Origin of the sequence: Endozoicomonas sp. ALB091, from assembly GCF_049310265.1 — a bacterium.
Taxonomy (GTDB): Bacteria; Pseudomonadota; Gammaproteobacteria; order Pseudomonadales; family Endozoicomonadaceae; genus Endozoicomonas.
This window is the reverse complement of sequence record NZ_JBLYNQ010000003.1, coordinates 346,028-403,698: the sequence shown is the minus strand read 5'-3', so window position 1 is coordinate 403,698 and position 57,671 is coordinate 346,028. Positions and strand designations below refer to the sequence as shown.

Annotated in this window: 47 protein-coding genes and 2 pseudogenes (2 of these 49 running past the window's edge); 41 read left to right on the top strand and 8 right to left on the bottom strand. The window is 50.0% G+C overall.

Annotation, left to right across the window (positions count from 1 at the left end; all coding sequences use genetic code 11):
• From ACO6UX_RS04760 to tilS, 6 genes are all read left to right on the top strand, one after another.
• Nucleotides 1-4,681: the 3' portion of an AAA family ATPase gene (locus tag ACO6UX_RS04760; RefSeq protein ID WP_422445337.1), read on the top strand. Its footprint begins 3,128 nt before the window's first position; 4,681 of the gene's 7,809 nt are visible here — the last part of the coding sequence; its start codon lies beyond the left edge, outside the window; it ends in the stop codon at nt 4,679-4,681.
• A 181-nt stretch (nt 4,682-4,862) separates the two neighbouring features.
• The gene (locus ACO6UX_RS04755) at nt 4,863-5,960 is read left to right on the top strand and encodes an ankyrin repeat domain-containing protein (RefSeq protein WP_422445335.1); all 1,098 of its coding nucleotides are present in this window, start codon (nt 4,863-4,865) and stop codon (nt 5,958-5,960) included.
• Between the two features lie 217 nt (nt 5,961-6,177).
• Complete coding sequence (gene dnaE / locus ACO6UX_RS04750; RefSeq protein WP_422445333.1) at nt 6,178-9,687, top strand: DNA polymerase III subunit alpha; 3,510 nt, start codon at nt 6,178-6,180, stop codon at nt 9,685-9,687.
• 231 nt (nt 9,688-9,918) lie between these two features.
• Complete coding sequence (locus tag ACO6UX_RS04745) at nt 9,919-10,824, top strand: hypothetical protein (RefSeq protein WP_422445331.1); 906 nt, start codon at nt 9,919-9,921, stop codon at nt 10,822-10,824.
• A gap of 309 nt (nt 10,825-11,133) precedes the next feature.
• Complete coding sequence (accA, locus tag ACO6UX_RS04740; protein ID WP_422445329.1) at nt 11,134-12,084, top strand: acetyl-CoA carboxylase carboxyl transferase subunit alpha; 951 nt, start codon at nt 11,134-11,136, stop codon at nt 12,082-12,084.
• A complete protein-coding gene (gene tilS, locus ACO6UX_RS04735) occupies nt 12,081-13,490 on the top strand; it encodes a tRNA lysidine(34) synthetase TilS (protein ID WP_422445327.1) in 1,410 nt (469 codons plus the stop codon). Before accA ends, tilS begins: the two co-directional genes overlap by 4 nt.
• Before the next feature lie 18 nt (nt 13,491-13,508).
• On the opposite strand, the gene ACO6UX_RS04730 is transcribed toward tilS, so the two are convergent.
• Nucleotides 13,509-16,550 (bottom strand): hypothetical protein, encoded by a 3,042-nt coding sequence (locus tag ACO6UX_RS04730; protein ID WP_422445325.1) that lies wholly within the window; start codon nt 16,548-16,550, stop codon nt 13,509-13,511.
• A gap of 275 nt (nt 16,551-16,825) precedes the next feature.
• Between ACO6UX_RS04730 and ACO6UX_RS04725 the strand changes: the two genes are divergently transcribed.
• The 3 genes from ACO6UX_RS04725 (at nt 16,826) to ACO6UX_RS04715 (ending at nt 20,260) form a co-directional block, all read left to right on the top strand.
• Nucleotides 16,826-18,457: a CTP synthase gene (locus ACO6UX_RS04725; protein WP_422445323.1), complete on the top strand. Its 1,632-nt coding sequence runs from the start codon at nt 16,826-16,828 to the stop codon at nt 18,455-18,457.
• 59 nt (nt 18,458-18,516) lie between these two features.
• Complete coding sequence (gene kdsA / locus ACO6UX_RS04720; protein ID WP_422445321.1) at nt 18,517-19,368, top strand: 3-deoxy-8-phosphooctulonate synthase; 852 nt, start codon at nt 18,517-18,519, stop codon at nt 19,366-19,368.
• Nucleotides 19,369-19,486: 118 nt separating this feature from the next.
• A complete protein-coding gene (locus ACO6UX_RS04715; RefSeq protein ID WP_422445319.1) occupies nt 19,487-20,260 on the top strand; it encodes a helix-loop-helix domain-containing protein in 774 nt (257 codons plus the stop codon).
• Here the strand turns inward: ACO6UX_RS04715 and ACO6UX_RS04710 are convergent.
• Complete coding sequence (locus tag ACO6UX_RS04710) at nt 20,257-20,559, bottom strand: DUF6506 family protein (RefSeq protein WP_422445317.1); 303 nt, start codon at nt 20,557-20,559, stop codon at nt 20,257-20,259. The two genes, ACO6UX_RS04715 and ACO6UX_RS04710, sit on opposite strands and share 4 nt — an antisense overlap.
• Nucleotides 20,560-20,721: 162 nt before the next feature.
• On the opposite strand from ACO6UX_RS04710, the gene ACO6UX_RS04705 reads away from it, so the two are divergent.
• Together ACO6UX_RS04705 and ACO6UX_RS04700 are read left to right on the top strand one after the other, a co-directional pair.
• On the top strand, nt 20,722-21,192 hold the full coding sequence (locus ACO6UX_RS04705) for a hypothetical protein (protein WP_422445315.1): 471 nt from the start codon (nt 20,722-20,724) through the stop codon (nt 21,190-21,192).
• A gap of 308 nt (nt 21,193-21,500) precedes the next feature.
• Nucleotides 21,501-21,983, top strand: coding sequence for a hypothetical protein (locus ACO6UX_RS04700; RefSeq protein ID WP_422445313.1), 483 nt, complete (start codon nt 21,501-21,503; stop codon nt 21,981-21,983).
• A gap of 85 nt (nt 21,984-22,068) precedes the next feature.
• Here the strand turns inward: ACO6UX_RS04700 and ACO6UX_RS04695 are convergent, their stop codons facing one another.
• Nucleotides 22,069-23,580, bottom strand: a complete 1,512-nt coding sequence (locus ACO6UX_RS04695) for a hypothetical protein (protein ID WP_422445311.1) — start codon at nt 23,578-23,580, stop codon at nt 22,069-22,071.
• A 256-nt stretch (nt 23,581-23,836) separates the two neighbouring features.
• Here ACO6UX_RS04695 and ACO6UX_RS04690 point away from each other — a divergent pair, with 256 nt between their 5' ends.
• Nucleotides 23,837-24,121, top strand: coding sequence for a DUF406 family protein (locus ACO6UX_RS04690; RefSeq protein WP_422445309.1), 285 nt, complete (start codon nt 23,837-23,839; stop codon nt 24,119-24,121).
• A gap of 272 nt (nt 24,122-24,393) precedes the next feature.
• Nucleotides 24,394-25,686, top strand: coding sequence for a phosphopyruvate hydratase (gene eno / locus ACO6UX_RS04685; RefSeq protein ID WP_422445307.1), 1,293 nt, complete (start codon nt 24,394-24,396; stop codon nt 25,684-25,686).
• A gap of 135 nt (nt 25,687-25,821) precedes the next feature.
• On the opposite strand, the gene ACO6UX_RS04680 is transcribed toward eno, so the two are convergent.
• Nucleotides 25,822-27,789, bottom strand: coding sequence for a WD40 repeat domain-containing protein (locus tag ACO6UX_RS04680; RefSeq protein WP_422445305.1), 1,968 nt, complete (start codon nt 27,787-27,789; stop codon nt 25,822-25,824).
• A 295-nt stretch (nt 27,790-28,084) separates the two neighbouring features.
• Between ACO6UX_RS04680 and ACO6UX_RS04675 the strand changes: the two genes are divergently transcribed.
• The 9 genes from ACO6UX_RS04675 to rpoS all read left to right on the top strand — a co-directional run bounded on the left by ACO6UX_RS04675 (nt 28,085) and on the right by rpoS (nt 35,025).
• On the top strand, nt 28,085-28,357 hold the full coding sequence (locus tag ACO6UX_RS04675; RefSeq protein ID WP_422446143.1) for a septum formation initiator family protein: 273 nt from the start codon (nt 28,085-28,087) through the stop codon (nt 28,355-28,357).
• A gap of 64 nt (nt 28,358-28,421) precedes the next feature.
• Entirely contained in the window at nt 28,422-29,156 is a 735-nt protein-coding gene (ispD, locus tag ACO6UX_RS04670) for a 2-C-methyl-D-erythritol 4-phosphate cytidylyltransferase (RefSeq protein ID WP_422445303.1), read from the top strand.
• A complete protein-coding gene (ispF, locus tag ACO6UX_RS04665) occupies nt 29,156-29,635 on the top strand; it encodes a 2-C-methyl-D-erythritol 2,4-cyclodiphosphate synthase (protein ID WP_422445301.1) in 480 nt (159 codons plus the stop codon). The genes ispD and ispF overlap by 1 nt, the downstream gene beginning before the upstream one ends.
• Before the next feature lie 286 nt (nt 29,636-29,921).
• Complete coding sequence (gene truD, locus ACO6UX_RS04660; protein WP_422445299.1) at nt 29,922-30,503, top strand: tRNA pseudouridine(13) synthase TruD; 582 nt, start codon at nt 29,922-29,924, stop codon at nt 30,501-30,503.
• A 17-nt stretch (nt 30,504-30,520) separates the two neighbouring features.
• Nucleotides 30,521-31,270: a 5'/3'-nucleotidase SurE gene (surE, locus tag ACO6UX_RS04655; protein ID WP_422445297.1), complete on the top strand. Its 750-nt coding sequence runs from the start codon at nt 30,521-30,523 to the stop codon at nt 31,268-31,270.
• On the top strand, nt 31,267-31,935 hold the full coding sequence (locus tag ACO6UX_RS04650; RefSeq protein WP_422445295.1) for a protein-L-isoaspartate(D-aspartate) O-methyltransferase: 669 nt from the start codon (nt 31,267-31,269) through the stop codon (nt 31,933-31,935). The genes surE and ACO6UX_RS04650 overlap by 4 nt, the downstream gene beginning before the upstream one ends.
• A gap of 106 nt (nt 31,936-32,041) precedes the next feature.
• Nucleotides 32,042-32,971 carry a DUF368 domain-containing protein gene (locus ACO6UX_RS04645; RefSeq protein WP_422445293.1) on the top strand — a complete coding sequence of 310 codons (930 nt, stop codon included), beginning with the start codon at nt 32,042-32,044 and terminating at the stop codon, nt 32,969-32,971.
• Between the two features lie 350 nt (nt 32,972-33,321).
• On the top strand, nt 33,322-33,891 hold the full coding sequence (locus tag ACO6UX_RS04640) for a peptidoglycan DD-metalloendopeptidase family protein (protein ID WP_422445291.1): 570 nt from the start codon (nt 33,322-33,324) through the stop codon (nt 33,889-33,891).
• Between the two features lie 102 nt (nt 33,892-33,993).
• On the top strand, nt 33,994-35,025 hold the full coding sequence (gene rpoS, locus ACO6UX_RS04635) for an RNA polymerase sigma factor RpoS (RefSeq protein ID WP_101747077.1): 1,032 nt from the start codon (nt 33,994-33,996) through the stop codon (nt 35,023-35,025).
• Between the two features lie 65 nt (nt 35,026-35,090).
• Here the strand turns inward: rpoS and fdxA are convergent, their stop codons facing one another.
• On the bottom strand, nt 35,091-35,414 hold the full coding sequence (gene fdxA / locus ACO6UX_RS04630) for a ferredoxin FdxA (protein WP_101747078.1): 324 nt from the start codon (nt 35,412-35,414) through the stop codon (nt 35,091-35,093).
• Nucleotides 35,415-35,633: 219 nt separating this feature from the next.
• Nucleotides 35,634-38,216, bottom strand: coding sequence for a DNA mismatch repair protein MutS (gene mutS, locus ACO6UX_RS04625; RefSeq protein ID WP_422445288.1), 2,583 nt, complete (start codon nt 38,214-38,216; stop codon nt 35,634-35,636).
• A gap of 359 nt (nt 38,217-38,575) precedes the next feature.
• On the opposite strand from mutS, the gene ACO6UX_RS04620 reads away from it, so the two are divergent.
• Both ACO6UX_RS04620 and ACO6UX_RS04615 read left to right on the top strand, forming a co-directional pair.
• Entirely contained in the window at nt 38,576-38,818 is a 243-nt protein-coding gene (locus tag ACO6UX_RS04620) for a type II toxin-antitoxin system RelE family toxin (RefSeq protein WP_422445286.1), read from the top strand.
• A gap of 32 nt (nt 38,819-38,850) precedes the next feature.
• The gene (locus ACO6UX_RS04615; protein ID WP_422445284.1) at nt 38,851-39,219 is read left to right on the top strand and encodes a helix-turn-helix domain-containing protein; all 369 of its coding nucleotides are present in this window, start codon (nt 38,851-38,853) and stop codon (nt 39,217-39,219) included.
• 110 nt (nt 39,220-39,329) lie between these two features.
• Here the strand turns inward: ACO6UX_RS04615 and ACO6UX_RS04610 are convergent, their stop codons facing one another.
• Complete coding sequence (locus tag ACO6UX_RS04610; protein ID WP_422445282.1) at nt 39,330-39,938, bottom strand: SAM-dependent methyltransferase; 609 nt, start codon at nt 39,936-39,938, stop codon at nt 39,330-39,332.
• A gap of 315 nt (nt 39,939-40,253) precedes the next feature.
• Between ACO6UX_RS04610 and ACO6UX_RS04605 the strand changes: the two genes are divergently transcribed.
• From ACO6UX_RS04605 to ACO6UX_RS04590, 4 genes are all read left to right on the top strand, one after another.
• Nucleotides 40,254-41,312, top strand: coding sequence for a hypothetical protein (locus ACO6UX_RS04605; protein WP_422445280.1), 1,059 nt, complete (start codon nt 40,254-40,256; stop codon nt 41,310-41,312).
• Between the two features lie 146 nt (nt 41,313-41,458).
• Entirely contained in the window at nt 41,459-41,791 is a 333-nt protein-coding gene (locus ACO6UX_RS04600; protein ID WP_422445278.1) for a hypothetical protein, read from the top strand.
• Nucleotides 41,792-41,826: 35 nt separating this feature from the next.
• Nucleotides 41,827-42,207 (top strand): cystatin domain-containing protein, encoded by a 381-nt coding sequence (locus ACO6UX_RS04595; protein ID WP_422445276.1) that lies wholly within the window; start codon nt 41,827-41,829, stop codon nt 42,205-42,207.
• A 267-nt stretch (nt 42,208-42,474) separates the two neighbouring features.
• On the top strand, nt 42,475-43,287 hold the full coding sequence (locus tag ACO6UX_RS04590; protein ID WP_422445274.1) for a crotonase/enoyl-CoA hydratase family protein: 813 nt from the start codon (nt 42,475-42,477) through the stop codon (nt 43,285-43,287).
• Nucleotides 43,288-43,317: 30 nt separating this feature from the next.
• Here ACO6UX_RS04590 and ACO6UX_RS04585 read toward each other — a convergent pair whose 3' ends face one another.
• On the bottom strand, nt 43,318-44,676 hold the full coding sequence (locus ACO6UX_RS04585; protein ID WP_422445272.1) for a hypothetical protein: 1,359 nt from the start codon (nt 44,674-44,676) through the stop codon (nt 43,318-43,320).
• Between the two features lie 294 nt (nt 44,677-44,970).
• Between ACO6UX_RS04585 and ACO6UX_RS04580 the strand changes: the two genes are divergently transcribed.
• The 13 genes and pseudogenes from ACO6UX_RS04580 to ACO6UX_RS04520 form a co-directional block, all read left to right on the top strand.
• A complete protein-coding gene (locus tag ACO6UX_RS04580; RefSeq protein ID WP_422445270.1) occupies nt 44,971-45,348 on the top strand; it encodes a hypothetical protein in 378 nt (125 codons plus the stop codon).
• Between the two features lie 147 nt (nt 45,349-45,495).
• The gene (locus tag ACO6UX_RS04575; protein WP_422445268.1) at nt 45,496-46,137 is read left to right on the top strand and encodes a ZrgA family zinc uptake protein; all 642 of its coding nucleotides are present in this window, start codon (nt 45,496-45,498) and stop codon (nt 46,135-46,137) included.
• Between the two features lies 1 nt (nt 46,138).
• A complete protein-coding gene (locus tag ACO6UX_RS04570) occupies nt 46,139-46,876 on the top strand; it encodes an ATP-binding cassette domain-containing protein (protein WP_422445266.1) in 738 nt (245 codons plus the stop codon).
• Nucleotides 46,876-48,138, top strand: coding sequence for an ABC transporter permease (locus tag ACO6UX_RS04565; protein WP_422445264.1), 1,263 nt, complete (start codon nt 46,876-46,878; stop codon nt 48,136-48,138). Before ACO6UX_RS04570 ends, ACO6UX_RS04565 begins: the two co-directional genes overlap by 1 nt.
• An 11-nt stretch (nt 48,139-48,149) precedes the next feature.
• The gene (locus ACO6UX_RS04560) at nt 48,150-48,677 is read left to right on the top strand and encodes a DUF3299 domain-containing protein (RefSeq protein WP_422445262.1); all 528 of its coding nucleotides are present in this window, start codon (nt 48,150-48,152) and stop codon (nt 48,675-48,677) included.
• 161 nt (nt 48,678-48,838) lie between these two features.
• Entirely contained in the window at nt 48,839-49,333 is a 495-nt protein-coding gene (locus ACO6UX_RS04555) for a CinA family protein (RefSeq protein WP_422445260.1), read from the top strand.
• A 140-nt stretch (nt 49,334-49,473) separates the two neighbouring features.
• Nucleotides 49,474-50,574, top strand: coding sequence for a recombinase RecA (recA, locus tag ACO6UX_RS04550; RefSeq protein ID WP_422445258.1), 1,101 nt, complete (start codon nt 49,474-49,476; stop codon nt 50,572-50,574).
• 4 nt (nt 50,575-50,578) lie between these two features.
• The gene (locus ACO6UX_RS04545; RefSeq protein WP_422445256.1) at nt 50,579-51,034 is read left to right on the top strand and encodes a regulatory protein RecX; all 456 of its coding nucleotides are present in this window, start codon (nt 50,579-50,581) and stop codon (nt 51,032-51,034) included.
• Nucleotides 51,035-51,071: 37 nt separating this feature from the next.
• Nucleotides 51,072-51,404 (top strand): annotated as a pseudogene (locus tag ACO6UX_RS04540) (DTW domain-containing protein); the annotation flags it as partial.
• Nucleotides 51,405-51,614: 210 nt separating this feature from the next.
• Nucleotides 51,615-54,248, top strand: coding sequence for an alanine--tRNA ligase (alaS, locus tag ACO6UX_RS04535; protein WP_422445254.1), 2,634 nt, complete (start codon nt 51,615-51,617; stop codon nt 54,246-54,248).
• A gap of 314 nt (nt 54,249-54,562) precedes the next feature.
• Nucleotides 54,563-55,804, top strand: a complete 1,242-nt coding sequence (locus ACO6UX_RS04530; protein ID WP_422445252.1) for an aspartate kinase — start codon at nt 54,563-54,565, stop codon at nt 55,802-55,804.
• Nucleotides 55,805-56,242: 438 nt separating this feature from the next.
• Nucleotides 56,243-56,407, top strand: a pseudogene (gene csrA, locus ACO6UX_RS04525) (carbon storage regulator CsrA); the annotation flags it as partial.
• Nucleotides 56,408-57,261: 854 nt separating this feature from the next.
• A protein-coding gene (locus tag ACO6UX_RS04520; protein WP_422445250.1) for a hypothetical protein crosses the window boundary here: on the top strand, nt 57,262-57,671 show its 5' portion. The gene runs 1,753 nt beyond the window's last position; 410 of the gene's 2,163 nt are visible here — the first part of the coding sequence; the start codon lies at nt 57,262-57,264; its stop codon lies off the right edge, out of view.

The window sequence follows — 57,671 nt, the reverse complement described above, 5'->3', positions numbered from 1 at the left end:
TCACCCGGTCAAGGTGACTGCTCAGCACCGAGTGATTGTGACCGGTAATCCGGGCCATTACGCCGGACGCCAATTAGACCCAGCGCTGAAGGAGAAACTCCCCGGGGCATACTACCTTCCCTTAAATCGGGCTTTTCTCCGGGACCGGGTGGTTGAACCTGCTCTGCTAAGGCAGTTACAAAGGTATTTGCCAGAACCGCAAACAGACGACATTGTACGTAGCGCCAGTGACCGTGTGATGGTGCTTTGGCAATATTATCCGGAATTGCTGCCGGAACATGAGTTTACCCCCAGGGATTTGACCGATATCTGCAGCTGGGTGGGTTGGTATCTGGATCGTGCATTAGCCACCAGGCACAGACAGGGCAGCGTTACCCGTGAGCAGGTGGATGGGTTGATCTTGCAGAGTTTTCAGGATGTACTGGGCTCAGAAATGCCCGGGGTGAGTCAGGATGCCAGGACAGCACTGGAACTCTGGTTTTCTGCCCGTGACCAGGTAGACAACACTTTGAGAGACCTGGTACATAATCAGGTCCTGGAGGGTATACGAAACACTTTTATCCGGGCGACGTTACAAACCCGGCCTGAATTTGATACCTCCGGATCAGCGGTCAGTGAATTGGTGCAACGGCTTGGTCAGGATTTAAGCCGATGTCAGCAGGCGCATCATCACGTCAGAAAACATCATGGTCGTCAGGCTACCCTGATTGAAGGCCCTGCCGGGCGGGGTAAGGATGTTACCCTGAACCTGTTGCTTGAAAGCTTCAAACAGCAGGTTGCACAGCGGGGAGAATCCATGCCGGAGGTATTTTATTGCAATGCCGGGGATTGCTCCTGGGACAGAGTGTGCGAAGCCATCCAGCGGGCGAAAGTCAATGGCGGCATCGTAGTCATTTCTGAATTGAATCTGATTGATAGCCAGCACCTGGAGGGGGAACTTAATGCTATTCTGGCCGGTGATGCTCATCCGGGTTTCCACCTGTTTGCCACCACCAATCCTCCCCGGTACAGTGGCCGAAAACCGTTATCACCAGCGCTCAAAGGACGTTTCCGCTATTTGCCTATCCGACAATATAATCCGGCGGAACTGCTGGCCATTGTTGAAAAAGTGTTGCCACAAACGCCAGAGGGAAAGTCCGCAGCTGAATTGTTGACACAGTGGCACTGTCAACTGAGGGCCTGTTTGCAACAGCAAGGCCTGCCCTTGCAGCCCACCGGGCTGGATTTACAAAATCTGGCCAGGGCCGTCATTAAAGATGGAGACTTTACCGAAAATGCGCTCCGTCAACACATCAATCATCACTATCAGCTTTATTTTATCGCAGTCAGGGCAACCCTGGAGAAATTGCCAGAATTATCGGCTGTACCCATTGGCCAGCGGGGGATTGATCCTGTACTTTGCAATTGGTTTCACCACACCAGGGCTGGCTCTGATCGCCCCTGGTTGATACGTCGCAGCAATCTCAACCATATTGATGAACAGCACCATGAAATACACATCAAGGCTGACCTGAGTGATGCAGAGGCCCGAACGGAAATCATCAGGCGTGTGGCTCAGGTCCAATGGCTGGCTTCGGGTCTCTCCCCGAAACCGAAAGATGCGGATGATATTCTGACCCAGACTCTTTATCGATACTGGCAGCACTGCTGGTTTGATCACAGGTTTAATCAGACTGGGGTGGAGGCAAATACTGTTTTTACCCTGACGGATGCCCAAAAGCAAACCCTGAAAATGTCCATTAACCAGCCATATTTCCGGGAAGCTGACAAACAGATAAGTGCATGGGATGCCAACAAGGTTTTTTTGTGGCCTGCCTTTTGGCAGAAAATTTCACGGATAGTATCAAACCCCGTCAGACACTATTCCGGCAGTGGCAGAAAAAGGTCAGATTCTCACAGTTCCGGCGCGGAAGCGGTGGGACATAAACTGGCAAAAATTGAGGGACAATATCCTGGTGCTGTTTCAGCCAATAGTGGCGATACACACAACGCTCCGGGAAAGCCACTCTCTGAAGCTGCTCAATCTGCACCACGGGAAAATGCCAAAACAGAGGCTGCCACTATCTGTGCAAACGATACCCTGCCTCTTGATAATCAGGCAGAGCTACCCGCCAAAACGGTTCATTATCTGGATGTTGATACCGCTTATGAACACAGAGCGTTACGTCAGTTGGTGGAGAGAAAGATTTTTGCCTCTCGTGAAAGTCCCGGGATGTATCGCCTGGAGGTCTTTGATGTGGCTTTGAATAATCAGGGTAATGTTGAACTACGCAGTTTTAGCCCCGGGGCGCACGGTCTTGAGCTGGTGTTTCCTTCCACTCTGCCTGATGGAGAAGTAACCCTGGGCAGCGAGCAGAGTCTGGGTGTTCATTGCCTGCGGGTAAACAAGGATAAGTATTTTTACCTGCCAGGTCTGAACCCGGATGAAACTATCCAGGCTTTCCGAATAAAACCGTCTCTGGATTACCGGTTGATAAAAGACAGGTATACAGGTCTTCACATGGTGCGTTTTCCAAATGTCGGTGATGGTCAGGAAATAACAGTTAATTACGTTGTAGAAAAAAGAGTGACAGAAAGTTCGTGTAAAAAACCATCGGTCGAAACGTTGGATTTAGTGCAGCAATCTGGCGACGCGAGGTTAGACTGCACTGTTTCTGAACCCATGAAATTACAATTAACTGAATTCTTTAACGGCTTTGCAGCAGCTGATATGGCAGAGAATCAAAAGGAACAGATTCGTTGTATTCAGTCGGCAAAGATCCTGAAAGATCGCATTGCTGCAATAGCAGAGTATTGCAAAAATTTTAAGGGCTTAGAGAAGTATGAAGGTGGCGAAGGCTTTTTCCGCTTTCTGCTGTGGCGTCAACAGGGCAAGTGTCAACACAGAACGCCCATATTTGTGGCGCTCTGCCGCTATTTTGGAATTCCTGCACGCGCAGTAAGCGGTAAATACCACCTATATCCGGAGTATTCACTGGATGGCGGAATGAGCTGGAAGTCAGAGGATCTCGGAGGCGCTCCTGTACAGGTAAAACGAATCGAACCTGACTTTCAGCCTTTCAGGCAGGGAAGTGGTTCCAGCACCGAGTCAAAGAAGATTAAGGCGTTTCTGGAAAGTGCTGATCCAGAGCAACTGCAGCGCCTTGCCAAAGCTTATGGTCGGAGTGTCGAAGATCTGCACAAAGCCCTTGAGGCAGGCTGTGCATTACCAAATAAAACGCCAGGTACCAGCGAGGTGGTACAAAGGCTTTGGAAAGACAAAGACTTAACCGGTTTTTCTCTGGGAGTCTCAATTCTGGTAAAGAAAGAGACACTGAACTTTGAGGAATCTCGGTTGATTGGCAAGGTGTTTTGTAGGCATACCGTTACCTACTATAAACCGATGTCTGAGGCGGTGAGTCAAATATTGTCCAGCAGTAGTGAAGATCAGGTGACCGGGCTGCTCAAGGCGCTCTACTCAAAAACGGTTGTTCACAACCGTTATGGAGATCATGACGATTGGCTGGGTTCAATGGTGGATATACTGACAGAGAGTAATTTAGCCCACCCCCCAGTCATTCATTTTGCCGTTGAAGCATTCAAGGCGGGTTGGCTAAGACCCCCGCAAAGTTACCCTAGCAATATTGTTCCAGCTGGTAAGTATCATGACCTGATGGTACGTCTGGAAACTGTAAAGGAATTGAAGGCTCAGACCGTCAGTTACCTGGAACATTGGTATAAAGCATTGCTGACTCCGTTGGGGAATAGCCAGAATTGGCTGAGTCGTTACGATTGGGAACTGAAAGGAAACGATCATTTTTTCGTAACCCAAAGCTTTAATGGGGTTTCGCCATTCCTGGAAGAAAAAATCGACTGTTCGTCTTTACAGTTGTCCTGGACGAACAACCCTGAGGGCATTCCGGACATTGAGCGAATGTTGGTGCGAAAACCCGCTTTTCCACAATTTAACGCCAGTAAGACTGGCATTCGCCCGGTTATTATACTGGGTAAGCCTGAGTGGGCCTACACAGTTATCGCGGATGAAGTAGAAGCCCATTATTCATCAGAACCATGGCAGGTTATGGAAAAAAACTTCAGATTTAATCTGACATACGATCAATATCGCGCTGAAGTTTGTAAAGTATCCGGAAAACATACTAATAAAACTCACAGGAATGTTCGTCTTCCAGCGAAGCGGGAAGGTAGTCGAGATCAAAAAGAGTCTGAAGAGATTAATAAAAAAACCAAGGAAATCTTCGCAAGGTACATGCCAATTATAAATTCCCTCCGTGTGTCTGGTAATGACCGTTCAAGTGTCCCTGAAACTGTCGTTAAACAGGCTATTTACCAGGCATTCATTTATTACCTGTATCATATGACAAAAACCAGGGGCAGTCGTTTAACTTATTGTTTTCTGGAGGCCGATGTCGGACGCAGATATTCCAACAGATATGGTGCCCATGAGGTATCCTCACCGGAAGAGCTGTATGCCATGATGATTAAAACACAGAATAATTCTGCTCTTGAAAGATCTGTTAAGGCCCGTTATCTGAGGCAGGCACACAACTCGGGCAATGCGCTGGTGCTTAAATCTGAGGAATTAACCACCATTGCCAGGGAATTCCTGAATACGGTAAATTTTAAGTCGATTTATGAGTCACTGCTAAATGCCCGGGATCCTGTCGGATTTAAGCGTACTTAGCGAGGATTGCGAAAAATTGAGGATAAGTAACTGCTCAAAATTTGGTGGAAAGTCCCATTTCAAGACACCCAGATCAAAACTCAGGTAGACAACATTGAGTTATTTACGGTTCCAGTTGAACTACTTGTTCAATGTCTGATCCAACTCCTGAAATAACATTGACCAGACCAAGGGGGGAGTTATGGAGTCAATTAGCGGGCATTCCGGATTCTTCTACCAGCGATTTGATGGATCTGATTCTGCCATTTCTGAAGTAAACTGTGACAATCCCTACAATGAGCCCACACCGTTGGCGGCTTGCAGGGTCGGCGATCTCAATGTCCTGAAAAGGGAACTGCAAAAGGACCCCGCTGTCGTTTGCAAAGATTACCGCTGCGCAAAAACCGAAGATATGGTTTCCTTGCTGTTTGTTGCAGTTACTGAAAGGCACGTTGATCTGGTCCAGCTGCTGATCAGCAAAAATGCTGATGTTAACTATGTCACTCAAGTTGGTTGGACGCCGCTCAGTTATGCTGCGAAGGAAGGACATATTGAAGTGGTCCGGTTGCTGCTCAATAATGGGGCTGATATTAACCTGGCCTCCTTGGACGGATCCACGCCGATCAGTTATGCAGCGGAAGAAGGGCATGTTGAGGTGGTTCGGCTGCTGATCAACAAAAGGGCTGATGTTAACCTGGCTACTTCAGACGGATTCACGCCGCTCAGTTTTGCAGCGGAAGAAGGGCATGTTGAGGTGGTTCGGCTGCTGATCAACAAAAGGGCTGATGTTAACCTGGCTACTTCAGACGGATTCACGCCGCTCAGTTTTGCAGCGGATAAAGGGTATGTTGAGGTGGTTCAACTGCTGCTCGACCACGAGGCCAAGGTCAATTTGGCGACGAACAAGGGCACTACGCCGCTCTCTTTTGCTGCACAAAAAGGGCATGTTGAGGTGGCCCGGCAACTGATTGAAAAGGGTGCTGATGTTGATCAGGCTACTATAAAAAAGGCCACGCCACTCTATTTTGCTGCCAAGCTGGGTAACAATAAGATGGTTGAACTGTTATTAGCCAATGGTGCAGATCCAAACAAAAAAGCGGAAAGATTTCGACTGTGGTTTTTTCCGATCACCAGGTCACCTCGTGCCGCTGCCCGACGTTATCATGGAAATAAAGAAACGGTGGAAATGATAAGGGCAGCCAAAGCCCTGAAAAAAAGAAACATTGTTCGATCCAGTGAATACTCACCACTGCTTGCTGGTCAATTTCCATCTTTTGGTTCCATTCGACAAGATCTATAGCGCCAGAATAATAAGTGCAGATCAACGACAGCACGCTTTAAAGGAACATTGTTGCCTGAAGGGGCAGGCCTTTGGGTGGCCAGCTGGTCACGCCGGATGCGGCGGTTGAGGACTATGAACGCGGTAGTTGGTTGCAATAAAGCAATATTTTTTATTGGTGTATTTATCAGAGGATTCATTATCATTACCGGATTGCCATTCAGGACCTCCTTCTCCCATGACAGCACAATTTATCCACTTACGGGTGCATACCGAGTTTTCCCTCAGCGACGGGCTGGTGCGAATAAAACCGTTGATCAGCGCGATTTCCGGCTCTGGCATACCGGCGGTGGCGGTGACCGACCAGTCCAATCTCTGTGCGCTGGTGAAGTTTTATTCGGGGGCCATGGGCGCAGGCATAAAGCCCATTTGTGGCGCTGACCTCTGGGTGGAAAATCCGGCGGACAAGTATGCACCGTCCCGTCTGGTGTTGCTGTGTATAGATGAGCAGGGTTATCACAATCTGACCGAGCTGATCTCCCGGGCGTTTATGGAAAATCAGCACCATGAAAAAGCACTGGTTAAACGGGAGTGGATCATGGCTCAGTCAGAGGGCCTGATTGCGCTTTCCGGTGCCAGGGAAGGTGAGATTGGCCGGGCACTGTTATCGGGCAAAAAGTCGCTGGCGGGTGAGTTATTGCAGGAGTGGATGGGGGCGTTTCCTGATCGCTTCTACCTGGAACTGCACCGTACCAACCGGGCTGGGGATGAAGAGTGCGTTCATGGTTCCGTGACTCTGGCGGCAGAATTCAACTGTCCGGTGGTGGCCACCAATGATGTGATGTTTATGACCCGGGATGATTTCGAAGCCCATGAGTCCAGGGTCTGCATCGGCGAAAGTGTGGTTCTGGATGATCCCCGCCGGGAACATCGCTACAGTGAAGAGCAGTACCTGAAGTCTGAACAGGAGATGGCTGAACTCTTTGCGGATATTCCTGAAGCACTGGCCAACTCCGTTGCCATTGCCCAGCGCTGTTCTATTAATGTCAAACTGGGTGAGTACTTTCTGCCGGAATATCCCGTGCCAGAAGGTAAAACCATGGATCAGTTTTTCCGTGAATTTTCCCATGATGGCCTGACGGAGCGACTGGGATTTCTATTTGATACTTCGGCACCGGACTTTCCGGAAACCGAAAAAATCTACCGGGACCGACTGGACTTTGAGCTGAACACCATTTTGCAGATGGGATTCCCGGGGTACTTCCTGATCGTTATGGACTTTATCCAGTGGTCTAAAAATAATGATATTCCTGTTGGCCCCGGACGAGGTTCCGGTGCCGGATCACTGGTGGCCTATGCCCAGAAAATCACCGATCTGGACCCGATCAAATACGACCTGCTGTTTGAGCGATTCCTGAACCCTGAGCGGGTGTCGATGCCCGACTTTGACGTTGACTTCTGTATGGAAGGCCGGGACCGGGTGATTGATTATGTGGCCCGGACCTATGGACGCGATGCGGTTTCCCAGATCATCACCTTCGGTACCATGGCAGCCAAGGCGGTGGTGCGGGATGTGGCCCGGGTTCAGGGTAAGTCCTACGGTCTGGCGGATCGCCTGTCGAAAATGATCCCCTTTGAAATCGGCATGACGCTCGGTAAGGCCTATGAACAGGAAGAAACCATTCGGGAGTTTCTGGAGTCCGATGAAGAGGCGGCGGAAATCTGGGAGATGGCGCTCAAGCTGGAAGGGGTCACGCGCAATGTCGGTAAGCACGCCGGTGGTGTGGTGATTGCCCCCACCAAGTTGACGGACTTTGCACCGCTTTACTGTGATGAGCACGGTAAAGGGGTGGTCACCCAGTATGACAAGAATGATGTGGAATACGCAGGTCTGGTGAAGTTCGACTTCCTGGGCCTACGCACGCTGACCATTATTGACTGGGCCCTGAAACTGATTAACCCCCGCCGGGCGCAGCGGGGTGAAGAGCCTCTGGCCATTGAAGCCATCGACCTTGAAGACAAAAGCTCTTACGACATGCTGAAGCGAGCGGAAACCACCGCCGTCTTCCAGCTGGAATCCCGTGGGATGAAAGATCTGATCAAACGTCTCCAGCCCGACTGCTTTGAAGATATTATCGCTTTGGTGGCCCTGTTCCGTCCGGGTCCGCTGCAGTCCGGAATGGTGGACAACTTTATTAACCGTAAGCATGGCCGGGAGGAACTTTCGTTCCCTGATGCCCAGTATCAGCACGAGTGGCTTCAGCCTATTTTGCAGCCCACTTACGGTATTATCCTGTATCAGGAACAGGTGATGCAGATTGCCCAGGTGCTGGCCGGTTACACCCTGGGCGGTGCGGATATGCTGCGTCGGGCCATGGGTAAGAAAAAGCCGGAGGAGATGGCCAAGCAGCGGGCGGTGTTTGAAGAGGGTGCTATCAGCCAGGGCGTTGATGGTGAGCTGGCCATGAAGATCTTCGATCTGGTGGAAAAGTTTGCGGGCTATGGCTTTAACAAATCCCACTCGGCGGCCTACGCCCTGGTTTCCTACCAGACGCTGTGGTTGAAGGCTCACTATCCATCGGAGTTTATGGCGGCGGTCATGAGCTCCGATATGCAGAATACCGATAAGGTGGTGACCTTTATCGAAGAGTGTCGGGATATGGGCCTGACCGTGCTGCCGCCCAGCGTGAACAGTGGCGAATATATGTTCGGTGTAAACGACGATGGGCATATTATCTATGGGCTGGGGGCCATCAAGGGGGTGGGCGAAGGCCCGATTGAGGCGATTGTCCGGGCTCGTAAAGAGGGTGGTCCATTCAAGGATCTGTTTGACTTCTGTGAGCGGGTGGATGCCAAAAGCATCAACAAGCGGGTGCTGGAGGCGTTGATCAAATCCGGGGCGCTGGACCTGCTTGGGCCGGTTCCACAAAAGCCGCAACAGTTGAATTTTAACCGGGCCGTGCTGGAAGCGAGCCAGCTGGAAGCGATCAAAGCGGCGGACCAGGCGGCCAAAAGCCTGGATTCCGGTCACATGGATATGTTTGGTGCCCTGGTGCCCGCCGGAGAAGAGGCTGTTTACGACACTTATTTGAAAACCAGCGAATGGACGGACAAGGCTCGTTTGGGTGGCGAGAAGGATACCCTGGGGCTCTATCTGACCGGTCACCCCATTGATGAATACGAAAGTGAAATCCGGCACTTTATCCGCAACCGTATTAAAGACCTTCAGCCTGCCCGGGGCGATAGCCAGAATATCGCCGGGCTGGTGGTGGATATGCGGATCATGAAAAACAAGAAAGGGGACAAAATGGCGTTTGTTACCCTGGATGACCGCACCGGCCGGATTGAGGTGTCGGTGTTTGCCGATGTGTTTGGTGAGTATCAACACCTCCTCCATAAAGACGCGGTGCTGGTGGTGGAAGGGGAAGTCACCTTTGATGATTACTCCGGTAGCCTGAAAGTCCGCTCGAAGAAAGTGATGAAAGTGGTGGATGCCCGCAGCCATTACGCCCGTCGTCTGGTTCTTGAGGTTTCCCATGAACAGATTGATGGTCATTTTGAACGAAAATTGTCGTCCATGCTGGGCGGGCAGCCGGGTCGGCTGCCGGTCAGGATTGATTACCATCGGGACGATGCCCGTGCCAGCCTGATGCTGGGTGAGCAATGGCTGGTCAACCCCAGTGATGAATTGGTGCTGGAACTCCGGCAGTGGCTTGGCAAAAATGCGGCTAACGTTGAGTATGCCTGAGCAAGTGCTTGGGAATTGGGGTATGAAACGGAAGCTGTGGGTTTTGTGCAGTTTCCCTTTTTCGATGGAATAGTAAAATCAACTTTCCTAGAACTTTCATTGGCGTATGAGGTCTGACTTTTCGATCAGGTAAACTCACCGGTTTTCCTGGTTGCAGACTGCACCGGGCTTAAGGGCTGCCTGAATGCAAATGGTCATGTACTTGGTGAAATTTTTATGAGAGGAATTTTTATGACTCCTGTTAAAGCTCGCTCACCGATGTTGCCGAAAGAAGCCAACCAAGAGGCTACAAAAACAGCCGATCAGGGAAAGTTTAACGATCGCTCCACTACCGTTGTTAGCAGGGCTCCCGCCTCGATAACACAGGATCCTGGTTCCACTTCTGGTGGCAATACGGCTGAATCTCAAACAAGGACAATTGCAATAAGACTGGCAGAGACTGAGGCTCTGCCAGCCAAAAATGATCAGCTATGCCCCGATACCATCAAAGCGAAGACAGTCCCGGCTGATCTGATATTTCGGAAAATGGAAAAACCAATAATCGAGAACCCTGAATCAACGCCTGTCCCACCGGTAGCCTACTTCCGGCGTGCAGATGGGACATTGGGCGAGGTGGATTTCACGGAACTCGGAAATACCCTGAAAGAGGTTACCGGTGCGTTTGTTTTCAAAAAATATCATGCCGGTGAATATCATCTGAATTGGGGAAGAAGTTTTTCCGGGTTGTATGACCCTTATTCAATCCATGCGGGTCAACTTGATAATGGCAGTTTTTTCCTTCATGCATTGAAGCCTGAGCTTTGTGATCGGCTATTTACACTGGATACCGCTCGCCAGCAAATCCGTTACCTGGGGGATGATGATTTCACACCCGGCCCCGGGGAGCATGATGACCATTTCTCCCTCTATTGCGGAACCACCTATGGTGAGGCAATGGCAGCTTTTGAGCTGGCTTGCAAGGGCACCGACATAGCCAATTGCATCAGGCCACTGCTGGGATGGTCTGACGCTGTTGGCGCAAAGATGGGGCATCAACCGAAAGTCCTGGGTTTTCAGGCAGAAGCCATGGAAATGCCACAGGTAGTCCCAGACCCATACTGGGAGAAGATGGCGGAGTGTGATATGTCTTTATTCTGATGCGACTGGGCTAACTGCAGCCCTGCCTGTCCCGTTGCCCGTTGTAACTTCCGGGCATTGCGGGCCGGCTGGCTACCGGGGGGGCGCAAAATGTACCCACGGTGGAGGTTCCTCCTTTATTGTCCACTACAGGCAGTGGTTCCAGCTTTTCAAAAGGGGACATCCTATTCTCGTATTGCTTTTCTGCAGACTTCCAGGTCGACCAGCTGTTGAACTGTTTACAGGTAATTACGCTTTTTAACTCGACTTTACGGCGGTGTTTACGTATTTTGATCCTTATTTACTCTCCGGCCATGATAAGTGGACTTCATGAACCCGAATTACCTGGACTTTGAACAGCCAATTGCTGAACTGGAAGCCAAGATAGAAGAGCTTCGGCTGGTCAGCAGCGATGCAGAGCTGAATATTACTGAAGAGATTGCCACACTGCAGGATAAGTGCCGCAGTCTGACGGATGCCATTTTCAGCAACCTTTCTTCCTGGCAGGTGGCCCAGCTGGCCCGGCACCCCAGAAGGCCCTACACGCTGGACTATATTCGCCATCTTTTCACCGAGTTTGATGAACTCCATGGCGATCGCCATTTTGCCGATGACCCCTCCATTGTGGGGGGCATGGCCCGACTGGATGGTCGACCGGTGATGGTGATTGGTCATCAGAAGGGGCGTGAGATCGAAGAGAAAGTTCGCCGGAATTTCGGGATGCCCAAACCGGAAGGTTACCGCAAAGCCTGTCGCCTGATGGAAATGGCGGAACGTTTCAAGATGCCCATCCTGACCTTTATTGATACGCCGGGCGCATACCCCGGTATTGGTGCAGAGGAACGTGGGCAGAGTGAGGCGATTGCCTACAACCTGGCGGTGATGTCCCGCTTGAAAGTGCCTGTGATTTCCACGGTGATCGGTGAAGGGGGTTCCGGTGGTGCATTGGCCATTGGGGTTTGTGATCATCTGGTGATGATGGGGTATTCAACTTACTCTGTTATTTCTCCTGAGGGTTGTGCCTCCATTCTCTGGAAAAAAGCCGAGTACGCATCTACTGCTGCAGAAGCCATGGGGGTAACTGCCGGGCGTTTACAGGAGCTGGGTCTGGTGGATACCCTGGTGGCAGAGCCATTGGGTGGTGCACACCGGGATCCTGAAGCAGCGGCTGCCAGTTTGAAAGCCACGCTGGTGGATCAGCTGAACATGCTTTCGGCACTGGACAGCGATACCCTGCTGGAAAATCGTTACCAGAAAATCAGGGACTTTGGGGCGCTTTGATTGCGAAAACGATGGCAAAAACCAGCGCAGAGATCACTTCCTGTCACCCGCTAAGCCCTGAGTGGGTGCTTGATCAACTATCTTCAAGCCTGCAGCTACCGGTATCTGAATGCCCTGTCACGGTGGCATTCAGTGGCGGTGTTGACTCCACCGTTTTACTCCATTTGCTGGCCTGCCTGCGTGATCGGGGAGATATTGCTGATGTGGCTGCTGTTCATGTTCATCATGGTTTGAGCCGTTACGCTGATCAGTGGGCTGAGCACTGTCAGTCGGTATGTGAACAGTGGCAGATACCGCTGACCATCGCCAGAGTTTCTCTGGAAAATGACGGCTATGGTCTGGAGCAGGCGGCCAGGGACGCTCGATACCAGGTATTTATCAATGCCGTGGAAGAGGGTGGCTGTCTGTTGCAGGGGCATCATCGGGATGATCAGGCAGAGACGGTTCTGCTCAGGTTATTCCGCGGGACCGGGGTTGATGGTGTTCAGGGGATTCCGGAACAAAGGTCCCTGGGCAATGGGCTGTTGTTACGGCCCTTACTGAATGTGGCCCGAGCATCCATTGAAGCTTACGCCCGGACAAATAACCTCCGATTTATTGAAGATGACAGTAATACGGATGAACGCTTCTCCCGCAACTTTCTCCGTCAGCGACTGATTCCCATGGTGGAAGAGCGCTGGCCGGGTGCGTCGGAACGATTGGTCGAATTTGTGCGGGATGTGGGGCAGATGAATCAAACCGTGCAGCAGCAAACTGTCGAACAGTTGGCCCTGTGTATTGATTATCGCCCGCAATGGCTGCTTGACCGGCAACCGCTGATGAATCTGGCAACGCTGCAATCCCTTGATGCCGGTTCCCAGCGTCGAGTGGTTCGCCAATGGTTGAAACAGCAGGGCATACAACTGCCCTCCAGAGACACCCTTGAACAGATCTTTGATGAAGTGGTTGAAGCTCGAATCGACGCCGAGCCGCTGCTGACAGTGGCACCTCGCTTTACCCTGACTCGCTACCAGCAAATGCTGGTGCTGCTGGATGAAGACGTGAATTTGCAGGCATTTGAGCCCATGGTATGGGACTGGCAGAAAGAGCCAATCGTGGTGTTGGGAGACCGGTCGCTGATCTGCAGTGCTAAACAGGAGCACAGTGGTAACGCCATCCGACTGCCACAAAAACCATTACTGTTAAAACGCCGTTGTCATATATCAGGGGATGAAAAGTTTGCCATTACCGGGCGGCAAGGTCGAAAAACACTGAAAAAATGGCTGCAGGACTATAAAGTGCCACCCTGGCTGAGAGAATATCTGCCATTGGTGTTTGATGGTGACCAAATGGTGGCTGCTCCCGGTCTCTGGGTGTGTGATGGCTATTATGCCAACGAGAGTGATGGTTTAGCTCTCCATTGGTAACAGCCATCCGTCTTTGTTTTACGGGTTATTGTCGTTTGAGTTACCGTTCTCTAATGCCTCCAATGCCCGCAAACGTTCTCCCTGATCTCTAAAGTAGTGACTATTTTCAGCAACCCGGGACACCGTATCGTATGGATGTTGTAATTCGTTAAAATTAAACACAGGGTTCGGGTCATTGTGACCATTTTGATGGATTGGAAAAACGTCAGAATCCTGATATTGACGCCATAATTCCCATCGGTGAATCTTGGCAAAACGCTGTTTCTTTGCCTGGTAATTTTCCAGCCAGTGTGCCGAGTCAATATCCTCTTTTTGCTTGAAACTATCGATCATTTTGTGGGTCACTTTGACGAGTTGGCGATAGCGAACGTGGTACCATTTCTCCTTGAGCATTCGGGCAGCCAAAGCGCGAAATTCGATGAGTATCTCTTGTATCAGCTCTTTGCTTCCGGGCTCAGGGTAGCTGGCATCGACGACTTGTTGTAAGCAGGTTAAGCGCTTCTTCAATGCGCTCTTATCGATGCTGGCTGTCCACTTTAATCGACGGAACGCTTTATGTTCATCCACAAGATCTGAGAGTAGGGCTTTTTTCAAGGCTTCACGGTCTTCTGTGATGTTGTTTTGAACCAGCTGAATTTTTTTCTGCAGGGGCAGACTTTTTAGTAAGCCGTAGACGTTACTTGGGTGAAGGACGTAATCAGAGCGATCGCTTTCGTCAGGTTGTTTGGATAGATTGGTAATCATGTGTTTCGTCGGCGAAAGAACAGAGGTCAGTGTTCCAATCTGATGTTTTTTTAATCCGTACGTTCCGATAATGGGTAGGCTATTTCTTGGTAGCGGTAGATCTTCGTAGTTATAAACGACGGTAAATCTTTTTTCAGGCCACTTATTTCGCAATTTTTTTGCCTGTTTTTTTGCTGCTTTTATCAGTCTGTCCTCGGATGATCTCATAGTGCGGATGTAGTTCTCTACTAACGTTTTCCTCGCGCGTCCGCTGAGGTTTGCAGCAAGGTCTTTTTCTGGATAAAACAGCTCTTCCCTGACTTCTTCTGGCCCCACGATGTAGCTTCTGACGCCGCTGTTGGCAGATCGGAATAAATCGCAGGGCGGAAGGGATTTTACACAGGTATCGTCATTGTTCAGAAAAACAATGGTTTTGTCTTTAAAGTGATCAACTAACGTGACGCCGGTATCTGCATGTACCCCGGTCGCGGGCAACGGTGCAGTGTCGGTTTCGACAGCTGGATGCCCTTCGGTTTCCCTGGATTGCAGCTCATGGAACAGGCTTATCCCATTGTTGAGCGAGCTGTTCCAGGTGGCAAAAGTCAGTCCAAGTCGCTCGGCCAGGGCTTCCCATTGATTCCATTCTGGCAAAGAAGTGTTGGCGTTGGTAACTAACAGAAAATCTGCATCAGGATTGTACTGGTAACCCTCGGCAAGCTGAACTTGAAACACTCTTCGTTGTACCACTTCCACCAATTGGGGATCTGTCGGGCAATCTAAACGTCCCAGTTCGAGTTCTGCGAATAGTGTGACTTTTGTGTAAAGGTGCTGTGCAGGATTGCTGAAGGTGATCGAACCTGAAAGTCTGTCCTGACCATGGGGAGGAAGTTCATTGATCGATTTCGTGAGCCCCTGGTTACCGCTGAACGGTACACCATCTCTACTGTAAAAAGTTACGTCGGCGCTTCTCGTCTGGCCATTATTGGTATCTGCGGTGTCTGCGGTATCTGCGGTATCTGCGGTATCTGCTGTAAAGTGCAAGTTGAGCAACCGCTGTTGGCTGCCCTGCAAACCAAGGGCTTTCGGAGAAATATTGTTCACTTTTACCGACAGCAGTGCTTCTTCATCGCGGCTGATTGATTTGCTCCCTTCTATCGTATCGATATCCGCTGGATATCTTACGGGAAACCTTATTTGCTCTGTGGCTACTTTTGAGAACTGTCGCTCAACCCGTCCAACAGTGGCGCTAAAGTTGGCGACACCCGTTTCATGCAGCGGCTCACCTGTGGGTATTGTTTGAGGTCTATTAATGGTAAATTCCAGGCGATTCTGTGGGTGAACTTCCTGGCCAGGCGGTATAGCGCAAGGGAGGTTGAAAACAGAGCGGGGGTTGAAGCTGACCCATTTATTATTCACCATGCTCATTCTGATGGGTTGTTTATTGGGTGTTGGCATGTCACCGGTATTAGTGACTGACAAATCAACAGAGACCTCTTTGCCGGGTTCGAAAAAACCATTGCCGCCAGGCTTTTTTGCCAGCAGTGTGGAGTCTGTAACGGACAGGTCATAAGGCCCGGTATACCGGTTGTTGCCCACAGCAATATGAAAACTGCCAGAGTTTCCGCAACGTCCATCAGGGGCGTTACGCCCGACTCGTCCCCGGAGGCCGCAGGGGCCATCAAATCCTCCCGGATTAAAACGGAGTGTTATGCGGCTTTGGGTCTGCCCGCTTGAGTCGGTGTAGATCTCAGTATCGGGATACCAGCATGATTCCCCACCTTTCCCTCCGTCTCCTCCCAGGCCACCGTCTCCGCCTTTTCCACCCCGGCCTTGTGTGCCACCCCGAACGTCAGGAATGTTGGTGAGCATGAGCAAATCGGTTTGCGAAGGTGCTACTGTGAGGGTAACTTTACCGCCATTGCCTCCATCGCCACCCCGTGCGCCATTGCCACCATTGCCCCCGGTGCCGCCTTGACCTCCGTTTTCACCCCACAGAAATCTGTTGGCATTTCTCCCCTTTTTCCCGGTTAGCCCTTTGCCCCCATCACCGCCGTTGCCCCCATGGCCGGCATCACCGCCACGGGCTTCAAGAAAGATTGATGTTTTTCTATCGAACAGGCTTAACTGAAGTGATGTCCCGTTCCCATTAATCAAAACACCGGCATTATTGGTTGACAATGCGACATTCAGTTCGCGAGCGTTTTGGCCGTGTTCTCCCTGAGCGCCGTCCTGCCCGCGATAACCGCCGAATTTACCGTTTGCACCGCAGGCTCCATTTTTGCCGACGGCTCCGTTGGTAACGTACCTTAAAGTGTTCCCGGAATGTAAAGGAGACATAAATAGATCCCAGCGTAATTGTGAGTGTGATAGTCAGCTTATTGTTATGGTCTGACCATGAACTGCCGGTTTTTTATCCCCGGCGCAAATAAAAATGAGTGTTAGTCGATCTGATATCAGAGTGAGTGACCGCCTCGGTGATTGGCACGAATCATTTTTTAAGGGGTGTATTGATGCAATAACGGTTTTACGTTCACTGCCGGTTTTGGTATCCTGATATCCCATCTTGAGACTCTCTTTTCACCCCGCTTTTATTATATTCACAGCAGGTAAGCATGACGCGTTATATTTTCGTCACCGGCGGTGTTGTTTCTTCGTTAGGCAAAGGCATCGCATCGGCATCTCTCGCCGCCATTCTTGAGGCACGTGGTCTCAAGGTGACGATGCTCAAGTTGGACCCTTACATCAACGTCGATCCGGGTACCATGAGCCCTTTTCAGCATGGCGAGGTTTTCGTTACCGAAGATGGTGCCGAGACTGACCTGGACCTGGGGCATTACGAGCGTTTTATCCGCACCACCATGAAGCAGGGTAACAACTTTACCTCTGGCCGGATTTACCAGGATGTTCTGCGTAAAGAGCGTCGTGGTGACTATCTCGGTGGTACGGTACAGGTTATTCCGCACATCACCGACGAGATCAAGCGCCGGGTGGTTAATGGTGCGGGCGATGCGGATATCGCCCTGGTGGAAGTGGGTGGGACTGTGGGTGATATCGAATCCCAGCCATTCCTGGAAGCCATTCGTCAGTTGAAGGTAGAGCTCGGATTTCAACGTGCCATGCTGATGCACCTGACCCTGGTGCCTTACATCAAAACCGCCGGTGAGACCAAGACCAAACCAACCCAGCACTCTGTTAAAGAGCTGCGTTCGATTGGCCTTCAGCCAGATATCCTGGTGTGTCGCAGCGAACAGTACATTGATGCCTCGGCCCGCCGCAAGATTGCCCTGTTTACCAACGTTGAAGAGCGTGCGGTTATCTCCCTGGAAGATGCGGACAGCATTTACAAAATTCCTCGGATGCTCCACGAGCAGAGTCTGGATCAGATCATTGTGGATCGCTTCAACCTGGGCTGCCAGCCAGCGGACCTCTCTGAGTGGGACGATGTGGTGGATCGTGAGTTTAACTACTCCGAAGAGATCACCATCGCCATGGTGGGCAAATACATGGAACTGCTGGATGCCTATAAGTCGCTGATTGAGGCGATCAAGCATGCCGGTCTGAAAACCCGTACCAAGGTCAATATTCGTTACATTGACTCTGAAACCACTGAACAGGATGGTCTATCTGCCCTGGAAGGGGTATCTGCCATTCTGGTGCCCGGTGGCTTTGGTCACCGTGGTGTGGAAGGCAAGATTCAGACCGTGCGCTATGCCCGTGAGAACAAGATTCCTTTCCTGGGTATCTGCCTTGGCATGCAGGTGGCGGTCATTGAGTACGCCCGCCATGTTGCCGGTCTGGCAGGGGCGAACAGTACGGAATTTGATCGTCAGGCGGCCCATCCGGTGGTGGGTCTTATTACTGAGTGGATCGACGCTGACGGTATGGTTGAAAAGCGTCACGAAGGGTCTGATCTGGGCGGCACCATGCGTCTGGGTGCCCAGAACTGTAACCTGGTTGCCGGTACACTCTCCCGTGAAGCCTATGGCCAGGATGTTATTACCGAGCGCCACCGTCACCGTTATGAAGTGAATAACCATTACGTTGAGGCACTGGAAGAGGCGGGTCTGGTCATTGCCGGTCGCTCAGAAGACAACAGTCTGGTAGAGATCGTTGAGGTTGCCGACCATCCATGGTTTGTCGCCTGTCAATTCCACCCGGAATTTACCTCAACACCCCGGGATGGCCATGGTCTGTTTTCTGCCTTTATTCATGCAGCGCAGGCTTTTAAGCACGCTTCTCACTGAAGCCAATTGTTGATACCTGCTTTTGCAGGTTTTTTTCTGGAACGCCTGAAGGAACGTTTGTGAAAAGCAAAATTGTTGATGTCAATGGCATTCAGGTCGCTAATGACCTGCCGTTTGTCCTGTTTGCCGGGATGAACGTGCTGGAATCAAGAGACCTGGTCATGAAAGTGGCGGAAGAGTATGTACGGGTTACCGAAAAGCTCGGTATTCCCTATATCTTCAAGGCTTCCTTTGATAAGGCTAACCGTTCTTCAATCGCCTCCTACCGTGGTCCGGGCATTGATGAGGGGTTAAAGATTTTTCAGGAGCTGAAAGCGACCTTTGGTTTCCCGGTGATTACTGATGTCCATGAACCTCATCAGTGCCAGTCTGTGGCGGAAGTGGTGGATGTGATTCAGTTGCCGGCGTTTCTGGCCCGCCAGACTGACCTGGTAGAAGCCATGGCCAAAACCGGTGCTGTCATTAACATCAAGAAGCCGCAGTTTCTCAGCCCCGGCCAGATGGGGAATATTACCGATAAATTCCGTGAAGCGGGCAATGACCGTTTGATCCTCTGTGAGCGTGGTGTGAACTTTGGCTATGACAACCTGGTGGTTGATATGCTTGGCTTTCATACCATGAAGCAGGTGAGCGGCGGTGCACCGGTTATCTTCGATGTGACTCATTCGCTGCAGTGCCGTGATCCAATGGGGGCCGCCTCCGGTGGCCGCCGCCACCAGGTGACTGAACTGGCCCGTGCCGGTATGGCGGTTGGCCTGGCAGGACTGTTCCTGGAGGCTCATCCTGATCCTGATAATGCCCGCTGTGATGGCCCTTCAGCACTGCGCCTGTCCATGCTTGAGTCCTTCCTGACTCAGATGAAAGCTCTGGATGAGCTGATTAAATCATTTGAAGCACTGGATACTCTCTAAGTTCAGCTGTTTAACTCAGAACCTCCTGCTTTTGTTCAGAAGCGGGAGGTTTTTTTATGAACTAATGTTTTTGAAATTGGTCATATAGTTATAAATAAAATAAATCTGGAGCACATTTATGAACGGGACGGGTAATTTCAATATATTTCCAGGCGATTTTTCTCAACTTCAATATGGCCCCTTGAGATATCTCTTTGATGAGGAGGATCCCGGTTATCAAGAGTCTGCAGGTCCTGATCCTTTATTCAACGGGCGCGCACTTCAGAAAGTAGAAGATAAACCTGTATTACATCCTGAGAGCCAATCAGCACAGTTCAGTTCACTTACTGATAGTCAATTATCCAGTTTCAAAATCGGTACTGTTAATGCAGACCCTGCAAGGCATTGCCCTCAGAAATTTAATGAGAGTGCAGTTTCTCTTGCACCAAATCCTGAAAATACGGACAAATCTCAAAACGGGCCATTGAACGGCTGTCTGGCGGGTACTGATAAGATGCCCCGGGAACAGGCAGCGATAAAGCCACTTCCTGCTATGGAAAGCAGAACCGAAAATATCAGTCAAATCAACCAGCCGCCAGTTGATGATACGGAATCATTATCCAAGAATAGAAGACTGGCACACCAGACAGGAGTCAGTGAGAAACGACTCGAGCATAATGCCCGAGAACGGAAACGTACGGCAATAATGAGGGTTGCAATGGATGATTTAAAAGAACGGCTCTGTGGAACTTATTTCTCCGAAGGGATTCGTAAGAAGAAATTAAAGAATGTTGATGTGTTGCGTGGAGCCATTGGTTATATCAGAATGCTGAATGATATTCTGGCAAAGGGTTCGTCGGAGCAATCTCATTTCATTCCGCGTAGCGGAGATAAAGGCTTTTCAAATGGCTAAATGCCCATCAGTTCAATCAGGGGCTTTCTACTTTCAGGTCCATAAAATACTGCCCCAACAGGTACCCTGTTTTCGGTTTCTTCCTTTACCAGTGCAATAATTTCAGCGCTGGCTAACCCACCACTAAGTTCAATCATCTGTACACCGTTTTTCTCAACCAGTTCTCTGGCGATATCTGCGGCGGTTTCCCTGTGGTTCATATCAACGGATACACAATAAAAGTGGGCTTTTTCAGTAACATTCTCCTGGATGGATGAGGACTGTAGGCCGGGCATGGCATAGATAAATGCAAACTTCATGTTGACTCCTTTTAATTCTGTGTCAGGCAGGCTGGATTTATTGAAAAGTTAAAAATGAATTCTGGCAGAGGATGAAGGAAGTGCAAGAAAGAATGTCAATAAAAAAAATGAACGAAATACTATCTGATAGTGTCCAAAAAAACGACAATCGAGGATATTAACATGACGCTATGCTGTGCAACTAATAATACTGGACGAGTGCTACCACGTAATATGGATGCAACTACTCTATCACCTGATAATTCAACCCGGCGAAATGGCAAACATCTTTTGCAGACCACGCTCACGCATGCAGCTCGTGCATTAGTTTTTGGATCGTATACTACCCTGGTAAACCAATTCGTTGTTTCAAAACTGAATCAACCTCGCGATGATTTTTTGGCCTATCATTGTTTCAATAATTTGACCCGTGCTGAGAGAATCGAGTACATAGATCTAACTCCGTATGCTCCGGTTCATTTGTCACAGGTGGCCGTTGCCTCAACAGCTTTTTTTCTTGCCACCGGTGGCTTTTGCACATTGTATGAGGGATGCAAATCTATTTATGACCGGGCATGCACCTGTTTTTCAGGGCCTGATGTCGCAACAAATCAACCCGCAGGAGACTATCCAGAAGTCTATGATGAAGTCTAAGTCTCTTCCCCTGTCTGAATTCCTGACCAGATAGCAGCCATAATGCTATACAGGTGTTATGGTTTTCGGATGACTCTGGTCATCTCTTATCCGGGATGACCATTCACCATTCCAGCGCTTTCCCATTCCATTTGCCCGTGGCAGGAAAAAAGCCCGCAGCTAACCTGAAAGGCCAAACCGGGAAAATTTCCACCGACATCAAAATATGAATCATTGATAGTAAAAATAATTAGAAAAAAGTTGATTAGAATTGAACGAAATACCTCCTGATATTGTCTGAGAAATGACAACCAGTAAGGATATTAAGAATGACTTTAACAATTGGTACTGCCGGTATTAACGCTGGATCATCGATGCCTGGCAATCCCGAACTCCAGGCTGCGACTAATCCACCTGATAATTCAACCCAGCGAGAACGCAATGATATTTTTTCATCAACTTTCTTTCACGCCTTATTTTCAATTGGAGTTGGGACGTGTACTACCTATGTAAAAAATCGGGTCGTTTCACCACTGAATGATCCTGGTAAAGTCTTTTTGAGGGAGCATTGTTTTAATAATATGACCCTTTTTGATGAGTACGGAGAACTAACTCCGTTTACCCCGCTCTTTTTGACAGAGATAGCAGTAACGTCGACAGCCTTTTTTGTTGCCAGCGGTGGCTTGTGCAAGGCGTATAACGGATGTAAATCAATCTATGACCGGCTATGCCATACTCCGGCATATGAACGGCTACGCCATATTCCGGCACATGATGCCATCGCAATGCAACCTGAACCTGAAGAAGTCTAGGATTTTTCATTTGTGAGGTGAAGCGGTTCTATTTACGGAACTGCTTCCCAAATCACCATGGCGCAGTCTTTTTTTGGTTTAATCGCTATTTATCAACAGATTTGATCAATTTTTTGGGGGAATCGCTGGGTAGTAAGTATTGTGGAAATTCAGTGGCAGTATCCTTAGGGGGGGCGAAATCAATCCCTTCCTTTTTATGCTTAAGCCTCCTTTGATTTAGCATATTGACTGTTTCAGCTTGTCTTTGGGACAAGGGAACCTTCTCTGGCTTGTCAAAGTGTATTTTCAGATTTTTAGCATCACGCTGACTGGCCTCCATCGCGATTTTTTGTTGTTTGACGTGTTCTAGTGCTGAATCTATATCCGGGTGTTCCAACCGTGGCCCTCTGAGGCTAACTAATTTCTCCTCCTGCTGGCGCATTCTCCTCTTGACCGCTTCAATGACGTCAGTTCCTTCTTTATCAGTGACGGCGCTGATACCCTGATTGCAACAAAAATATTTTACCTGTTCTATGCTTTTCGGATGCATATACGTTGGCATCGTGATTCTTAATGATTCCATTCTCAATTTATTTTCTTTGATTTTATTTTCTTCAATTTTATTTTCTTCAATTTTATTTTCTTCAATTTTATTTTCTTTAATTTTATTTTCTTCAATTTTATTGTCTTTACCGCCTTTATCGTCTTTTATTTTGTTTGTTCCCATGACCTTTGGGCTAAGACGCTTTTTTAATTCCTCCTTGAAAAATTTATAGTGAGGAGCATACTCATTTTTTGTCTCTGTGAGATACGAATCCAGCTGATATTGGGTGACCGGAAGCTTGATGTTGGTTTCTACATTGATATAAAAAAGAGTCAATAACTGTTCCAGACCATTGATCGTTACCTGGGCGATAATAGCACCGGTTCCTGCCTGATAAAACACTTTGTCAACGGTGACTTTACCCGAAATGCCAAGCTGATTGGCAAGTTCACTGCCCTTAATGATGTCAATAGTATGAATATCCAGTTGATCCTCATCGTTAGCAATGTAAATCATACTGTCAGTTTCAAAGCAGTGCCGACTCATGGGAGGGATTATGCTATCAGGGCCATTAACAGGCGTCGTTTCTTCGAAAAATTGATCATCTGCATCGCTATCATCCGCAATAGCCACACATAATGAATCCTTGACATTTAGTGATGCGGACGCCTGATCAGTGGATTTGCCCGGGGAGGCATTCTCATTAAACCAGAATGAAAAGTATCGTCGCGGATCATCTTCATCATCATCGGGAATACGCCAATCTAGTTGGTCAGAATCTTCTGTTGATGGGGGATTCGCTGTCGTGGTTTTATCGGGATGAGTATCCTTTTCAGAAGGGAGAGATACCAGGAGATAATCACCAACTCTACGAACTGATATATTGTATGAAGAGATTTTTTCTGGTTGAGGGCTGCTTTCTTGAGAAGACCAAGCTTGAGAAGACAAAGTTAAGTTTGAAAATAAAGCCTTGGCGACAGTAACCGGGCTTTTCAGAAGACTGGCAAAATTACAGTTATCTTGAAGATAGCCAGTGTATTTTGAACCCACTAAATTTGATACTGTGTTAGACATTGGTTGCTCTATAATAACTTTCGTTTATAAATAAGAATTTTTTAATTTGATTCGGTTTTTCCTGTTTTTACGTCCAGCCCTTTTCACAGGATCTGGTTCTTACATTATTTGACCAGTAATTTGGAATATGGTTCCATTTTATTTCCGATTTTTCTTATTCACTCATTTTTCAAGGCCATTGTGCTATCTTATGGTTGATTTTTTCAGAAAATGATTCCTTGCATATCATCATCTGCCATTCAACAGGAGGCCTGATATGGACAATACCACCGCTGAACTGGAAGTTGATGCCGATCACTGTTTAGAGATTGGCCAGGTGATTGCACCCGGGGATACTCACCTCGAAATGACCATAAAGGGGGATACTGAGCAACAGGCAAACGACCAGATGGCAACGATGGAAGCCCTGGCCAACCGTATTTCTGACCACTGTCAGGTAAAGAAAACGGTGAATCTCCATCAGGGCAGTGCCACCATTGATGCCATGTTTGATTTTGACTGCACAGCAGAAAAACTGATTTTTGAATTGTATCTCAGGTAGTAATTTTACTTATCATTGTTAGGGCTGTTTGATGATTATTTGACCATTGATGCCTGGTTTAAACGATGGTTAACAGGCGATTAACAGTCGTTAACAGTAACGATCAGAAATCCACGAAGCTCAATGTTGGCGCGGTGTCCAGCGAAATTGTAAGGCTTTGACACAGGATTTTCCGGTGGTATAGTTGCCGCTCCCGTAACAATGCCACCGCTCTTTTACGGTATTGCTTACCTCTCACTTGAAATTTCCGAATTCTTCACCCGGAGTATCTCATGACCGCTATCAAGGAAATCAAGGCTCGCGAAGTCCTCGATTCTCGTGGTAATCCCACTGTTGAAGCTGACGTCATTCTTGAGTCTGGTGCCTTTGGTACTGCCTGTGCTCCCAGTGGCGCTTCCACGGGTTCCCGCGAAGCTCTGGAGCTGCGTGATGGTGACAAGTCCCGCTACCTGGGCAAGGGCGTTCTGCAAGCCGTTGCCAATGTTAACGGTCCTATCCGTGAAGCACTGCTTGGTTTTGATGCTAATGACCAGCGTGGCCTGGATCAGAAGATGATCGATCTGGACGGCACTGACAACAAAGCCAAGCTGGGCGCTAACGCCATCCTGGCGGTGTCTCTGGCCGCTGCCAAAGCCGCTGCCGTTGATAAAGGCATGCCTCTGTACGTGCACATTGCTGAGCTGAACGGTACTGCTGGCCAGTTCACCATGCCAGTGCCAATGATGAACATCCTGAACGGCGGTGAGCACGCTGACAACAACGTTGATATTCAGGAATTCATGATCCAGCCGGTTGGTGCCAAAAACTTTGCTGAAGCGCTGCGCATGGGTGCTGAAGTATTCCACGCTCTGAAGAAAGTTCTCTCCGACAAGGGCCTGAACACTGCCGTGGGTGACGAAGGTGGTTTTGCACCAAACCTGGCTTCCAATGCAGACGCTCTGGCGGTCATCAAAGAAGCTGTTGCTGCGGCCGGTTACACTCTGGGCACCGACATCACTCTGGCTATGGACTGTGCAGCTTCCGAGTTCTACGAAGATGGCAAGTACAACCTGAAAGGCGAAGGCAAAGTCTTCACTTCCAATGAGTTCTCTGACTACCTGAAAGGTCTGACCGAAGAATACCCGATTATCTCCATTGAAGATGGTCTGGATGAATCTGACTGGGACGGCTTCAAGTACCAGACTGAACTGCTGGGTGACAAGATCCAGATCGTTGGTGACGACCTGTTTGTAACCAACACCAGGATCCTGAAAGAAGGTATCGATAAGGGCATCGCCAATTCTATCCTGATCAAGTTCAACCAGATCGGCTCTCTGAGCGAAACTCTGGATGCGATCAAGATGGCCAAAGATGCTGGCTACACTGCCGTTATCTCTCACCGTTCCGGTGAGACCGAAGACGCCACCATCGCTGACCTGGCGGTAGGTACCTGTGCTGGCCAGATCAAGACCGGTTCACTGTGCCGTTCTGACCGTGTAGCCAAGTACAACCAGCTGATCCGTATCGAAGAGCAGCTGGAAGGCAAAGCGCCTTACCGTGGTATTGCTGAATTCAAGCGTGCCTGATTAGCGGTCGCTGCTGATGGAAAGGGGAGGCTTTAAGCCTCCCTTTTTGTTTGCCTGGCGAAGCGGGCAAACCCGTCAGGCTCAAAGAAGCCTGAGCCGCCCCGACCGGCGGAAAGTCAATCCGTCGATCGCCCTTTACCTGTGAACTTTTGGAGCAGACTTTCGGGTCTTTTTTCTAGGGGGAGGCATCAGTTCATTTAAAGAGCACTGGGGATGTGGTGCTAAATCTTCCTTATAAAGGTGCCAGACCTGCACCAGTTGAGCGTCGTTACTGATAGCCATTAAATGTCCTCCGTTGGCACTGAATGTTACCAGGTCAAGCTTGTAATGTTGGTGCAGCGTCGATTTGTGTATCCAGTTGCCATCTGCCGTAAGGCCATAGATTATGATGGCGTCATCATTTCTGGCTTCGATGACAATATGGGAGCCATCGTGGTTAAATTTGGCCGAGTAAACCCCGCCTGCTGTCGTAAAATTGAGGCTGGTTATCCAGTTGCCACCGGCCGTACAAGTGTGGATTCTGGCGTTGCATACAGGCAGGGATATGGGTGAGTAATTGCGGGAAAATGTCAGAATATGGCGGCCGTCAGCGCTGAACGTGGCTGAGGTAATATACATATCATCATGGACGATAATCTGTTGTTTTGACCAGCGCCTGGCGTTTGCGTCATACCGGTAGATTTTTGCTGTATGATCGCTACTGGCCGTGACTAGATAGTGGCTATCGGGGCTAAATCTAGTAGAAGAAATCCGTCGTTTATGCTTAATCGTGGTTTTATGCTGCCAGTTGTCGTGGGTATCAAAGCTCAGGATTCTGGCAGTATAATCGAAGCTCTCCGTTACTGCATGACGACTGTCAGGACTGAATGAAGTGTCGGTGATTTCCAGGGAGTGGTTAACACAGGTTTTTTTTACCCAATGGTTATCGGTGTTGCTGAAAATCGTTGCGGTACGATCTGGTTGGTTATTCTTGTCGCTAATGGTGATGATATGTTTGCCATCAGGGCTGAATTCAGCGGCAGTGACCTTACCATTATGGTCCAGGGTAGTCAGCTCCAGCCAGTTGCCGTTGCTGTCACGGGCATGGATTTTCGCTGTGTGATCGACACTGGTGGTGACTATCAAGCGGCTGTCAGGGCTGAATGTTGTTGAAAGAATCCTCCCTTTATGTCCCATTGTTGTTGTTACTATCCAGCGGCCAGCCTGGTTCATTGTGCATATTATGGCTCTGCGACCACTCCTGGCCATCACTGCATGGCGGCTGTCGGGGCTGAAAGTCGCCGAGCTGATAAATCGATCAGAAATGATGATGAGTTTTTCTGTCCAGCTGCCGTCGGCATTACAGCTGGTGATTTTTGCGGTTGAAGCCGTGTAGCTCAATATATGCCGGTTATCAGTGCTGAAGGTGATCCGCCGCACTCTGTCTTCATGGGCAATGGCTATCTCTGCGGGCCTTGCGGTGATTTCCGTCCTGCCATAATCCGAACCACAGCGCGCGTAACTGTTGGTCGCCAGAAAGCGTCCATCGCTGCTGAGTTTGGCTGATGCAGCCGTAAAGGGGATGCAGTCAATGGATATTGCCAATTCCGGCTGGAAAGTACGACAGTTAACCATCAACTGGTTCACTGTGTAAAACAGGATTTGCGGGAAATATTTCCCTTTTTGTGGTTCCCGTGGCGGTATGTCATTGTCTGTCACTTCCCCGGCTGAATGGCCGCAAATAGTGCTGATCAGCGTTTCATTGCCGGTGAATTGCCTCAGCCAGGCTTCCAGTTCATGGTTGCTGATGTTTTTGGCAATCTGGATGAATTGCTGCTGCTGTCGTGGCTCGAGCTGTTTAAACCAGATCCTGGCGGGCAGATGATCTGCACGGATGATAGCCAGCAAAGACGAACAGGTCTGTGCCATGGCCTTGATATCACGGTCCCCTAAAAAACCCAGTATGTGCCTTATGGGTTGCTCTGGAAGATCCAGCAATAGCAATGGCCCCGGGTTGGTAACGGCGGTGATTCGGTTGCTGGTTCTGTGTTCCACGGGCGGGATGGTGGTGGCAGCCGGAGGGGTATGGCTGTTGGTACTGCCAATGGGGTTGCCAGTCGGCATATTCCGAACTCCCGGGTCTTTGGCCTACGGGTGATGGGTAGCCAGTACCAGATTGAACTCAACAGCAGTCCGGGTGTAGAACGCTGTCTTTCGTTAATAAATACCCGGGATAGTAAGAGCGGTCATTTGAGTTGCTTATTTTGATGTCTGGCTTTTTCTAATGACCTTCATTAATGTGAAACAGTTCAAAGATCCGGTTATATGTTAAACCACGGGTACTCCTGTTAAACTTCACCGTTAAGTCTCTATTACTGCCCCTGCTGCTGGATAGTGACGGTTTAAAGCGGAACTGATGATGAAAAAACTGGCAATAGCCCTGTTGACACTGCTGCTGGTTTACCTGCAAACCAGGCTCTGGATTGGTGAAGGCAGTGTGGCTGAAATGTTGACACAACAAGATAACCTTGAGCGGTTCAGACTGGAAAATGAACGTTTGTACCAGCGTAATCGTCTGCTGGCCAAAGAGGTTGTGGAGCTGCAGCAGGGGATGGAAACGGTTGAAGAGAGAGCCCGTCAGGAGCTGGGTATGATCCGCAGTGATGAAACGTTCTTTTTGACTTACGATTAAATCCTGTATTGGTCAGGAGCCGTTTCTGAGCGGGCTTCTGGATGTTCAAATTAAGGGTGTCAGAGTGAGTAGCGTAGAAACCATGAATACGGTTCGTTACTGGGCGGTTGTTCCGGCAGCGGGCGTTGGCCGCCGAATGAATATCGATATTCCCAAACAGTACCTTGAAATCAAGGGTAAGCCTCTGATGGTGCATACTCTGGAGCGGTTGCTGGATTTTCCCAGGCTGGAAAAGATCGTGGTGGTGCTTGATCATAATGATGAGTATCACCAATCCATTGAATTACTCCGCAACCCGGGAATTCTCCTGGCCCAGGGGGGGGATGAGCGTTACCACTCGGTACTTAATGGTTTGAAAGTGCTATTGGATATTGGTTCCCCTGATGACTGGGTACTGGTTCATGATGTGGCCCGCCCCTGCATTCGTCGTTCTGATATGGAGTGGCTGGTGAACCAGCTCCATGACCACCCTGTAGGCGGTCTGCTGGGTTGCCCGGTTACCGATACCATCAAGCGGGCCGGGGGCAATGATGTTGTGTCTGAAACGGTAGACCGTCAGGGGCTCTGGCATGCCATGACACCGCAGATGTTCCGTCTGGGCATGCTGCATGACGCCATGGCAAAAGCGATAGCGGATAAGATGCCGGTAACGGATGAGGCCAGTGCCATTGAATACGCTGGCAAGCAGCCCGTGATGGTGGAAGGACATGCCGATAATATTAAGGTGACCCGGGGAACTGATCTGGCTCTGGCCACTCTATATATAGAACAGCAGTCGAAACTTATTGAGGTCACTTGATGCGTATTGGTCATGGTTTTGATGTTCACCGCTTTGGTGAAGGTGATTATATTGTTCTGGGTGGGGTAAAAATCCCTCACACCCATGGGCTGGTGGCGCATTCTGATGGCGATGTGCTGCTTCATGCACTTTGCGACGCACTTCTGGGAGCGGCAGGTCTGGGTGATATTGGCAAGCATTTTCCGGACACTGATGAACGCTATGCTGGCATTGATAGTCGCAAGTTACTGCGTCATGTTATTGCTCTGCTTGAGCAGCACAACCTGGTTCCCGTCAATATGGACAGTACCATCATTGCCCAGTCGCCTAAAATGGTACCGCACATTGATCAGATGCGGCAGAATATCAGCGAAGACATGGGGATTGACCCATCTCTGGTGAATGTCAAAGCGACCACCACTGAAAAGCTGGGCTATACCGGTAGAAAAGAGGGTATTGCAGTTCACGCCGTTGTTCTGTTGACCGATTTGGGATCGTGATCCATAGGGTGGAGTCTTCTGGGAGGCTGTCCGAGAATAGCGCCCGTAGCGAGGATGGCAGAAAATTGAGGATAAAAAGTCGGAAATTTTTAGTGAATAGTGGTTCTATTGACTAAAAATTTCCGACTTTTTAGACCAATTTGCTGCCACCGCAGTAGGGCAGTCTATTCTCGGACAGCCTCCTGGGAGGCCCGCCACCCATGGTTATTTTTCGGTATTTCCTTTCAAAAACTGCGTCAAACGCGGTATTGTTTATTGTTAATTTTTGCTTTGTTGAGTGCGCATCATGGATGCAGATGTACCGATGCCTGCCGATTACTCCGTTGATTGGTATTACGCCTTTGGTGGTCCTTTAGGCAGCTGTCTTTTCAAATCCTGTCATGAAGATTTTCTGGTTGATGAGCTACTGCCTTTTGAGCCCGAAGGTGAAGGTGAGCACCTTTTCCTGCTGATTGAAAAAAAAGGGGAGAATACCGACTGGGTCGCAGGGCTTCTGGCGAGACATGCAGGGGTCAGAAGACAGTCGGTAAGTTATGCCGGGAGAAAGGATCGCCATGGAATTACACGTCAATGGTTTTGTGTTTCCCTGCCTGGTATGGCTGATCCCGACTGGAGTGGACTGGAGAGTGACACCATACGGATCCTTCGACAGGCCCGCCACCGGAAAAAACTGAAAACCGGAGCCCTGAAGGCAAATGATTTCTGCATCACATTGCGGAATGTAGATGCTGATCCTGCGCTGGTTAATGCCCGGTTAGAGCAGATATCTCGTGCAGGGGTGCCCAATTACTTCGGTGAACAGCGCTTTGGTCATGAGGGGCGTAATATTGACAAGGCCGTCGATGGGCTTAAGAAAAGTTTGGATTAATTCAGGATTGAGGGACTATGACCATATTGCTATCCAATGATGATGGCGTTACCGCCAGGGGATTGGCCCTTTCGTTTGCCACCATGAAATCACACGGTCAGTGCTGGGTAGTGGCTCCGGATAATGACTGTTCTGGCAAGGGCCATTCCCTCACTCTGGACCGGCCACTGTGCATGAAAGAACACGACAATGGGTTCTTCAGTGTGAACGGAACACCGGCAGATTGTGTCAATCTCGCTGCCAGTGGGCTGTTTGGCCGCCTTCCGGAACGCGTAGTTTCCGGTATTAACAGTTGCGCAAACCTGGGCGATGATGTGCTCTACTCGGGGACTGTGGCTGCGGCTATGGAAGGACGCTTGCTGGCAAAAACCGCAATCGCTATTTCATCCTGTGGTCAAGAGGATCACCACCTGGAAGTGAGCGCCAGAGTGTTGCACGATTTGATGTTGCGCCTTGATGATCAGGTTCTGCCAGAAGGCACGATACTCAATGTCAATGTCCCGGCCTGTGACTATGAAGAGATCCGTGGGATGAAAATTACCCGGCTCGGCCATCGTCACCCGTCAAAGCCTCCGGTAAAAATGACGGATCCCCGTGGCAATACGGTGTGGTGGATCGGTGGTGTTGGTAAGCCCCTGGTTGCTGAGGAAGGGACTGATTTTCATGCAGTGGCTTCTGGCTATGTATCCATTACCCCATTGCAATACGATAAGACCGGCCATGCAACGTTATCACTGATGGAGGATTGGCTTGGAGCCTGTGTATGAGGGATCTTGAAATTGATGGTATCGGTATGACATCACGCCGGACCAGAGAGCGGCTGATCCAGCGTCTGATGGATCAGGGTATTCAGTCCGGCAAGGTTCTGGATGCCATTCGCACCATTCCCCGTCATCTTTTTCTTGATGAGGCGCTGGCGCATCGTGCTTATGAAGACACAGCACTGCCGATTGGTCATAATCAGACGCTGTCCCAGCCGTATATTGTCGCCAAAATGACGGAAGTGCTGTTGGCCCGGGGTGAACTGAACAAGGTGCTGGAAATTGGCACCGGATCCGGTTATCAGACGGCTGTGCTTGCTTCGCTGGTGGCCAGGGTCTGCTCCGTGGAGCGCATCAGGCCATTGCAGGAGAAGGCACAGCAGAGGCTTTCCAGGCTTTCTCTGAAGAATGTTCGTCTTCGTCATACCGATGGTGGTATGGGGTGGCCGGAAGAAAGTCCATTTGATGGGATTATCGTCACGGCGGCACCGGGAGAAATTCCTGCAGCGTTGTTGAGCCAGCTGTCTCCGGAAGGTGGCAGGCTGGTCATTCCGGTGGGAGGAAACAACTTTCAGGATCTTGTGTTAGTGACCAGAAACGGTGATGAGTATCAGCGCAAGGTGTTGGAAGCTGTCCGGTTTGTACCGTTGCTGGCGGGTGTTATACGCTAATACGTCATAAAAAAGACGTTGTTTTTTTGAACGTACCCACACAAAAAAGCAGTCAGTCAGGGATGACTGATGGCATTTACTTAACTTCTGTTCCAAAGGTCAGAACATGTCGAATCATTCTTCTTACTTTGCCCTCATCGCCAGGGGAATGGCTATGGGGGCCGCCGATGTTGTGCCGGGCGTATCCGGTGGAACCATCGCATTTATTACTGGTATTTATGACCGGCTGCTGAATGCCTTGAAAAGTGTTAACCCATCGTTACTGAAGGTACTGGGTGAGGAAGGGGTTGCCGGTGTGTGGCAGAGAATAGACGGCACATTTCTGGTGTGTGTGTTTGGTGGTGTGCTGACCAGTATTCTGTCCTTTGCCCATGTGATTACCTGGTTCCTGGCGACGTATCCGGAGATGCTCTGGGCATTCTTTTTTGGTCTGATTCTGGTGTCCGGATTGCATATGATTCGTCAGGTTGATCAGTGGAATGTGGCGACTGTCATCACCCTGATCGCTGGTATTGTGATTGCTTATGCTGTGGGTGTATTAACCCCGACCAGTCTTGAACCAGAGCCGGTGACGCTGTTTTTTGCCGGTAGCATTGCTATCTGCGCGATGATTCTGCCCGGTATTTCCGGTAGCTTTATGTTACTGATGATGGGGCTGTATGGTCCGGTCATTGATGCTGTGAAGAGTTTGAATTTCAGTGTACTGACCGTTTTTGGCCTGGGCTGTATCGGTGGTTTGCTCAGCTTTTCCCATGTGTTGTCATGGCTGCTAAAAAAGCACCGCGATCTGGCGATTTCACTACTGACCGGCCTGATGCTTGGAGCTCTGGGCAAAGTCTGGCCATGGAAGGAGACACTGGAAACACGGGTTAACAGTTCCGGGGAGCTGGTCCCGCTGATTCAGGCGAATGTGTCGCCGATGAATTATCAGGGAATTACCGGGCAGCCTGCTTATCTGGTTGAATCTATTGGGCTGATGATTTTTGCCATTGCTTTGGTGGCGATGATTGAGCGGGTGGGTAGTAAAAATCACTAAACTAGCGCACCAATATAGGTGAAAATACTGATATTGGTATAATATTTCAAACCATAAGTTACGGTTTATATTCTTTTATTGAATAAATGATTTTTGTGGGCAGCCAGGGTAATGGAGTTGATAAAGTGTTGGATTTCATGAAAATCACTCTGATTAATTTGAGTGATTGCTCAAAAAAAATACTTTTTCTAACAGCCTGCCTGCTAATCGCAAGTTGCAGCCATGATCCGGCCAGGGTTACGGTCACTGACCTGAGATCACCACCGAAGGTGACTTCAGGTCAGCATGTTGTCCAAAGAGGAGAAACCCTTTATTCAATAGCCTGGCTCTATAGCAGAGACTTCAGAGAGTTGGCCCGAAAGAATAGCATTCGAAGTCCTTATACTATCTATCCGGGGCAGAAAATAAACTTATCTATCCGCCGGTCCGTGGTTGCTGCTCCGTCGGTGACTCCAGTCAGGCAGCCAAAGAAAACCGTTGCCAAAAGCAGCGCTCCGGTCAAAAAATATACAGCAAAGAGTTCGACGCCAAAAAGTACCGCTTCCGGCAGCAGTGGCTGGCAATGGCCTGCGAACGGAAAAATTATTTCCGCCTATTCGCTCAAAATGCCCGTTAACAAGGGGATTGATATTGGCGGCAAATTAGGAGAGCCTGTAAAGGCAGCAGCCAGTGGTGAGGTAGTGTACGCAGGAAGCGACCTGTCCGGCTATGGCAGGCTGATCATTTTGAAACATAATAGTAGCTATCTGAGCGCATATGCGCACAACAGGGATCTATTGGTGAATGAGGGAGACTCAGTTAAAGCGGGCCAGAAGATAGCCGAAATAGGTTCTACAGGAACGACGGAGCCTAAGCTGCACTTCGAAATTCGGCGTGATGGTAAACCGGTCGACCCGATGGGGTACCTTCCAGGGCGCTGATAGCGAAGGTCAGTGGCTGTTGTAGTAGAGGGATCTCACGGGTGTCGGCGCAACTTCGGGTTGCCCGGCATAGAGTGGGACTTTCGGATAGGACTAACTCTTATGGCATCGAAGAGGGATGACGCAGAGCTAAGCAGTTATGCTGACGATGTAATCCAGGGACAGGATGAATTGAGCCCGGACGAAAATGCCGGTGACCTCATTGAAGTGGTTGACGAGAACGATGATATCGATAAGCCGCGGCCTGCGGCTGTGTCTCCGGTGAGTACCGGTCGTCGAAAAGAAGACGATGGATTTTACAAATCCATCGATGCAACCCAGCTGTACCTGAATGAGATTGGCTTTTCACCTCTCCTCACCCCCGAGGAAGAGGTTCACTACGCCCGCCTTGCCCGAAAAGGGGTAGAAGCGGGCAGACGCCGGATGATTGAAAGTAATCTCCGGCTGGTTGTTAAAATCTCCAGGCGCTATGTCAACCGTGGACTGACACTGCTTGATCTGATTGAAGAGGGTAACCTCGGACTGATTCGTGCGGTTGAGAAATTTGATCCGGAACGTGGATTCCGTTTTTCAACCTACGCGACCTGGTGGATACGACAGACGATTGAGCGGGCGATCATGAATCAGACCCGCACCATACGTCTGCCCATTCATGTGGTTAAAGAACTGAACGTCTATCTCAGGGCTGCCAGGGAGTTAACCCAGAAGCTGGATCATGATCCCAGCCCGGAAGAAATTGCCGAGTTGCTGGATAAGCCGGTGGCTGATGTAAAACGGATGCTCGGTCTTAATGAGCGAGTGACATCGGTTGATACACCACTGGGACCTGACTCTGATAAATCCATTCTGGATACGATCTCTGATGAAAAAGGTGCCGACCCGGCCGAATTGCTACAGGATCTGGATCTCAATGACAGTCTTGACCGCTGGTTAGGTGAGTTATCAGAAAAACAGCGAGAGGTGGTTGCCCGCCGGTTTGGTCTCAGGGGGTATGAAACCAGTACGCTTGAGGAAGTCGGTAAGGAGATTGGCCTGACCCGTGAACGGGTAAGACAGATTCAGGTAGAGGCTTTAAAACGGCTTCGATCTATTCTTGAAAAGCAGGGGTTGTCAGGAGAGTCCCTGTTTAACTGATGGCCTGACATTCTCTGTTAATAAAAAAGCCATGGGTAACCCCCATGGCTTTTTTACTATTGAACTCAGCGTTCCAGCTGGTCCAGCTTGCCCTTCACGCCATCCCACTCTGCTGCATCAGGGAGAGGGTCTTTCTTCTCAGTAATGTTATCCCAGACATCTGCGAGCACGGCGTTCAGTTCGATGAACTCCTGCTGATCATCGGGAACCTCATCTTCGGAGAAAATAGCGTTTGCCGGACACTCTGGCTCACAAAGAGCGCAGTCAATACATTCATCCGGGTGAATAACCAGGAAGTTTGGTCCTTCATAGAAGCAGTCCACAGGACAGACTTCCACGCAATCGGTGTATTTGCACTTGATGCAGTTTTCACCCACTACGAAAGCCATGGTGGTTAAACTCCATTTGATCTGACTAAAAAAAAGTACTGCCCGGTTTTGCTGTTATATTCGTGATTCACGAAAGCATGTCATAATGTGACATTCAGGTTCTCTTAACAGAACCTGAGGCAATACAAAAATATCGGGCAAGTCTACCAGAGTTGTAAACCCGCTGGATAGCCGTGATGAACATAAACTTATACCGGTCAGGGTATAAGCACCATTAAATCATTTTCCCAGCCCCTTGAGCGTATAAAGAAGCTCCAGAGCCTGGCGGGGTGTCAGGTTATCCACGTCTGTTTTATCCAGGGCTTCAACCGCCGGGTGTGGCTCAGGGCTGGCAAAAAGATCAGCCTGAGGTGTGAAAGTAGCCTTTCCCAATGGTTTTGCAACAGGTTGTGGAGCGGGTTCCTGCTGCTCCAGCATGGCCAGTTTCTGCCGTGCCTGGTTAATGACATGTCGGGGTACACCGGCCAGTTGTGCCACCTGCAGGCCATAGCTCTGGCTGGCAGGACCTTCCTGAACCGCATGAAGAAAGACAATGCTATCGTCATGTTCGGTCGCATTGAGATGTACGTTCACTACCGTATTGCACTCTTCGGGCAGCTGGGTCAACTCAAAGTAGTGGGTGGCAAACAGGGTGAATGCCCGTACTGAATCCGCCAGATATTGAGCGCAGGCCCAGGCCAGGGATAGCCCATCGAAGGTGCTGGTTCCTCGGCCGATTTCATCCATCAGCACCAGACTCTGCTCGGTGGCGTTATGCAGAATATTGGCGGTTTCCGTCATTTCCACCATAAAGGTTGAACGACCACCGGCCAGGTCATCCGAAGAGCCGATGCGGGTGAAAATCCGATCCACCAGACCAATACGCGCACGGGATGCCGGTACAAAGCTGCCAATATGAGCCAGCAGCACAATCAACGCCGTCTGTCGCATATAGGTGGATTTACCGCCCATATTGGGACCGGTGATAATCAGCATACGACGCTGAACATTGAAGGTGACATTGTTTGCCACAAACGGTTCGTCCAAAACCTGCTCAACAACCGGATGGCGGCCTTCAACAATATCAATACCGGGGCTCTGCAGGATTTCAGGACGGCAGAAGTTCAGTGTCTCAGCGCGTTCAGCCAGGTTGCTGAGCGCATCCAGCTCTGACAGGGCCATGGAGCACTCCTGGAGCGGTCCCAGCTCTGCCACCAGTTTGTCCAGAAGTTCATCGTACAGTGCTTTTTCCCGGGCCAGGGCACGGCTTTTGCTGGACAGCGCCTTGTCTTCAAACTCTTTCAGCTCCGGGGTAATAAAGCGTTCAGTGTTTTTCAGGGTCTGACGGCGAATGTAGTCTACCGGGGCGTTTTCGGATTCACGGCGACTCAACTCGATATAGTAACCATGTACCCGGTTGTAACCGACTTTAAGGCTGGGCAGACCCGTACGCTCACGCTCCCGTAATTCCATTTGAACCAGATAGTCGCCCGCATTCTCACTGATGGAACGAAGCTCATCCAGCTCGGCGTCATAACCTTCGCCGATCACCCCGCCATCACGGATCACCACAGGTGGGTTCTCAATGATGGCCCGGGTCAATAATGCTTCGAGTGCAGGGTGTTCACTGATGCTTTTTGCCAGTTGATGTACTGTCTGGCTATCAATCGTCGCCAGCTGTTGCTGCAGTTCTGGCAGTTGCTGCAGGGCATCCCTTAACCGTGCCAGATCCCGTGGTCGGGCAGATTTCAGGGCAACCCTGGCAAGAATACGTTCAATGTCGCCAATATGTTTGAGAATGGGGTAAAGGGACTCAAAATGGCAGCCATCTTTCAGGGCAGTGATTGCTGACTGACGGGCCTGCAGCTTGTCAATATTGCGCAGTGGCCGGTTGATCCATCGTCCGAGCAGGCGGCTGCCCATGGCCGTGGCTGTACGATCCAGCACGGCCGCCACGGTGTGCTCCCGGGCACCATTCATATTGGTGGTCAGTTCCAGGTTTCTCCGGCTGGCGGCATCCAACACCACGCTCTCTTCGCGGTTTTCCTGGGCCAGGGCGCGAATGTGGGGCAGGGCGGTGCGCTGTGTTTCCCGGGCGTACTGCAGCAGACAGCCAGCCGCTTCAATAGCCAGTGTTAAGTGGCTGCAGCCAAAGCCATCAAGGCTTTGTGTCTGGAACTGTCGGGTTAATTGCTCAACCGCACTCTCATGGTCAAAGTCCCACGGGGGGCGTTTGCTGGAACCGGGGCGACGCAGTAATATCTCAGGCCAGTTGCGGTCATCATTCAGCAATACTTCGGCCGGGCTCAGGCGCTCAACTTCAGAAAGCAGTGCCTCTTCACTGGTCACTTCAAGCACATTGAACCGACCACTGCTGATATCGAGAAATGCCAGCCCATAGCGGTTTTCCCGCTGGTTGACCGCCATTAGCAGATTATCCTGACGCTCATCCAGCAAAGCCTCATCACTGACGGTACCAGGGGTCAGAATACGAACCACCTTACGCTCCACCGGCCCTTTGCTGGTGGCCGGATCACCAATCTGCTCGGCAATGGCAACGGACTGACGCAACCGGATCAACCTGGCCAGATAACCCTCCACCGCATGGTATGGAATACCCGCCATGGGGATGGGTTCGCCACCGGATTGCCCTCGTTTGGTCAGGGTAATGTCCAGCAGGTGGGCAGCCTTTTTGGCGTCGTCATAAAACAGCTCGTAGAAATCACCCATCCGGTAAAACACCAGGTGATCCCTGTGCTGCTGTTTGATGCGCAAATACTGCTGCATCATCGGAGTGTGGTTGGAGAGGTCTGTATTATTCATTCAATTCGGTAGTTCAGGTGGTGGTGTCTGATTCTTGGGGCAGTCCAGATCCGATTAACCTCACTCTGGCTCTCGGTTTTCATCCAGCTGCCATAGCGTTTAACCAGCATCGAGTAATCCGTGTGCCCCATCTGATCGGCAATAAATGCAATGTTAACATGCGGGTAGTTTGCCAGCAGGCAAAAGTATCACTGGTTTGACAAATTGTTTTGTATGACCGAACCAGTAATGCAATGCCGTTTCGCGCCAGTTTATTCCTTGCCAAAATCGGCAGCATATCAAATGTGCAAGATTTTTTGTTGATTAACCTTAAGTAAACTCTATATTTACTTTAAGTTAGGTTGTAGTAGAATAATATAATGTTCAAGGTGGTTTACTCAAAGCAGGCCGTTAAAGTTCTGAGGAAAACTTCAGAGCTTGACCGGTTGAGGATTCAAAAGGCCATCAACAAGCTTCCAGACGGTGATGTAAAGAAGCTGGCGGGTGGATCAGGCTATAGGCTGCGGGTTGGAGGCTGGCGCATTGTTTACGAGATTGAGCATGACAGGCTGATCATTGAGGTGATCAAAATTGCGCCGCGAGGCAATGTTTATAAGCATTAAAGATGGGGGCAATGTCCCCAAAGGTTTTGGTGATGGTCGATATACTGAAGCATGAAGGGAAACCGGCTTTTGTGGTTATGCCTTATGACGAATATCAGGCAATGCTTGAGAAGCTGGAGGACCTGGAGGATTCTGATGCTGTTCATGAATTTCGGGCTGCGTTACGGCGGGGTGAGGAAGAGTTGATACCTGCTGAAGTAGTGAACCGGTTGTTGACTGAAAATACTGTGAAGGTGTGGCGAGAGTATAGAGGCATGAGTCAAAAGTCCCTCGCTGAAAACACCGGTATTTCCGAAGCCATGATCAGCCAGATTGAGAGTGGCAAGAAGCAGGGTTCCCTGAAAACAATTACTAAAATTGCACAAGCCTTGGATCTTACCGTTGATGACATTATTGATTAACCCATTTTACGCACCACAAGTCACCGGCCAGAGCGCCGGTTTTTTATTGCCTGAATTTGTTTCACCGAACACCCATCGTCAATATTTCTGCTTAATCCGTCGAAGAATCATCAATGGCTGTGTTGATGGGACATTAAGTTAAAACGGTAAGTGTACTTTTTCTCCTCTATCTCACTGTGTTGCGTCGTATTAAATCCATAGCGGCCAGCAAGGTGTGCCACTGTATCATCATGGTTTCGATGAAGGCTGATCAGAAAGCTGGCTTGAAAATCGCCTGTTTCTGCAAGAATTCCATCAATAATTTTGTTGGCGGTATGGGAACCCATGCCAGCAAGAATGACCAGCTCATCTTTACAGTTGTGTATTTTAACGGAGGCTGCATCCATGCAGGTAGCCGTCAGGTTAATGGGCAGCTGAAGAGATTGAAGCCGGGCAATGACATGTCTGGAACAATCAATACAGTGGACTTCTCTGGATACGTTGTTAATGGCCAGGGCCATTCCCGCTTTACCGTGGTCACAGCCGAGATCCCAGATGATGCTGAAATCAGCAGCCAGCTGGACCAGCCTGTTCAAACGACGGGACAGTTTGGGGATGGTAAGTGCTGGCTCCGGGGCGAGGATGGAATACTCAGCGAAAGGTTTAGTGTGCTTTTCTTCTGGCCCGGAGCTGTCAGTAATATACCCGTTGCTTTTGTTATTGATTGCAAGGGGTTGCAAGAGCTGTGAGGAGCCAGTTGCACAATGCTCACTTATATCATCGGGTATGCTCTGAGAGGCGTTTCCTGCCTGGTGTGTTGTTGCCTCTAACATAGTGTTTGTGACGTTATCGCAGCATCGACATTTAACTGATTGTTCTGGATGCAAAAAGTTCAATTTTCCGCCTGCTTATATTCACTCCCATGATTTTCGTTTGGAACTTAGTACGAGAATGGAGGTCAAACCTGACTAAATTGAAATGGCTATCAAGTCAGCGATTTATGCGGCAGCAAATGGTGAGCTACTTAACTCATTTCAACATACAGGAGTTTGGTTATGTTCGATAGTGCGATGAATTCAGGTCGGTTGATACACCCTGTACTCCCATCAGACACTGTTTCCAAGGGTGGTTTTTTTAGATATGTCAAAGAGGCTTATCTTGATTATGACCCAGTGAAGGGAACTACAACAAAATGTCTCCCTACCGCATTCGGCATTGGGGTTTCTGCTGCTGGCGGAGCTGTTGCCTTTGCCAAGTTAGCTGAACGTCTGGATAGAGTTCCTGACACAGTCAGACCAGGTACAGGTCTGTCTGATCGGGTGATTGAAGTGATAGAATCAGCAATTAAAGAAAACCCATTAGCTTGCGGTGCAGTTGCTGGAGCAGCAGTTGCTATTGTGGGGTTTTATTCTTTGTACAGCAGTCTGAAGCCTATAACGAAGGAATCCATAGAGGCTGCTCGGGACGGGGTGAGGCATGAGCTACAGAGGGCCATTCAAGAAACTGAGGTTCATCAGGATCAGATAGCTAAATATAATAAAAGTTTATCGGAGCTCAAGGCTCTCCTGCCGGCGGAGGCCGCAGCATACAAGCAGCAATCACAGGAGCAATATAATCAGCGCATGGCCCGCTACTGGGATAAGGCTAATTTTTCGGCGGGAATTTTGAAAGGTTTTGTGGATGGCATTATGTCGTCTCGCCTCGACAATCCGGGTGATGCACCCCGTGAATATGATGAGCGTGATCTTTACAGGGTTGGTGTGGAGTTAACAAGTTTTGTCCGCAGCCTTGATATGGACCAGGGATATTTAATGCTTTCCCAGGTACGACTGCTGAAGGCAGTCAAACCGGTGTTAAGTGATAAAGAATATGACGAATTTAACCGCATTCTCTGGAGCTTTCCTGAAAGGCCCTGTCTTTACGTCGAGCAGGGCCCATTAGCCAGAGAGTATTCTGAAACTTTGAAATATAGTGCGTCAGAACAAAAACAGTTAGGCGTATTGCGGGCCAGGATCAATCAAGTACTGAGCCAATACCCGGACTTAAAGCCTGATGCTGCGGGTAACATTCCCAAGCCACCGTTGGAGGTGTTCCTGAAAAATATGCCATTTTGATTCGGATGATGTCTTGTTAATGAAAAAAGGCCAGATTCTGTTGATGTTTTGTTGCGGCCATAGTTGAAGAATTATGTCAACAATAACAAAGACAATTACAGAAAAACAGCAAAGTTGAAGTTAAGAAAGTTATAGAAGAGCTGGCCATGACTTATGAAGCCAAGATCACGGCTTACATGCAAAGACAGGCATCAAAACTGCTGAAATCACAGGCTGGTCAGGACGCTTCACCACCTCTGCCTGCTCATGGTCGCAGGAAAATCAAAAGGCCAGCTGAAGACCTCATGTCTTCTCATAAGCGAAGAGTTGACATGGTCGTGGCCTTTGAAAAAGCCCATTATCGGTTGAAAGAGGGTGACCCCGGCTACAAAGAGTTCATGTCGCTCAAACAAATAGTCGATAAAGTGCTTAATAATGAGCAGATTCCTTCTGGTGTGCATATAATCCGGTCAAACACATTACCGCTATTTGTGCAGTAAACTGTTTCAGTCATGGTCAAGATGGGGTGTTGCCAATGAAAGTAAAAATGATCGGTGCGCTGTATGCAGCAATCATGCTTATGGGATGTGAAGCACCGTATGACAAGCCGGTGGTCGATAATAAAACTGCTGAAGCCATCTGTCAGGCCAAAGACAACCTGCCCGGTGGCTGGACAAAATCTGAAGTTACTCCAGAGGTTCTGAAGGCGGTAAAGCTGGTGGTCAAGGGAATGGAGAAGTCGGCCAAACTGAAAAAAATGCTGGCGGTGCACTCTCAGATTGTTAATGGGGTTAATTACGCGCTGGAGTTTCAGTTGGAAAATGGCACGATCTGGAGTGCCATTGTCTATCGCGATCTTGAGGGAAAATACAACATTACCCAGGCACCCATTCCCGGACTATTCTGTGACCACTGACCGGTTTCATGTCTGATCGGCGGATCATGTGCTTTTGCGACAGCAGCCGTTTTATGGAATGATTCACTCCGATAATAATAATTAAGTAGTTGGCCAAATGGAATCGTATATTTCTGGCTAAGTGGGCAGTTACTATGCAAGGCACAACGTAGGGAGCATAGCCGTAGCTATGTGACCGTAGTTGTAACGCCGCAGAGTGACTGCCCACTTAGTCAGAAAATACGATTTCATTTGGTTAACTACTTACCGGCTGCTGTTGAGGTTCCCATGTCTGATCAACCCCGTGTGCTCTATGCAGTGAAAGATCACATTGCCTACGTCACCATGAACCGTCCTGAGAAACATAACGGCCTGGATATGGCCATGTTTCGTGACATGATTGCTACCGCAAAAAAAATCCGGAAGGATCGCTCGATCCGCTGCGTGATTCTCTCCGGGAATGGCTCCTCTTTTTGCTCAGGACTGGATTTTCAGGCCGTCAACAAAGACCCGGGCATAGTGGCAAAAGTCTTTCTTAAATTGCCGTGGACCAAACAGAATATTGCCCAGGAGATAGCCCATTGCTGGCGAGACCTGCCGGTCCCGGTTATCTCCGTTATTCATGGTAACTGCTTTGGTGGTGGGATGCAGATTATCCTGGCCACGGATTATCGCATTGCCAGGGCGGATGCCAGCCTTGCCATTATGGAGATGAAGTGGGGCTTGATTCCCGATATGAGTGGTATGGTTACGCTCTCCCGGCTGACCCGTATTGATATTGCCCAGGAGCTGACCATGACCGGGCGTAAATTCACTGCCCGGGAGGGGCACGAGTTCGGTTTGATCAGCCGGTTGGCTGATGACCCGATGGCGGCAGCAGAACAGCTTGCCCAAACCATTTGCAGGCAATCGCCGGATGCCGTTGCCGCAGCCAAATACCTGTTCAGAAAAACCTGGAAAGCCGACACCTGGAAAGCCCTGCGCTGGGAGCGCTGGGTTCAGGCACGCCTGCTGGGGCGTAAAAACCAGCGCATTGCCATGAAAAATGGTCTGAGTAAATCAGGCGATCCTCTGCCGTTTATTGACCGGCGCTCATTTTGACAGGCAACCGGTTTACATAGTCGTTAATTGCTAAAGCCTGCATCTGATAAAGAGGTCGTCGTCTACCAGCCATTCGTCCATCATCTTTTTCTGGCTTATAGAAATACAATTGACAAAAGTCTCTGGATTATCTTCCGGGTTCGGAAGCTTGATTACGTTTTCAGCAATAAGAATGACATCACTGTGTATCACCCCACCCCTCCTGCCAAGGATTTCAAATAAAATAGATCCGGCGAATTGCTGACGCTGAATCGGATCATAAAGCGATGGCATAAGCCCAATGGATAGACCGATATCCCGATCCTGATCTGCTTTATCACCAGTAAGATAAATTCGTGCATACAATGCATGTCCTTTAATTGAATGAAACAAGGGACTGATGAGTTGTTGACTAACACCACTCCTGATCTTATCCAGCTCATTTTTGAAACCGGGTATCTTCCAGAGTAAAACGCCGTTGCCGGTGGTTGCTTTGTGGATTTGCAGTTCCAGCTCAAGCTTCTGTATTTGTGATTGCTGGCTAACAATGGCTCTGCACAGTTCATCGACGCTATCGGCCTGGTTTTGATAGGCACGCCTTAGCCCGGCAAAGCCATTGAGTACCTCCCCAAACTGTTTAACCATGGCTTCGTACTGGGCATAGGCTATTGTCGGAGTCGCCAGTGCCCCTGCTGTTGCTCCTTCAGTCTCGCTGGTTGCAGTGGTTGGCTCAGGCAGTATCAGCGGGTTGACCCCAGGCTTTTTGCAAACAGAGGCCAACGTCCGGGCGGGATGTTCATCATCATTATGGTAATGGGCGGGCAGTTCATGCAGAGACAGCCACTGGCCGCATTCGATGCCCGGAGGAGAATCTTCAGCGCCCTTGAAATTATTCAGCATTACGCCTCTGGCACAGGCAACCTCCAGGCTTTTCGACAACTCAGTCAACACCTGGCACTGTGCAAACTGATTAATCTCAGGACAAAATTTTCTGGCACACCGAATGTCAGCGGGCAGGGGCATGGCATCAATGTCGTCTTGGTGAGGTAGTGTAGATGGCGACTGCCTTGCCAGGTCGATGACCCCGCAATGCTGATCACCCTGAGCGCTCTCCGGCGGGTAGGGTGCGCTTTCAATAACATGGGAAGGATCATAAATTTTACTTGAGTCGCGCGTCTTGATTGACTTACTGGTTAAATTTGAACACGGGAAGCAATACAGCTGTGGCAACAGATCAGCGTCAGCTGGCCTGCACCTAAAGCAGGCACCACTGGTGGTTCGGAATAATATTGAAGTTTTTTCTTCGGATGACCGGTGAGCAGGGGCTTTATCTTTACCCTCAGTATTGAGCGGCGGTGACTCAACCTTGCCAGAGTCAACGGGAGTGGAATGGGCAGGATAAAAAAACATATACACCAACTCCTCTGGTCAGGCATTAAAAAACCTTGAAAAGCATAAATCTGTAAAATGACCGTCAGGGCTCAACCCTCCGTCATTGGGACTTATTGACAACAAATCAGATATTTGGTTCACCAGATAAAATGACCGGATGCTGCTGCGGTCCTGATGCCTGATCAAATATAATACTCTGGCATTATATTTTGGTGATTTGATGTACGTTATGTTATAACGATTTGGATTTTGAGATTGGGTGCTAGTCCCTCCGGAACAGGGTGAGGGCAATACCGAAAGGAATCGCAGAAGATGACCATCAGCCTTTGCCGGACAGCCCGTGGAAAAGACAGTAAGCAATTGCTGTCTTTTCTTATGGTGGCTGTCTATCTGCTGGTGGTGCACTACACACTGAGCCACGTCCATACGGCTTTGGAGGAAAATCAGCAATCTGAAATATTCTGGCAGAATCCAGTTATTTCGATGGTCGATGATGCCAGTGATCAACAGCACAATGAGCACCCGCATTCATCGGCCTGTATGCTGGTGTCTCAAGCCGCTTCACCCGTTCATTGGTGCAAAGTAAAGGTGCGGTTTGGTGCGGTACTTAACGACCGTCCCTATCGCTTATCAATCCATTCTTCCACGCCAACCAAAAGACACACCCGCGCACCGCCTCCCAGGTGTTGATACCCATACCGTTCGTGCTGAGCTTGTCGAAGTGCGGTGGCACCACCCTTCGACAAGCTCAGGATGAACGGGGTGTGCGGGTATTAACGCTAGCTCTGAAGTTTGATGGTTCATCACTTATTTATTTCTTTCTTTCAGGAATTGTGTATGCGTTGTGTTGCAAAAGTGGCCGCTGTTGCCTGTGCCTTGATAACAGCAGGTGTTTCCGCTGATGGGCATCGTCATGCCGGAGCCCATGTACATGGAGCCGGTCATTTGAATTTTGCCATTGAAGGTCGTCAGGTTCATATTGAACTGGAAACGCCGGGGTTTGATATTCTTGGTTTTGAATCCATCCGTTCGGAGGCTCAGCGCAGGCAACTTAAAGATGCCTTGCAGGAACTGGAAAAAGACGATTTATGGTCTTTTACGCCAGCGGCGTCCTGCACGTTGAAAGCGGCATCGGCTTCGGCCAGCGGTGAGCATGGAGAAGATCATCATGGTGATGCAGATGGACACCACCATGACAAGCATGAACATGACGACCATCATACAGATGGTCATCAGGATTCCCACCATCACAGTCATGGACACGATGACCACCATAGCGATGGTCACCATGAGTCAGCGCATATGGATATTGCTGCTACTTATGTTTATGAGTGTGCCAATATTGCCGGGCTTAACAGCATCTCTACCCGACTGTTTCAGCGGTTTGCAAACAGTGAACAGTTGAAGGTTCAGGGCTTTACCGATTCTGGCCAGGTAGCGGGTCAGATGAACCGTGAGCGACCAGAGGTGCGCTTCTGATATGAGCAGTCTCGGTCAACCGGTGATTCACCTAAAGGATGTCCAGTTTGGCTGGCAGCCGGGAACTGCGGTTCTGGATATACCAGAGCTGTTAATCCATCAGGGTGAGAAGGTGTTTATCCGGGGGCCTTCAGGGTCGGGTAAAACGACGCTGTTGGGGCTGCTGGGCGGCGTGCTCACACCGGTTGCCGGTGCTGTCTCTGTGCTGAGAAACGACATTGGTCGTTTCTCCCCGGCACGGCGGGATCATTTCCGGGCCAATCATATCGGTTTTATCTTTCAGATGTTTAACCTGATCCCTTACCTTTCAGTAGTTGACAATGTCACACTGCCGCTGGGGTTTGCCAGCAAGCGCCGTGAAAACGTGCAATCCATGGGCGTTGATGCCGGGCAGGAAGCGATTCGACTGCTAAACCATCTGGAGCTGACCGAGCCGCAGTTGCTGCAAAGGTCAGTGACGGAGCTCAGTATCGGCCAACAGCAGCGAGTGGCAGCAGCCAGAGCGTTGATTGGTCGTCCTGATCTGGTGATCGCAGATGAGCCCACCTCGGCGTTGGACAGCGATACCCGTGAGGCATTTATTCGTCTGCTGTTTGCTGAGTGTGAGGCTGCTGGCAGTACGCTGGTTTTTGTCAGCCATGACTCTGCCCTGGAAGCCTTGTTTGATCGCTCTGTGGCCTTGAATGAAATTAACCGGGCCAGTCAACATCGGCCTTTAGGCCAGCCGGAGGTGGTGTAATGTCAATACTTCATCTGGCGGTGAAAAGTCTGAGTAATCGCAAAACCACGGCATTGCTGACCATTTTCTCCATTGCCATCAGCGTAGCTTTGTTGCTGGGCGTGGAAAGGGTGCGGGTTGAGGCCCGGAACAGTTTTACCAGTACCGTGTCCGGTACCGATCTTGTGGTTGGTGCCCGCAGCAGTTCGCTTAATCTGCTGCTTTATTCGGTGTTTCATCTGGGTAATGCGACCAATAACATTACCTGGGAAACCTACCAGGAATTGTCTTCCAATAAGGCAGTCGCCTGGACTATCCCTATTGCCCTGGGGGACTCCCATCAAGGTTATCGCGTGGTGGGTACCGCTCAAACCCTGTTTGAACACTTCCGTTTTGGTGATGATCAGCCCATCAGTTTCAAAAATGGTAAGCCATTTGATGATCTCTATGATGCGGTGATTGGTTCTGAAGTGGCGGCGGTTCTTGGCTATCAGGCTGGTCAGGAAATAGTGCTCAGTCATGGTGTTGAAAGCCGGAGCCTGCAGACGCATCAGGATAAACCCTTCAGGATTTCTGGTGTGTTAAAGCCCACCGGCACCCCTATGGACCGAGTGGTAATGATCTCTCTGGAGGGGATTGAGGCGTTGCACATTGACTGGGTCAATGGGGCAGCACCTAATGCACTGTTCTCGGTTTCTGCCGACAGGGCACGGGCCATGGATTTGCAACCGTCCAGCATTACCGCCTATTTTGTTGGTTTGAAGTCCCGGGTGGCGGCTTTTCGGTATCAGCGGGCAGTGAATGAGTATCGCCAGGAAGCACTGACGGCTATTTTACCGGGTGTCGCCCTGGGAGAACTCTGGCAATTGGTGGGTTCAGCGGAAAAGGCATTGCTGGCGGTTTCCGTGATGGTGGTGATTGCGGGGTTGGTGGGTATGCTGACCACCATTCTGACGTCGCTTAATGAACGGCGCAGAGAGATGGCCATTCTCCGTTCAGTAGGTGCCCGGCCCTGGCATATCTTTACCCTGATGATGACCGAGTCCCTGATCTATGCCATCACTGGTACACTGTTGGGCTTCCTGCTGATGTATGGAATGCTGTTCGCCATTCAACCGGTATTGCAAGTGCAGCTGGGTTTGCACATTACCATTGCGTTACCGGGGATGTTTGAGTGGATTCTGGCGGTCGTCATTGTTATCTCGGCGACCATACTGGGTGCAGTGCCTGCCTGGCGGGCCTATAAAAATTCATTGGCGGATGGTCTGACGGTCAGGCTGTAGGAGAGCAAATAATGATAGCTGGAAGACAACACCCTGGCTGGATGGCCGTGGTGCTTATGCTGGCTTTTATGCCGGTGAACTTTGCCATGGCTGCAAGCACCGAAAAGCCTGCGATCAAAGAGATCAACTGGGATGATCTGATGCCGCCGGTGGATGAGGACATTGTCCGTAAATATGAGGCGGGTGAAATCAGTCAGGAAGAGGCTATTGAGTATATTGAAGAGCTGGGCAAGATTCCGGTAGCAAGTATGAATCAGCAACGGGTCAAAATTCCCGGTTACCTGGTACCGCTGAATATTGGCAAGGATCAATCAGCCACAGAGCTGTTGCTGGTGCCAACCCTGGGAGCCTGTATTCATGTACCGCCACCGCCACCCAATCAGACCATTTTTGTCCGCTATGACCAGGGCATAAAAGTCACAGAAGCGGGCTATACCCCTTACTGGCTGGAAGGAGTGATCAGGGTTGAAAACAATACCTCCGAGTACACTGACGTTGTCTATGCCATAACGGTGGAGAGTTTGAAGGAGTTTGAATAGAGAGAGAATGCTTTGCCCCGATGCTCCGGGGCAAGGCATGTTTCCCTGGCAACAGTGCTGTGAAATGGTGCATTCAATGATAACTTGTGAAGACTGCCCCTAATCGTGTTATAACATCCTATCCTGATTGGCTCCTCTGATAACCGTACTGGCGAGTGACCATGGAACCTGCACTGCATTCTGCTACGTCCCCCATTGTCAGGGAAATTGCTGAACTCCTGATGTCCAGGGGCTGGACCCTGTCTACCGCTGAATCCTGTACCGGTGGTGGTATTGGTCATGTCCTGACCGTGTTGCCGGGAAGCTCGGCCTGGTTTGACGGTGGTGTCATCTGCTATGCCAATGGCGTAAAGGCCAATCTCCTGCATGTGCCGACAGTGTTGCTGAATAAATACGGTGCGGTCAGTGAGCAGGTGGCCATCGCCATGGCCCGGGGTGTCCGCAAGCTGCTGGCAACGGATATCTCTATAGCCGTGACCGGCGTTGCCGGACCGGGGGGGGCGACACCGGAAAAACCTGTGGGAACCGTCTGGATTGCCTGGAGTGCCGGCCAGGAAACAACTGCAAGGCACTTCCATTTTGAGGGTGATCGTGATCAGATCAGGGCGCAAACGGTTGTTCAGGCGTTGCTGGGTGTTCTGACCCTGTTGACCTGAGAAACGTTAACCTGAAAAAAGATTCCTTCCTGTCGAAGCGATAAATATACTGGACAAATATCCAGTATCTGTTTAAATATACAGTATTACTTATTGAGCTGTTCCTGATGAAATCAGAATCGAACTGAGGGCGTGAAAAAATGGATGATAACAGAAAAAAAGCGTTGGCAGCAGCACTTGGCCAGATTGACCGACAGTTTGGTAAAGGTGCCATCATGCGGATGGGGGATCAGAAGCAGGAAGCAATTCCCGCAATTTCTACCGGTTCTCTGCAACTGGATATTGCCCTGGGCATTGGTGGCCTGCCGAAAGGCCGTGTTATTGAAATCTTCGGCCCTGAATCTTCCGGTAAAACCACGCTGACCCTGAGCGTTATTGCCCAGGCCCAGAAGCACGGTGCCACCTGTGCCTTTGTTGATGCTGAGCATGCCCTGGACCCACAGTACGCCGGTAAGCTGGGTGTAAATGTGGATGACCTGTACGTCTCCCAGCCGGATACCGGTGAACAGGCGCTGGAAATTACCGATATGCTGGTTCGTTCCGGTGCCGTGGATGTTATCGTGGTTGACTCTGTCGCTGCCCTGGTACCCAAGGCTGAAATTGAAGGTGATATGGGGGACTCCCACGTTGGTCTGCAGGCCCGTCTGATGTCTCAGGCACTGCGTAAGCTGACCGGTTCCATCAAACAGACCAACTGCATGGTCATCTTTATTAACCAGATCCGTATGAAGATCGGTGTGATGTTCGGCAACCCGGAAACCACTACCGGCGGTAACGCGCTGAAATTTTACTCTTCTGTACGTCTTGATATTCGTCGTACCGGTTCGGTGAAGCAGGGCGATGAGGTGATCGGTAACGAAACCCGCGTTAAAGTGGTGAAGAACAAGGTATCGCCACCATTCCGTCAGGCTGAATTCCAGATTCTGTATGGTCAGGGCATCTACCATATGGGCGAAGTGATTGATCTGGGTGTCAAGCTGAAGCTGGTGGACAAATCCGGTGCCTGGTATGCCTATAAGGGAACCAAGATTGGCCAGGGTAAAGCCAATGCTGCCCAGTATCTTTCTGATAATCCGGAAGTGGCGGCTGAAATCGAAGCCCAGATCCGTGCTGAGTTAATGAGCACTCCAGAGAAGGACGCTGCAAAAAAAGCCGAAGTTGACGCCGGAAAAAGTGCTGGCAAAAAAGGTGACGACGATGCAGCGGCAAGTGTACAGCAGGACGAGCTGCTGGCTGAGTAATTGAATGTCTGCTGATGTCATTCAATCGGTAAACGATGTCCGCCGGGCTGCTATGGATCTACTGGCCCGGCGGGAACATGGTTTTACCGAACTGGTCCGAAAACTCTCGGGCCGTTTTCCCCGGGAACTGGTATTAGACGCGCTTACCCGCTTGCGGGCAGAGCGGCTGCAAAGTGATGACCGCTTTGTTGAAAGTTTGGTCTACAGTCGTCAACAGCGGGGCTACGGTCCGGTTCGTATTAAATCGGAACTGTTTCAGAAAGGAGTTGATAGCGAGTTGATCGGTCAATACCTGCTGGAGCAGGACGATCACTGGGATGAACTGGCAAAAGCGGTAAAAGAGCGAAAGTTTGGTGCCTCTGTACCCCGGGACCATAAAGAAAGAGCCCGGCAGACCCGCTTTCTGGCCCAGCGCGGCTTCTCCATGAGCCAGATATACTCCGCTTTCTCTTCTTCATAACAGGCAGTGGCATTATAATTCCGGGAGTGAACGTAAGGTTGCCTTCATTATCATTGATGCAACCTGGCAACAGGCCAGGAAAATGTATCGTCAAAGCCCCTGGTTGCATGGTTTGAATTTACTGAGCTTGCAGCCTGAAGAGCCATCCATCTACCGTCTCCGAAGTAATCGTCAGGAGCAGTACTTGTGTACCGCTGAAGTGGCAGCAAGAGCACTGGGCGAGTTGGGTGAAAACACCAATCGTCAGCTGATGGAGGCCCTGGTTCAAGTCTATTGTGACCGCTATTTATGGGCACGCAAAGGCCAGCGAAGGGAGGAAGATTCGCGCTCTCTGCACATACTTAAGCAGTACCGCTCTGCTGCTCATTAGGCCATCAGTGAAAAAAGCCCGGTAAAAAGCCTGTTAATGATGGGGTGAAGTGATCATTTTTTCCCACCATTCCTATATAATCCCCGGTTTGCGTAAATTTACTGTGAAAAGGCTGCTCATTGTGATTGCGCTGCCATTTTTGTGTTTGGGAGTGAGCGGCCTTTTCCGCTCATGGCTGACAAGAGATAACTCCCCCGGTGGGAACTGTATATGAAGACTAACGAAATACGTTCTGCTTTTCTGGAATACTTCAGGGAAAACGGCCATGAAGTGGTTGCCAGTAGCTCTCTGGTACCCCATGACGACCCAACCCTGCTGTTTACCAATGCCGGGATGAACCAGTTCAAAGACACTTTCCTGGGGCGTGAGCAGCGTGACTACAACCGTGCCACCACTTCCCAGAAGTGTGTACGTGCCGGGGGCAAACACAATGACCTGGATAACGTCGGTTATACCGCCCGTCACCACACCTTCTTTGAAATGCTGGGTAATTTCAGCTTTGGCGATTACTTCAAGAAAGAAGCGATCCACTTTGCCTGGAACTTTCTGACCGGCACGCTGAAACTGCCTAAAGAGCGTCTTTGCGTCACCATCTATGCCTCTGACGATGAAGCCTACAATATCTGGTTAAACGACATTGGTATTGCAGCGGAGGATATTATCCGCATTGGCGACAACAAGGGAGCGCCTTACGCTTCCGATAACTTCTGGCAGATGGGTGATACTGGCCCCTGTGGCCCCTGTACCGAAATTTTCTATGATCACGGTGACCATATCTGGGGTGGTCGTCCGGGTACGCCAGAAGAAGACGGTGATCGCTTTATTGAAATCTGGAATATCGTATTTATGCAGTACAACCGTCAGGCCGACGGTGACATGCAACCACTGCCCAGGCCATCGGTTGATACCGGCATGGGCCTGGAGCGAATTGCCGCAGTGATGCAGCATGTCAACAGCAACTACGAGATTGATCTGTTCCAGTCTCTGCTGAACGATGCTTCTGATATTATCGGTGGCGTTGCCACCACGGAAGCGTCCCTGCGGGTTATTGCTGACCATATCCGTTCCTGCAGTTTCCTGATCAGTGATGGCGTTATGCCCTCCAATGAAGGCCGGGGCTACACGCTGCGCCGGATTATCCGTCGTGCCTGCCGTCATGGCCACAAACTGGGGGCCAAAGAATCCTTCTTTTATAAGCTGGTGGGGTCACTGGTGCAGGTGATGGGTGACGCTTATCCGGATCTGGCGAAGAACCAGGAGCACATCGAGCGGGTTCTGCTGCAGGAAGAGGAACAGTTTACCCGTACCCTGGATAAAGGGATGAAACTGCTGGAAGAGAGCATTGCTGCTCTGCAGGCCAGCGGGCAGGGGGATGTGATCTCCGGTGAAACCCTGTTCACGCTGTATGATACCTACGGCTTCCCGGTGGATCTGACGGAAGACATTGCCCGTGAGCGTAAGCTGACAGTGGATATTGAGGGTTTTGAACAGGCACTGGAAGCTCAGCGTGAGCGTGCCCGTGCATCCAGCAAGTTTGGTGTTGATTACAATGACCAGTTGGTGATCGAAGGCTCAACTGCTTTTACCGGCTATGAGAACACGGCGGGTCAGGCTCGCGTTCACTCCCTGTTTGTGGGTGGTGAGCAGGTAGAACAGATCAATGAAGGCCTGCAGGCAACGGTTATTCTGGAACAGACGCCATTCTATGCGGAGTCTGGCGGCCAGGTGGGTGATACCGGCCTGCTGAATTTTGCCACCGGTTCTGTACGTGTTGTGGATACTCGGAAGCAGGGTGATCACCACCTCCATATTGTCGAAGTGGTATCCGGTGAACTGAAGTCTGGCGATGAAGTAGCCGCTGATGTTGATGCTGACAAGCGTCATGCTACCTCACTGAATCACTCGGCAACTCACCTGCTGCATGCGGCCCTGAGACAGGTGCTGGGTGATCATGTAACCCAGAAAGGTTCTCTGGTTGATCCGGAGCGTCTGCGCTTTGACTTCTCTCACCTTGAAGCGGTGAAGCCGGAAGAGTTAAAGGTCATAGAAGCGCTGGTGAATGAACAGATCCGTGCCAACACTCCGGTACAGACTGAACTTATGGATATGGACGCAGCCAGGGCAAAGGGAGCCATGGCATTGTTTGGTGAAAAGTACGCGGACGAAGTGCGAGTACTGACCATGGGCACCGACAACTTCTCCATCGAACTGTGTGGCGGTATTCACGCCAGTCGCACCGGTGATATTGGTGCGTTCCGAATTGTTGCGGAAAGTGGCATTGCCGCCGGTGTGCGTCGTATCGAAGCGGTGACCGGTGCGGGTGCTGAAGCTTTTGTGCAGACGCGCTTTGCCGAGCTGAACAACGCTTGTCGTGTGCTGAAAGCCAAACCGGAAAGTCTCGACGCCAAATTGCAGGCGCTGGTTACCCAGAGCAAGAGCCTGGAAAAAGAGCTGCAGCAGCTGAAGCAGAAGCTGGCCAGCGCTGGCAGTTCTGACCTGGTGTCTCAGGCGGTTGAGGTAAATGGCGTTAAGCTGCTGGCGACGGAGCTTGAGGGTGTTGACCCCAAATCATTGCGCGACATGGTTGACCAGCTGAAGAACAAACTGGGCTCTGGTATCGTTTTCCTGGCCACCAAAGCGGATGGCAAGGTGCCTCTGGCTGCCGGTGTGACCAAAGATCTGACCGGACGTGTCAAGGCGGGTGATCTGCTGAAGATGGTGGCTGAGCAGCTGGGTGGCAAAGGCGGTGGTCGTCCTGATTTTGCCCAGGGTGGCGGTTCTCAGCCAGAGAATCTTGAAAAAGCGTTGTCGTCTATTAAAGGGTGGTTGGAAGCGCAGTTGTAAGCGGTTTTGTCAGGATGGTTAGCTATTCTGACAAGTCAGCCTCTATGGGTCAGCCCGTTTTTTATTGCTTTGAGGCATACACCCCGGAGGGGATTCATGGTACATTTTGCCATCCACTGAATGATAGAGATGGCAGCTTTTGCTGTCCGGCTTCTGAATGTCTGTATTCTGTAAATTATGTTGGGCTGTTGCAGCAGGAAGCTGGTACAGGGAAGCTTGATCATCAGGAGGCTGTCCGGGAATAGTGTTCGCAGTAAGGCGCTCTATTCCCGGTCAGCCTCCGGGTCATGGCTGATTGAAGTAGAACGAATAAAATGGCGCTAATAGTACAGAAATTTGGCGGCACCTCAGTAGGCACCACTGAACGCATTCAGGGTGTTGCTGATAAGGTCAAAGGGTTCCGCGAACAGGGGCACGACGTGGTCGTTGTGGTTTCCGCCATGAGTGGTGAAACCAACCGGCTGGTGGAGCTTGCCCGATCCATGCAGTCACAGCCGACGCCACGGGAGATGGATGTTATCCTCTCGACGGGCGAGCAGGTGACCATCGGTCTTTTGAGTATGGCCCTGAATGAGCGGGGCTGCCCTGCGACGTCCTATACCGGTAGTCAGGTAGCTATTGTTACTGACAGTGTCCACACCAAGGCCCGCATCCAGCGCATTGATACCGAGCGTATCGTCAGGGACCTGGAGTTGGGGCGCGTGGTTGTGGTGGCCGGTTTCCAGGGGCGTGACGAAGAAAATAATATCACCACCCTGGGGCGGGGAGGTTCGGATACCACGGCAGTAGCCCTGGCAGCGGCCCTGAAGGCTGATGAATGCCAGATATACACGGATGTCGATGGTGTTTACACCACTGACCCGCGAGTGGTTGAGGGAGCCCGTCGGCTGGACAAGATCACCTTTGAAGAAATGCTGGAAATGGCCAGTCTGGGCTCCAAGGTCCTGCAGATCAGGGCTGTCGAGTTTGCTGGCAAATACAATGTTAACCTGAGAGTTCTGCACACCTTCCAGGATGGCCCTGGAACACTGATTACACTGGATGAGGGTATCGCCATGGAATCACCGGTAGTTTCCGGCATCGCATTCAACCGAGATGAAGCCAAGCTGACCATTAAGGGCGTGCCCGATATTCCCGGTGTGGCATCCCGGATTCTGGGGCCGGTCAGCCGGGCCAATATTGAAGTGGATATGATTGTCCAGAATACGGCTGAGGACAAAACCACCGATTTCACCTTTACCGTTCATCGTAATGATTATGAGCGGGCAAAAGTGGTGGTTGAGCAGATTGTTAAAGAGCTCGAAGCCCTTGAATACCACGGTGATATGAAAATCGCCAAGGTTTCCATTGTCGGCGTTGGCATGCGCTCCCATGCGGGGGTAGCCACCAAGATGTTTGAAGCGCTGGCGGCTGAAGGGATTAACATCCAGATCATCTCAACGTCCGAAATCAAGGTTTCCGTTATCATTGCAGAGAAATACCTGGAGCTCGCTGTTCGGGCGCTCCACTCGGCTTTTCAGCTGGACAGGGAACCAATGGAAGATAATGGGGTCTAAAACGTCAATATAAATAAAATCGTGAGCCTCGTAAGGGGGCTCTTCTGCTCCAAACCCACCTGAAATTGCAAGGGTGGAAAGAGCAACAGGTATTCAAAAGCAGTCAAAAGTAAAGCGCGTAGAGTTATCAAGCCCAAAAACCATTTCCGGCAGGTAGAAATACGAATGGAAATCCTGAACTTGGTGACTAGACTGGGTTTGCTGAATAATTCTTAAGCATGAACGGTTGAGCTGACATATACTTCATTACTTTGAACTGAGTACTAAAGCAGTTTAAAGGTCAGGCAATTTTAAGGTGAAATAATGTCTGTACTGGGGTTGGTGTCGTGTAATTTCACGCGATCATTCTGGGTGATATCATCAGCTTCTAACCAATGCACCAGCGTGCTCAGAATTGACGGTTGTTGACTTAACAGAGATGTAAATAAGGAGATTGAAATGCTGATTCTGACTCGCCGCGTAGGAGAGACACTGATGGTAGGGGACGAGGTCACTGTCACTGTTCTGGGTGTTAAAGGTAACCAGGTTCGTATCGGTGTTAACGCACCAAAAGAGGTTGCAGTTCATCGGGAAGAAATTTACCAGAGAATTCAAAAAGAAAAAGAGCACAAGAAAGGAGGAACTGGTCGCTCTTATGAAGAAGATGAAGGTTACGAGTCCGGATACGAGTCTGAATCTTACGAGTCTTACTGATAACTATTAAACTGTCGTTTATATCTCTGATTTGATTAAGGGAACCTTGTTAATCCCGGCAGACAGTTTCAAAAAAGCCTGAAAGTTTGTCAGGCTTTTTTGTATCTGTATTTGGTCAAATGGTATCGAATGATTGTTCGCAACGCGATGTCTTAAGGGGCTATTCTGCTCATCACGGGACTTAGCCCGGATATTTCATAAACGTGCTCCCGATCTCGCTTGTCCTTTGCCGCTCTAAGGGAGTTTTGCTCAGTCGACCGTACTCCCCGGTACGGTGCTCCCTCACAAAATCCCTTAGAGCGACAAAGTCCTGCGCGAGATTCGGGGCAGTTTATGAAATATCCGGGTTAGGAGGCTGGCCGAGAATAGACTGCCCTACGCGGCAACTGCTCCTGCGTTGTTCTAGCTCCTGCATCCATGCAGTCGTGCGGTGGCAGCAAATTGGTCTAAAAAGTCGGAAATTTTTAGCAAATAGAACCACTATTCACTAAAAATTTCCGACTTTTTATCCTCAATTTTCTGCCATCCTCGCTACGGGGTCGCCTAGTCGCCTAGACGGGCGCTATTCTCGGTCAGCCTCCCAGACGGCATGATTGGTATCATGACCCTGAATTAAAAAAATCTCTTAAAGCAGGAACTTTTGTCAAATGCGCTGATCTACAGTTCAGAAGCTGAATGGTCAGACAGTCAAAAAAAAGGGTGTTTCTGACTCATCGCCTCATTGATTAGTCCCCTTTTTGTCAATACGACCGGAGTTATTTATCATGCATCCAACAACAGCAATCAGTGTGCCAGCGGCCAGATCAGAAGCCGGTGGGCTTCAGACACTTGATGATCTGAAAAAACTGCATGGGGCAGCGGAGGCCTTTAATAAATGCATCGAGAAAGTCCCTGCATCGGATCAGACACCATCGCTGAAACAGTTGACACCAGATCTACCACCTGAACCGGGTATCACCACTACTACCGATCAACGCAAGATTGCCGAGCTGCCTGTTTCCATGATGCAGCAGTCATCAAAAGATGGTTTGTCCGGTGCAATGCAACAGCATGGACAGTTACCGGATGTTGCTGTCAATAACAGGCAGCCGGACACAATTGACCCAATGGTGGAAGATATCTTCCACTGCCAGAGAGATTACCTGCGATTAACAGCTCAGTTCAGCTTTAATTA

Excerpts from the sequence above, each read along its gene's own strand:
- ACO6UX_RS04755 (WP_422445335.1), top strand. The coding sequence starts at position 4,863 with ATGGAGTCAATTAGCGGGCATTCCGGATTCTTCTACCAGCGATTTGAT.
- dnaE (WP_422445333.1), top strand. The coding sequence starts at position 6,178 with ATGACAGCACAATTTATCCACTTACGGGTGCATACCGAGTTTTCCCTC.
- ACO6UX_RS04745 (WP_422445331.1), top strand. The coding sequence starts at position 9,919 with ATGACTCCTGTTAAAGCTCGCTCACCGATGTTGCCGAAAGAAGCCAAC.
- accA (WP_422445329.1), top strand. The coding sequence starts at position 11,134 with ATGAACCCGAATTACCTGGACTTTGAACAGCCAATTGCTGAACTGGAA.
- ACO6UX_RS04730 (WP_422445325.1), bottom strand. The coding sequence starts at position 16,550 with ATGTCTCCTTTACATTCCGGGAACACTTTAAGGTACGTTACCAACGGA.
- ACO6UX_RS04725 (WP_422445323.1), top strand. The coding sequence starts at position 16,826 with ATGACGCGTTATATTTTCGTCACCGGCGGTGTTGTTTCTTCGTTAGGC.
- ACO6UX_RS04715 (WP_422445319.1), top strand. The coding sequence starts at position 19,487 with ATGAACGGGACGGGTAATTTCAATATATTTCCAGGCGATTTTTCTCAA.
- ACO6UX_RS04710 (WP_422445317.1), bottom strand. The coding sequence starts at position 20,559 with ATGAAGTTTGCATTTATCTATGCCATGCCCGGCCTACAGTCCTCATCC.
- ACO6UX_RS04705 (WP_422445315.1), top strand. The coding sequence starts at position 20,722 with ATGACGCTATGCTGTGCAACTAATAATACTGGACGAGTGCTACCACGT.
- ACO6UX_RS04700 (WP_422445313.1), top strand. The coding sequence starts at position 21,501 with ATGACTTTAACAATTGGTACTGCCGGTATTAACGCTGGATCATCGATG.
- ACO6UX_RS04695 (WP_422445311.1), bottom strand. The coding sequence starts at position 23,580 with ATGTCTAACACAGTATCAAATTTAGTGGGTTCAAAATACACTGGCTAT.
- ACO6UX_RS04690 (WP_422445309.1), top strand. The coding sequence starts at position 23,837 with ATGGACAATACCACCGCTGAACTGGAAGTTGATGCCGATCACTGTTTA.
- eno (WP_422445307.1), top strand. The coding sequence starts at position 24,394 with ATGACCGCTATCAAGGAAATCAAGGCTCGCGAAGTCCTCGATTCTCGT.
- ACO6UX_RS04680 (WP_422445305.1), bottom strand. The coding sequence starts at position 27,789 with ATGCCGACTGGCAACCCCATTGGCAGTACCAACAGCCATACCCCTCCG.
- ACO6UX_RS04675 (WP_422446143.1), top strand. The coding sequence starts at position 28,085 with ATGAAAAAACTGGCAATAGCCCTGTTGACACTGCTGCTGGTTTACCTG.
- ispF (WP_422445301.1), top strand. The coding sequence starts at position 29,156 with ATGCGTATTGGTCATGGTTTTGATGTTCACCGCTTTGGTGAAGGTGAT.
- truD (WP_422445299.1), top strand. The coding sequence starts at position 29,922 with ATGGATGCAGATGTACCGATGCCTGCCGATTACTCCGTTGATTGGTAT.
- surE (WP_422445297.1), top strand. The coding sequence starts at position 30,521 with ATGACCATATTGCTATCCAATGATGATGGCGTTACCGCCAGGGGATTG.
- ACO6UX_RS04650 (WP_422445295.1), top strand. The coding sequence starts at position 31,267 with ATGAGGGATCTTGAAATTGATGGTATCGGTATGACATCACGCCGGACC.
- ACO6UX_RS04645 (WP_422445293.1), top strand. The coding sequence starts at position 32,042 with ATGTCGAATCATTCTTCTTACTTTGCCCTCATCGCCAGGGGAATGGCT.
- rpoS (WP_101747077.1), top strand. The coding sequence starts at position 33,994 with ATGGCATCGAAGAGGGATGACGCAGAGCTAAGCAGTTATGCTGACGAT.
- fdxA (WP_101747078.1), bottom strand. The coding sequence starts at position 35,414 with ATGGCTTTCGTAGTGGGTGAAAACTGCATCAAGTGCAAATACACCGAT.
- mutS (WP_422445288.1), bottom strand. The coding sequence starts at position 38,216 with ATGAATAATACAGACCTCTCCAACCACACTCCGATGATGCAGCAGTAT.
- ACO6UX_RS04620 (WP_422445286.1), top strand. The coding sequence starts at position 38,576 with ATGTTCAAGGTGGTTTACTCAAAGCAGGCCGTTAAAGTTCTGAGGAAA.
- ACO6UX_RS04615 (WP_422445284.1), top strand. The coding sequence starts at position 38,851 with ATGGTCGATATACTGAAGCATGAAGGGAAACCGGCTTTTGTGGTTATG.
- ACO6UX_RS04605 (WP_422445280.1), top strand. The coding sequence starts at position 40,254 with ATGTTCGATAGTGCGATGAATTCAGGTCGGTTGATACACCCTGTACTC.
- ACO6UX_RS04600 (WP_422445278.1), top strand. The coding sequence starts at position 41,459 with ATGACTTATGAAGCCAAGATCACGGCTTACATGCAAAGACAGGCATCA.
- ACO6UX_RS04595 (WP_422445276.1), top strand. The coding sequence starts at position 41,827 with ATGAAAGTAAAAATGATCGGTGCGCTGTATGCAGCAATCATGCTTATG.
- ACO6UX_RS04590 (WP_422445274.1), top strand. The coding sequence starts at position 42,475 with ATGTCTGATCAACCCCGTGTGCTCTATGCAGTGAAAGATCACATTGCC.
- ACO6UX_RS04585 (WP_422445272.1), bottom strand. The coding sequence starts at position 44,676 with ATGTTTTTTTATCCTGCCCATTCCACTCCCGTTGACTCTGGCAAGGTT.
- ACO6UX_RS04580 (WP_422445270.1), top strand. The coding sequence starts at position 44,971 with ATGACCATCAGCCTTTGCCGGACAGCCCGTGGAAAAGACAGTAAGCAA.
- ACO6UX_RS04575 (WP_422445268.1), top strand. The coding sequence starts at position 45,496 with ATGCGTTGTGTTGCAAAAGTGGCCGCTGTTGCCTGTGCCTTGATAACA.
- ACO6UX_RS04570 (WP_422445266.1), top strand. The coding sequence starts at position 46,139 with ATGAGCAGTCTCGGTCAACCGGTGATTCACCTAAAGGATGTCCAGTTT.
- ACO6UX_RS04565 (WP_422445264.1), top strand. The coding sequence starts at position 46,876 with ATGTCAATACTTCATCTGGCGGTGAAAAGTCTGAGTAATCGCAAAACC.
- ACO6UX_RS04560 (WP_422445262.1), top strand. The coding sequence starts at position 48,150 with ATGATAGCTGGAAGACAACACCCTGGCTGGATGGCCGTGGTGCTTATG.
- ACO6UX_RS04555 (WP_422445260.1), top strand. The coding sequence starts at position 48,839 with ATGGAACCTGCACTGCATTCTGCTACGTCCCCCATTGTCAGGGAAATT.
- recA (WP_422445258.1), top strand. The coding sequence starts at position 49,474 with ATGGATGATAACAGAAAAAAAGCGTTGGCAGCAGCACTTGGCCAGATT.
- ACO6UX_RS04545 (WP_422445256.1), top strand. The coding sequence starts at position 50,579 with ATGTCTGCTGATGTCATTCAATCGGTAAACGATGTCCGCCGGGCTGCT.
- alaS (WP_422445254.1), top strand. The coding sequence starts at position 51,615 with ATGAAGACTAACGAAATACGTTCTGCTTTTCTGGAATACTTCAGGGAA.
- ACO6UX_RS04530 (WP_422445252.1), top strand. The coding sequence starts at position 54,563 with ATGGCGCTAATAGTACAGAAATTTGGCGGCACCTCAGTAGGCACCACT.